Annotated in this window: 53 protein-coding genes, 1 tRNA gene and 2 pseudogenes; 28 read left to right on the top strand and 28 right to left on the bottom strand. The window is 72.6% G+C overall.

Annotated elements, in window-relative coordinates:
- Positions 1–96 precede the first annotated feature (96 nt).
- On the top strand, positions 97–273 hold the full coding sequence (locus AB0C96_RS24180; protein WP_362919797.1) for a hypothetical protein: 177 nt from the start codon (positions 97–99) through the stop codon (positions 271–273).
- A gap of 97 nt (positions 274–370) precedes the next feature.
- Here AB0C96_RS24180 and AB0C96_RS24175 read toward each other — a convergent pair whose 3' ends face one another.
- Positions 371–664, bottom strand: coding sequence for a winged helix-turn-helix domain-containing protein (locus AB0C96_RS24175; RefSeq protein WP_362919796.1), 294 nt, complete (start codon positions 662–664; stop codon positions 371–373).
- Between the two features lie 436 nt (positions 665–1100).
- Between AB0C96_RS24175 and AB0C96_RS24170 the strand changes: the two genes are divergently transcribed.
- The 9 genes from AB0C96_RS24170 (at position 1101) to AB0C96_RS24130 (ending at position 9459) form a co-directional block, all read left to right on the top strand.
- Complete coding sequence (locus tag AB0C96_RS24170; RefSeq protein WP_362919795.1) at positions 1101–1646, top strand: GNAT family N-acetyltransferase; 546 nt, start codon at positions 1101–1103, stop codon at positions 1644–1646.
- 93 nt (positions 1647–1739) lie between these two features.
- Entirely contained in the window at positions 1740–2672 is a 933-nt protein-coding gene (locus AB0C96_RS24165) for an ABC transporter ATP-binding protein (protein ID WP_362919794.1), read from the top strand.
- Positions 2669–3712 carry an ABC transporter permease gene (locus AB0C96_RS24160; RefSeq protein ID WP_362919793.1) on the top strand — a complete coding sequence of 348 codons (1044 nt, stop codon included), beginning with the start codon at positions 2669–2671 and terminating at the stop codon, positions 3710–3712. The genes AB0C96_RS24165 and AB0C96_RS24160 overlap by 4 nt, the downstream gene beginning before the upstream one ends.
- Before the next feature lie 136 nt (positions 3713–3848).
- Complete coding sequence (locus AB0C96_RS24155; RefSeq protein ID WP_362919792.1) at positions 3849–4244, top strand: GntR family transcriptional regulator; 396 nt, start codon at positions 3849–3851, stop codon at positions 4242–4244.
- A gap of 351 nt (positions 4245–4595) precedes the next feature.
- A complete protein-coding gene (locus tag AB0C96_RS24150; protein ID WP_362919791.1) occupies positions 4596–5396 on the top strand; it encodes a MerR family transcriptional regulator in 801 nt (266 codons plus the stop codon).
- Entirely contained in the window at positions 5393–6667 is a 1275-nt protein-coding gene (locus tag AB0C96_RS24145) for a glycosyltransferase (RefSeq protein WP_362919790.1), read from the top strand. The genes AB0C96_RS24150 and AB0C96_RS24145 overlap by 4 nt, the downstream gene beginning before the upstream one ends.
- Before the next feature lie 133 nt (positions 6668–6800).
- Complete coding sequence (locus AB0C96_RS24140; protein WP_362919789.1) at positions 6801–7358, top strand: M23 family metallopeptidase; 558 nt, start codon at positions 6801–6803, stop codon at positions 7356–7358.
- Positions 7359–7537: 179 nt separating this feature from the next.
- Complete coding sequence (locus AB0C96_RS24135; protein WP_362919788.1) at positions 7538–8026, top strand: hypothetical protein; 489 nt, start codon at positions 7538–7540, stop codon at positions 8024–8026.
- Positions 8027–8055: 29 nt separating this feature from the next.
- The gene (locus AB0C96_RS24130) at positions 8056–9459 is read left to right on the top strand and encodes a hypothetical protein (protein WP_362919787.1); all 1404 of its coding nucleotides are present in this window, start codon (positions 8056–8058) and stop codon (positions 9457–9459) included.
- Here AB0C96_RS24130 and AB0C96_RS24125 read toward each other — a convergent pair.
- From AB0C96_RS24125 to galU, 9 genes are all read right to left on the bottom strand, one after another.
- Positions 9382–11499 (bottom strand): NB-ARC domain-containing protein, encoded by a 2118-nt coding sequence (locus AB0C96_RS24125; protein ID WP_362919786.1) that lies wholly within the window; start codon positions 11497–11499, stop codon positions 9382–9384. The two genes, AB0C96_RS24130 and AB0C96_RS24125, sit on opposite strands and share 78 nt — an antisense overlap.
- Positions 11500–11586: 87 nt before the next feature.
- The gene (locus AB0C96_RS24120) at positions 11587–11964 is read right to left on the bottom strand and encodes a hypothetical protein (protein WP_362919785.1); all 378 of its coding nucleotides are present in this window, start codon (positions 11962–11964) and stop codon (positions 11587–11589) included.
- A 215-nt stretch (positions 11965–12179) separates the two neighbouring features.
- Positions 12180–12255 (bottom strand) — tRNA-Ala (locus tag AB0C96_RS24115).
- A gap of 102 nt (positions 12256–12357) precedes the next feature.
- Positions 12358–13395: a gephyrin-like molybdotransferase receptor GlpR gene (gene glpR, locus AB0C96_RS24110; RefSeq protein ID WP_362919784.1), complete on the bottom strand. Its 1038-nt coding sequence runs from the start codon at positions 13393–13395 to the stop codon at positions 12358–12360.
- 151 nt (positions 13396–13546) lie between these two features.
- Positions 13547–14179: a GNAT family protein gene (locus tag AB0C96_RS24105; protein WP_362919864.1), complete on the bottom strand. Its 633-nt coding sequence runs from the start codon at positions 14177–14179 to the stop codon at positions 13547–13549.
- Positions 14176–14679 (bottom strand): MogA/MoaB family molybdenum cofactor biosynthesis protein, encoded by a 504-nt coding sequence (locus AB0C96_RS24100; RefSeq protein ID WP_362919783.1) that lies wholly within the window; start codon positions 14677–14679, stop codon positions 14176–14178. The genes AB0C96_RS24105 and AB0C96_RS24100 overlap by 4 nt, the downstream gene beginning before the upstream one ends.
- On the bottom strand, positions 14676–15158 hold the full coding sequence (gene moaC / locus AB0C96_RS24095) for a cyclic pyranopterin monophosphate synthase MoaC (RefSeq protein WP_362919782.1): 483 nt from the start codon (positions 15156–15158) through the stop codon (positions 14676–14678). The genes AB0C96_RS24100 and moaC overlap by 4 nt, the downstream gene beginning before the upstream one ends.
- 85 nt (positions 15159–15243) lie before the next feature.
- Positions 15244–16548 carry a gephyrin-like molybdotransferase Glp gene (glp, locus tag AB0C96_RS24090; protein ID WP_362919781.1) on the bottom strand — a complete coding sequence of 435 codons (1305 nt, stop codon included), beginning with the start codon at positions 16546–16548 and terminating at the stop codon, positions 15244–15246.
- 4 nt (positions 16549–16552) lie between these two features.
- A complete protein-coding gene (galU, locus tag AB0C96_RS24085; protein ID WP_362919780.1) occupies positions 16553–17455 on the bottom strand; it encodes a UTP--glucose-1-phosphate uridylyltransferase GalU in 903 nt (300 codons plus the stop codon).
- Between the two features lie 144 nt (positions 17456–17599).
- On the opposite strand from galU, the gene AB0C96_RS24080 reads away from it, so the two are divergent.
- Positions 17600–18175 carry a 5-formyltetrahydrofolate cyclo-ligase gene (locus tag AB0C96_RS24080; protein ID WP_362919779.1) on the top strand — a complete coding sequence of 192 codons (576 nt, stop codon included), beginning with the start codon at positions 17600–17602 and terminating at the stop codon, positions 18173–18175.
- A gap of 168 nt (positions 18176–18343) precedes the next feature.
- Here the strand turns inward: AB0C96_RS24080 and AB0C96_RS24075 are convergent, their stop codons facing one another.
- Positions 18344–21067, bottom strand: a complete 2724-nt coding sequence (locus tag AB0C96_RS24075) for a penicillin acylase family protein (RefSeq protein WP_362919778.1) — start codon at positions 21065–21067, stop codon at positions 18344–18346.
- A 194-nt stretch (positions 21068–21261) separates the two neighbouring features.
- On the opposite strand from AB0C96_RS24075, the gene AB0C96_RS24070 reads away from it, so the two are divergent.
- The 6 genes and pseudogenes from AB0C96_RS24070 (at position 21262) to mscL (ending at position 27263) form a co-directional block, all read left to right on the top strand.
- Positions 21262–22785 (top strand): potassium/proton antiporter, encoded by a 1524-nt coding sequence (locus AB0C96_RS24070; protein WP_362919863.1) that lies wholly within the window; start codon positions 21262–21264, stop codon positions 22783–22785.
- 318 nt (positions 22786–23103) lie between these two features.
- Positions 23104–24393: an MFS transporter gene (locus AB0C96_RS24065; protein ID WP_362919777.1), complete on the top strand. Its 1290-nt coding sequence runs from the start codon at positions 23104–23106 to the stop codon at positions 24391–24393.
- 148 nt (positions 24394–24541) lie between these two features.
- On the top strand, positions 24542–24877 hold the full coding sequence (locus tag AB0C96_RS24060; protein ID WP_362919776.1) for an FmdB family zinc ribbon protein: 336 nt from the start codon (positions 24542–24544) through the stop codon (positions 24875–24877).
- Positions 24878–25119: 242 nt separating this feature from the next.
- The gene (locus AB0C96_RS24055; protein ID WP_362919775.1) at positions 25120–26001 is read left to right on the top strand and encodes an S-methyl-5'-thioadenosine phosphorylase; all 882 of its coding nucleotides are present in this window, start codon (positions 25120–25122) and stop codon (positions 25999–26001) included.
- A gap of 188 nt (positions 26002–26189) precedes the next feature.
- Positions 26190–26384, top strand: a pseudogene (locus AB0C96_RS24050) (hypothetical protein); the annotation flags it as partial.
- A 372-nt stretch (positions 26385–26756) separates the two neighbouring features.
- Positions 26757–27263, top strand: a complete 507-nt coding sequence (gene mscL / locus AB0C96_RS24045; RefSeq protein WP_362919774.1) for a large conductance mechanosensitive channel protein MscL — start codon at positions 26757–26759, stop codon at positions 27261–27263.
- A 40-nt stretch (positions 27264–27303) separates the two neighbouring features.
- On the opposite strand, the gene AB0C96_RS24040 is transcribed toward mscL, so the two are convergent.
- The 9 genes from AB0C96_RS24040 to AB0C96_RS24000 form a co-directional block, all read right to left on the bottom strand.
- Positions 27304–27567 carry a hypothetical protein gene (locus AB0C96_RS24040; RefSeq protein ID WP_362919773.1) on the bottom strand — a complete coding sequence of 88 codons (264 nt, stop codon included), beginning with the start codon at positions 27565–27567 and terminating at the stop codon, positions 27304–27306.
- 345 nt (positions 27568–27912) lie between these two features.
- The gene (locus tag AB0C96_RS24035) at positions 27913–28068 is read right to left on the bottom strand and encodes a hypothetical protein (protein ID WP_362919772.1); all 156 of its coding nucleotides are present in this window, start codon (positions 28066–28068) and stop codon (positions 27913–27915) included.
- Positions 28069–28094: 26 nt separating this feature from the next.
- Complete coding sequence (locus AB0C96_RS24030; RefSeq protein ID WP_362919771.1) at positions 28095–28493, bottom strand: hypothetical protein; 399 nt, start codon at positions 28491–28493, stop codon at positions 28095–28097.
- Positions 28490–29242 carry a Rieske (2Fe-2S) protein gene (locus AB0C96_RS24025; protein WP_362919770.1) on the bottom strand — a complete coding sequence of 251 codons (753 nt, stop codon included), beginning with the start codon at positions 29240–29242 and terminating at the stop codon, positions 28490–28492. Before AB0C96_RS24025 ends, AB0C96_RS24030 begins: the two co-directional genes overlap by 4 nt.
- Positions 29239–29838, bottom strand: a complete 600-nt coding sequence (locus tag AB0C96_RS24020; protein ID WP_362919769.1) for a 4Fe-4S dicluster domain-containing protein — start codon at positions 29836–29838, stop codon at positions 29239–29241. The genes AB0C96_RS24025 and AB0C96_RS24020 overlap by 4 nt, the downstream gene beginning before the upstream one ends.
- Before the next feature lie 18 nt (positions 29839–29856).
- On the bottom strand, positions 29857–32142 hold the full coding sequence (locus tag AB0C96_RS24015; RefSeq protein WP_362919862.1) for a molybdopterin oxidoreductase family protein: 2286 nt from the start codon (positions 32140–32142) through the stop codon (positions 29857–29859).
- A gap of 88 nt (positions 32143–32230) precedes the next feature.
- Entirely contained in the window at positions 32231–33229 is a 999-nt protein-coding gene (locus AB0C96_RS24010; protein WP_362919861.1) for an MFS transporter, read from the bottom strand.
- Positions 33230–33424: 195 nt separating this feature from the next.
- Entirely contained in the window at positions 33425–33958 is a 534-nt protein-coding gene (locus AB0C96_RS24005) for an AMP-binding protein (RefSeq protein ID WP_362919768.1), read from the bottom strand.
- 384 nt (positions 33959–34342) lie between these two features.
- Positions 34343–35716: a rhodanese-like domain-containing protein gene (locus AB0C96_RS24000; protein ID WP_362919767.1), complete on the bottom strand. Its 1374-nt coding sequence runs from the start codon at positions 35714–35716 to the stop codon at positions 34343–34345.
- A gap of 363 nt (positions 35717–36079) precedes the next feature.
- Here AB0C96_RS24000 and AB0C96_RS23995 point away from each other — a divergent pair, with 363 nt between their 5' ends.
- The 3 genes from AB0C96_RS23995 to AB0C96_RS23985 all read left to right on the top strand — a co-directional run bounded on the left by AB0C96_RS23995 (position 36080) and on the right by AB0C96_RS23985 (position 39187).
- Positions 36080–36880 (top strand): GntR family transcriptional regulator, encoded by an 801-nt coding sequence (locus AB0C96_RS23995; RefSeq protein WP_362919766.1) that lies wholly within the window; start codon positions 36080–36082, stop codon positions 36878–36880.
- A 1-nt stretch (position 36881) separates the two neighbouring features.
- The gene (locus tag AB0C96_RS23990; protein WP_362919765.1) at positions 36882–37796 is read left to right on the top strand and encodes a sulfite exporter TauE/SafE family protein; all 915 of its coding nucleotides are present in this window, start codon (positions 36882–36884) and stop codon (positions 37794–37796) included.
- A gap of 173 nt (positions 37797–37969) precedes the next feature.
- Positions 37970–39187 carry an FAD/NAD(P)-binding oxidoreductase gene (locus AB0C96_RS23985; protein WP_362919764.1) on the top strand — a complete coding sequence of 406 codons (1218 nt, stop codon included), beginning with the start codon at positions 37970–37972 and terminating at the stop codon, positions 39185–39187.
- Positions 39188–39270: 83 nt separating this feature from the next.
- Here the strand turns inward: AB0C96_RS23985 and AB0C96_RS23980 are convergent, their stop codons facing one another.
- Together AB0C96_RS23980 and AB0C96_RS23975 are read right to left on the bottom strand one after the other, a co-directional pair.
- The gene (locus AB0C96_RS23980; RefSeq protein ID WP_362919763.1) at positions 39271–40374 is read right to left on the bottom strand and encodes a MerR family transcriptional regulator; all 1104 of its coding nucleotides are present in this window, start codon (positions 40372–40374) and stop codon (positions 39271–39273) included.
- A gap of 175 nt (positions 40375–40549) precedes the next feature.
- On the bottom strand, positions 40550–42004 hold the full coding sequence (locus tag AB0C96_RS23975; protein WP_362919762.1) for an amidohydrolase: 1455 nt from the start codon (positions 42002–42004) through the stop codon (positions 40550–40552).
- Between the two features lie 233 nt (positions 42005–42237).
- On the opposite strand from AB0C96_RS23975, the gene AB0C96_RS23970 reads away from it, so the two are divergent.
- The 4 genes from AB0C96_RS23970 to AB0C96_RS23955 all read left to right on the top strand — a co-directional run bounded on the left by AB0C96_RS23970 (position 42238) and on the right by AB0C96_RS23955 (position 46954).
- Complete coding sequence (locus AB0C96_RS23970; RefSeq protein ID WP_362919761.1) at positions 42238–43269, top strand: methyltransferase; 1032 nt, start codon at positions 42238–42240, stop codon at positions 43267–43269.
- 145 nt (positions 43270–43414) lie between these two features.
- Complete coding sequence (locus AB0C96_RS23965; RefSeq protein ID WP_362919760.1) at positions 43415–44572, top strand: low temperature requirement protein A; 1158 nt, start codon at positions 43415–43417, stop codon at positions 44570–44572.
- 443 nt (positions 44573–45015) lie between these two features.
- The gene (locus tag AB0C96_RS23960; protein ID WP_362919759.1) at positions 45016–45849 is read left to right on the top strand and encodes a L,D-transpeptidase family protein; all 834 of its coding nucleotides are present in this window, start codon (positions 45016–45018) and stop codon (positions 45847–45849) included.
- Positions 45842–46954: a P1 family peptidase gene (locus AB0C96_RS23955; RefSeq protein WP_362919860.1), complete on the top strand. Its 1113-nt coding sequence runs from the start codon at positions 45842–45844 to the stop codon at positions 46952–46954. The genes AB0C96_RS23960 and AB0C96_RS23955 overlap by 8 nt, the downstream gene beginning before the upstream one ends.
- Before the next feature lie 61 nt (positions 46955–47015).
- On the opposite strand, the gene AB0C96_RS23950 is transcribed toward AB0C96_RS23955, so the two are convergent.
- Positions 47016–47732 (bottom strand): VIT family protein, encoded by a 717-nt coding sequence (locus tag AB0C96_RS23950; protein ID WP_362919758.1) that lies wholly within the window; start codon positions 47730–47732, stop codon positions 47016–47018.
- Positions 47733–47874: 142 nt separating this feature from the next.
- Here AB0C96_RS23950 and AB0C96_RS23945 point away from each other — a divergent pair, with 142 nt between their 5' ends.
- Positions 47875–48498, top strand: a complete 624-nt coding sequence (locus AB0C96_RS23945) for a Yip1 family protein (RefSeq protein WP_362919757.1) — start codon at positions 47875–47877, stop codon at positions 48496–48498.
- A 24-nt stretch (positions 48499–48522) separates the two neighbouring features.
- On the opposite strand, the gene AB0C96_RS23940 is transcribed toward AB0C96_RS23945, so the two are convergent.
- Entirely contained in the window at positions 48523–48837 is a 315-nt protein-coding gene (locus AB0C96_RS23940) for a hypothetical protein (RefSeq protein ID WP_362919756.1), read from the bottom strand.
- A gap of 492 nt (positions 48838–49329) precedes the next feature.
- Between AB0C96_RS23940 and AB0C96_RS23935 the strand changes: the two genes are divergently transcribed.
- A complete protein-coding gene (locus AB0C96_RS23935; protein ID WP_362919754.1) occupies positions 49330–50661 on the top strand; it encodes an Ig-like domain-containing protein in 1332 nt (443 codons plus the stop codon).
- Between the two features lie 95 nt (positions 50662–50756).
- Here AB0C96_RS23935 and AB0C96_RS23930 read toward each other — a convergent pair whose 3' ends face one another.
- From AB0C96_RS23930 to AB0C96_RS23915, 4 genes are all read right to left on the bottom strand, one after another.
- Entirely contained in the window at positions 50757–51629 is an 873-nt protein-coding gene (locus AB0C96_RS23930; RefSeq protein WP_362919753.1) for an NAD(P)-binding domain-containing protein, read from the bottom strand.
- A 175-nt stretch (positions 51630–51804) separates the two neighbouring features.
- Positions 51805–52431 carry a hypothetical protein gene (locus AB0C96_RS23925; RefSeq protein WP_362919752.1) on the bottom strand — a complete coding sequence of 209 codons (627 nt, stop codon included), beginning with the start codon at positions 52429–52431 and terminating at the stop codon, positions 51805–51807.
- Positions 52432–52601: 170 nt separating this feature from the next.
- Entirely contained in the window at positions 52602–53582 is a 981-nt protein-coding gene (locus AB0C96_RS23920) for a helix-turn-helix domain-containing protein (RefSeq protein ID WP_362919751.1), read from the bottom strand.
- A 603-nt stretch (positions 53583–54185) separates the two neighbouring features.
- A complete protein-coding gene (locus tag AB0C96_RS23915) occupies positions 54186–55187 on the bottom strand; it encodes a sigma-70 family RNA polymerase sigma factor (protein WP_362919750.1) in 1002 nt (333 codons plus the stop codon).
- A gap of 198 nt (positions 55188–55385) precedes the next feature.
- Between AB0C96_RS23915 and AB0C96_RS23910 the strand changes: the two are divergent.
- Positions 55386–55788, top strand: a pseudogene (locus AB0C96_RS23910) (N-acetyltransferase family protein).
- 78 nt (positions 55789–55866) lie between these two features.
- Positions 55867–56418, top strand: a complete 552-nt coding sequence (locus AB0C96_RS23905) for a hypothetical protein (protein ID WP_362919749.1) — start codon at positions 55867–55869, stop codon at positions 56416–56418.
- Positions 56419–56592: the final 174 nt, after the last annotated feature.

Below are 56592 nucleotides of genomic sequence, written 5' to 3'. Positions count from 1 at the left end.
ACGGGTGACCAACCGCAGAGGAAGCCCTCTGCGGCCTATGGGTCATGCCCTCGACGGTACGGCGGCATGGCCCCTTGCGAAAGAGGAGGTTGGTAGATGAGTGCCTTAGCCGTCGAGACGTACGAGACGCGCACGCCCGACACGGAAGGCTGGCGCGGAGTCCCGTTCCGGCACCCCGCCGACATGGAGGCGGAAGGCGGCAAGCACGACGGTGGGCCCATGCCCCCGGAGGCACCCCGCGATCCTCAGCCGCAGGGCGGGGACGGTAAGTAATCCCCACGCCGGCAATGATCGTTCCGGCAGTAGGGACAAGCCGCTACTCGTAACGGTGCGCAGTTACACGGCCCGCCAGCCTCACGCTGGCGGGCCCTCATGGCTTTGGGGGCCTATGTCTCTCACGCCTGCTCTGTAGCTTCGCCTGCATGGGTTCAGCAACGAAAGTGCCCCGACCGTGCACGGTGACAATCAGGCCGCGCTCGCGCAGCACTTCTGCCGCCCGGCGCATCGTGACGTAGGAAGTGCCGTATTCGGCGGCTAGGTCCCGTTCGGACGGCAGTCGCGCGCCGGGCTTGAGGTCACCCGCAGCGATGCGCGCTGCGACGTGGTCAGCCACGGCGACATAGAGCACCTGTGGCGGCTGCGGGGCGAAGTCCGGTACCTGCATAAGCCCAAGTAAGAACACGACGTGGGCCCGACCACCATTCACGGCGTACACGTCCGCCCCGACAGCCGCACGCTACGCGTGGCGGTCACAGCATGACCGCCTCCTGCCTGCTCTGTAAGCGCGAAACGGTCGCTCCCGTGGCAGTGGCGTACGTCGAGCGGGTAAGCGGCCCCGGAGTGACGGTGTACGCCTGCCCCGACTGCGCGCCCCACTTCCGCCCCGGCCCCCTTCCCTCCGAGGTTCCCCCGCCCGCGCGCGGCTGACTCGCCACCGACACCCCGCCCCGCCCGGACACTACGTGCCTGATCACGTAAAGAGTGTTTACCCACGTTGACCGAGGTCACGGTGAGCATCCGGGCGCCATACCCAGCCCGGCGAACTGATCGCTTTCCCGTCTCGTCACACCCGCCGCCCGCGCCCCCGTACGCTTCATGGAATGGAGAACCGTCCCACCGAGATACGCCCCGACGGGGTGCGTGCCACCGAGACACGCCCGGCCGAGATACGCCCGGTCCGTTACGACCACCCCGACGCGGTCAGGCTCGACGGGCTGGTCCAGCAGGAGTACGTCCGCCGCTACGGCGACGGCGACATGACGCCGCTGGATCCGGAGATGTTCGCGCCGCCGCACGGTGCGTATCTGATCGCCTACGAGGGCGGACGGCCGCTGGCCACCGGTGGCTGGCGGGTCCAGGAGGACGCCGCCAAGGGCTACGCGGTCGGGGACGCCGAGATCAAGCGGATGTTCGTGCTGCCGGAGGCCCGGGGGCGGGGGCTGGCGCGGCGGATCCTGGCGGCGCTGGAGGCCGACGCCCGGACCGCCGGGCGCTCCCGGATGGTGCTGGAGACCGGCACCAGGCAGCCGGAGGCCCTGGAGCTGTACGCGTCCAGTGGCTATGTGCTGGTGGAGAAGTTCGGTCTGTACCGGATGCACGAGGAGAGCCGCTGCATGGCGAAGCCCTTGGCGGGCGCGACCGGCTGAGCGGGCGGGCCCGGCCTTCCACCGTTGTTGACAGGCTTCCGGGCCGCTCTCCATACTCATTCCACTAATGAACTAGCTAAAGGGGGGATCCGGGTGAGCGACCCGAGCCCGTGGGCCGTCGAGGCCGAAGGACTGGGGAAGAGATACCGCCGCGGCTGGGCACTGCGGGACTGCTCCTTCCGGCTCCCCGCCGGCCACGTCTGCGCACTGGTCGGCCCGAACGGTGCGGGCAAGAGCACCTTCCTGGGCACCGCGACCCGGCTGGTGCAGCCGACCACCGGCACCCTCAGGCTGTTCGGCACACCGGTCACCGACCCCGCCGTCCTGGAGCGGGTCGCCTTCCTCGCCCAGGACAAGCCGCTCTACCCGCGCTTCACGGTCGCCGAGACCCTGCGGCTGGGCCGCGAGCTGAACCCGCGCTGGGACCAGGCGCTGGCCGAGCGGATCGTACGGTCCGGGAACGTGCCGATGACCGCCCGGATCGGCACCCTCTCCGGCGGCCAGCGCACCCGTGTCGCCTTCGCCCTCGCCTTCGGCAAGCGGCCCGAGCTGCTGCTGCTCGACGAGCCGATGTCCGACCTCGACCCGCTCGCCCGGCACGAGCTGTCCGGGCTGCTGATGGCCGAGGCCGCCGAGCACGGCACGACCGTGCTGATGTCGTCCCACATGCTCTCCGAGATGGAGGAGATGTGTGACTACCTCGTCGTGCTCGCCGAGGGGCGGCTGCGGATGGCGGGCCCGACCGAGGAGCTGGTGCCCGCGCACACGCTGGTGACCGGCGTGGCCGACGGCGACGGCGTGCCCGAGGAGCTGCACCGGCAGCACACGGTGGTCGAATCCCGGGTCACCGGGCGGCAGTTCAGCGCCCTGATCCGGCCCGGCGGCCCGCTCTCCGACGCCTGGGAGGCCCTGGCGCCGAGCATGGAAGAGGTCCTGTTGGCCTATCTGCGCTCGCCCGAGGCTCCCACCCTGATCGCGGACGAGGCCCGGATCGACGACGGAGCCGCCCCGAAGGCGGCGGCATGAGCGGGACCGGTACCGCCGATGAGGCCGATGTGACGACGACCGCGGCGGACCCGGCGGGCAGCGGGCCCGCATCCACCGGCAGCCGGACCCCCGCCCCCCGCCGCGCCCTCCTGCGCGGTCTGCCCTGGCTGGTCTGGCACCGGCACCGCGCCTTCCTGCGCACAGGTCTGCTGCTCACCGTCGCGGGCTGTGCGCTCTTCGCCTACGAGCGCATCGGCCTGATGGACTTCCTGCACGCCAAGGGCACCGATCCGGGCAACGAGCAGCTGGGCAACGATTTCCAGAACACCTTCGGCCCGATGTTCAGCCGCGACGTCAGCGTCCTGAACTACCTGCCCGCCCTCATCGGCATCTTCCTCGGCGCACCGCTGATCGCCGGCGAGCAGGAGCACGGCACGATCAAGCTGGTCACCACGCAATCGGTGAGTCGCAGCCGCTGGATCGCCGCCACGCTCGGCCTGCCGCTGGCCCTCGCCGCGCTGTGCACCGCCCTGCTGTCGGCCGCCTTCACCTGGCTGTGGTCACCGGCCCACGACCTGGCCATGGGCGGCGACTGGTTGACCGGCGGCGCGTTCGAAGCCACCGGCCCGATGCCGGTCGCCAAGACCCTCTTCCTGACCTCCTGCGGCATCGCCATCGGCATGCTGATCAAGCGGGTGGTGCCGGCGATGGCGGCCACCGCCGTCCTCGCCGCGGTCGTCGGCATGATCTGGTCCGAGAAGGTGCGCACCCGGCTGGGCACCATGCGCAGCACCAGCTATCCGTACGACGGCGACGGTCCCCGTCTGCCCCGCGGCTCCGTACGGATCGACGACTGGGTGTCCACCGCCGACGGCAGGCTCTACGGCTTCGGCACCTGCGTCAACGACCGGGCCCCCGACGCCTGCCGGGCCAAGCTCGGCATCGTCAACCGGGTGACCCAGTACTTCGACTACGGACAGCTGCCCGGAATGCAGTGGCTCGGCGCCGGGATCCTGCTGGCGCTGACCGTCGTGGTGCTGGTGTTCGTCGTGTGGCGGGCCCAGAGGCGGCCGCTCTGAACGGCCGAGCGCGGCGCCCTCCGGGCGGCGCTTTGACACCCGGCACGGGCGGCCCGATCATCGAGCGGTCGGGCCGCCCGGCCCCGCCGGCACGACCCACGGTGCACGGGCCGGCACAGGCGGAAGCAGCAGAGAGGTGGTGAGCGCCGTCGAATTCCGGATCGACCGTCGCAGTGGCGTCGCCACCTACCTCCAGATCGTCCAACAGGTCCAGCAGGCGCTGCGGTTGGGCATCCTCGTGGAGGGCGACCGGCTGCCGACCGCCGCGCAGGTCGCCGCGACGACCAAGGTCAACCCCAACACGACCCTGAAGGCCTACCGCGAGCTGGAGCGCGAGGGCCTGGTCGAACCGCGCCCCGGCCTCGGCACGTTCGTCAGCCGGACCCTCGCCCGCCCCGAGTCCGCCGCGGACGCCCTGCTCCGCGAGGAACTCCGCTCCTGGATGGAGCGCGCCCGAGCCGAGGGGCTGGACCGCGAGGACGTCCGGGCGCTGGTGAACTCGGTGCTGGAGGAGCGGTACGGGGAGGGGTGACCCCGGCCCCGACCCCCGGCCCCGGCCCCGACCCCGCCCCGGGACGCGGGCCGTGCGCGCGGCCGCCGGCCCGGTCCGCGCCGCCGGGCCCGTCCACACCGCCGACCCCGTCCGCACGCACCACCGGGCCCGTCCGTACCACCGGTCCGCCCGCACCACCGGTCCGCCCGCCCGCCGGCCCCGCCGCCCGGCCCGGCCCGGGGCCCGCTTGACCCTCACGTAACGTCAGGCCGCACCCTGATCGTCGTACGGAGGCACGCTCCGTACACCGGTGGCGCGCGGCGCACGGGAACCGGCGGAACCGGGCCCCGGCCGCCCACCGGGCACGACGACGGGACGAAGGGCACGGCGATGGGCTACTCGGTCGGGCAGGTCTCCGGCTTCGCGGGGATCACGGTGCGCACCCTGCACCACTACGACAAGGCCGGCCTGCTCTGCCCCAGCGACCGCAGCCCCGCCGGCTACCGCCTCTACAGCGACGCCGACCTGACCCGGTTGCAGCAGATCCTCTTCTACCGGGAACTCGGCTTCCCGCTCGACGAGATCGCCACCATCCTGGCGGACCCCCAGGCCAACGCACTCGACCACCTCCGCGCCCGGCGCCGCCTGCTCACCGATCAGATCACCAAGCTGCAACGGCTGGTGGAGGTCGCCGAGCGGGCCATGGAGGTCCAGCAGACCGGGGTGGAGCTGACGCCCGAGGAGCGGTTCGAGGTCTTCGGCGAGGTCACCTTCGACCTCACCTACGCCACCCAGGCCCATCTGAAGTGGCAGCACCACGAGGGCCACCAGCGCTCGATGGCGCGGGCCGCCGCGCACTCCAAGGAGGACTGGGCCACGCTCATGGCCGAGGCGGCCGACTGGCGCCGCCGGCTGCTCGCCGCCTACGACGCCGAGGAGCCGGCGGACGGGGAGCGCGTCATGGACCTCGCCGAGGAGCACCGGCAGCACATCGGCCGCTGGTTCACCCCGTGCCCCACCGACATGCACGGCCGGATCGCCGACGACTTCGCCGCCGACCCGCGCGCCTTCGCCCTGGTCGTCCCGCCCACCGAACAGCGCCCCGGCCTCGCCCCGTACCTGCGCACGGCCGTGCACGCCAACGCCGTACGGCAGGCGGACGGACCGGACCGAGAGAGTGACACGCCATGACGAAGATCCTGATCACCGCCGCCGGCTCGTACGGCGACGTCGCCCCGTACACCGGCGTCGGCGCCCGCCTCCGGGACGCCGGCCACGAGGTCGCGCTCGCCACCCACGACGCCTACGCCCCCCTCGTCCGCGCCGCCGGCCTGGAGTTCCGCCGGCTGCCGGCCGACCCGCGCGCCCACCGCCCCGGCCCCGCCGGCCCCACCGCGCCGACCCGGAACGCCGCCCCGGCCGGCAGGCGCGACCTCATGCGCCGGGCCGCCGCCTTCGTCAAGGAGCTGGGCGGTGGGATGGCCGACGCCGTCCAGTCCGGCACCGGCACCGAACTCCTCCTGCTCTCCACCACCACCGCCCCGCTCGGCCGGCACCTCGCCGAGGCGATGGACGTCCCCGCCCTGGAGCTGCCCCTGGTACCCGGCGCCCCGACCGGCGAGTTCGCCCCCGTCGTCGGCGGCACCCGGTCCCTCGGCCACTGGGGCAACCGCGCCGTCGGCCGCCTCTCGCTCCGCGTCGTCGACCGCCTGTACCGGGACGCGGGCCGCGAACTGCGCACCCGCCTCGGCCTGCCGCCCGCCACGCCCGGTACGGTCCGCCGCCGCGCCGAGGCGGCCGGCCGGCCGGTGCTGCACGGCTTCAGCGAGGTCCTGGTGCCCCGCCCCAAGGACTGGCCGGGCGCCCTGACCGTCGTCGGGAACTGGTGGCCCTGGCGCGCCCCCGACGCCCAACTGCCCTCCGCCGTACGGGACTTCCTCACCGCCGGCCCACCCCCGGTCTACGTCGGCTTCGGCAGCATGGCGGGCGGCGAGGGCGAGCGCCTGGGCGCCCTGGCGGTACGCGCCCTGCGCCGCGCCAAGGTCCGCGGCATCCTCCAGTCCGGCTGGGCCGGCCTCGCCACGAGCCCCACGGACGACGTCCTCACCGTCGGGGAGGTCCCGCACGCCCTGCTCTTCCCCCACATGGCGGCCGTGGTGCACCACTGCGGCGCCGGCACCGCCGCGGCGGGGCTGCGCGCCGGCGTCCCGACCGTCCCCGTACCGGTCGCCGCCGACCAGCCCTTCTGGGCCGCCCGGCTGGCCGCCCGGGGTGTCGCCACCGCCCCGATCCCCTTCGCGGACCTCTCCGCGGACCGCGGCGTCGACCGTCTGGCCCACGCCCTCGGCCTGGCCACCGGCGCCCCCGACCGCCGCAACCACGCCGCCGCGGCCGCCCGGCGCCTCGCCGCCGAGGACGGCGCCGGAGCGGTCGTCACGGCGGTCGACCGCCTCGCGCGGTGACCCACCGCACCGGACGGCCCGGGCCACTCGCCCCGGGCCGTCTCCCCCGGCCGACGGGCCCCACCACCTGATCGGCGGCCCGCCACCCCATCCCGAGATGCGGCCACCCGCCACAGGGCGTGGGCTCGCAACTATGACCACGTTCCGCTCACACACCCCGCTCCCCCGAAGGCTGCTGCGCACCCTCACATCGGCGGCGGCCCTGGCCCCGGCCATCGCCCTGACGGCGTCTCAGGCGGCCGCGACCGCCCCCGCCGACTCCTGGACCCGCCCGCTGCACTCCTGGACCCACTACCGCATCAGTGCGCCCTACGGCGTCCGCGGCAACTGGATGGCCGGCCACCACACCGGAATCGACTTCGCCGTCCGCACCGGAACCTGGGTCAGATCCGTGGGCTCCGGCACCGTCGTGCTCGCCAGGCGCTCGGGCTCCTACGGAAACGCCGTCACCATCCGGATGCGCGACGGCCACTACACCCTCTTCGGCCACCTCTCCCGCATCACCGTCCGTCCCGGCCAGAAGGTCCACGCCCGCACCCGCATCGGCTACACCGGCGACACCGGCCGCTCCACCGGCCCCCACCTCCACTTCGAGGTCCGCGCCGCCCGCTCCTACGGCACGGACATCAACCCCCTGTCCTACCTGGCCGACCACGGGGTACAGCTGCCGCTCCGCACCCCCGACGACTAGACGGCCAAAGGCCCCCGCGTCCGCCGGCGACACCCCCACCACCCCGGGCCGACCGGCCGGTCCGGGGCGCCCTTCCCCGCCCGCACGCCCACTGCGTAGGGTGCGTGACGTCGGAGCACGGATCATGGAGGGGCTGGCATGCAGCGCGCACGCCGCCGGCGGGCCCAGGGGCGGCAGCGGTGAGCACGGGGGCGGAGCCGTCGCGCTCCTCGCCGGCCGCGCACCTGCCGGGCCTCCCGGCGCGGTGGCGGACGGTCGGCTATCGGCGGACCGTGCTGGGCGTGATCCACAACGTCACCTCCGCGACGCGCCTGCTCGACCTGCTGTCGGTGTTCGACGGAGACCCCCGCGTCCAGGTCTTCTTCACGTCGACCGGCTCCTCCCCCTTCGCCGAGGGAATCGAGGAGTTCGCGGCCGCCCGTGGATTCCGCCTGATGCCCTGGCACGAGGCGCGCGGGACGACGTTCGACCTGGCGATCAGCACCAGCCGCGGCGGTGACCTCCAGGAACTCTCCGCACCGCTCATCGGTGCCCCGCACGGCGCCGGCTACAATAAGAAGCTCAGCCGGGAGCCGGGAGCCGGGAGCCGGGAGCCGGGAGCCGGGAGCCGGGAGCCGGGAGCCGGGAGCCGGGAGCCGGGAGCCGGGAGCCGGGAGCCTTCGGCCTGACGGCGGAGTGGCTCGTCCACGACGGCGAGTTGATCCCCTCCGCGATCGTCCTCTCCCACGACGAACAGCTCGAACGGCTGCGCCGCGGCTGCCCGGAGGCCGTCCCCGCCGCGCAGGTGGTCGGCGACCCCTGCATCGACCAACTGCACGCGTCCGCCCCGTTCCGTGACGCATACCGCGAAGCCCTGGGCGTGGCCGCCGGGCAGAAGCTGATACTGCTCACCACGACCTGGGGCGCGCAGTCCCTGCTCGGCCGTTCCGTCGACACGATCCGCCGCACGCTCGCGGAGCTCCCGCAGGACGGCTACCGCGTCATCGCCGCCGTCCATCCGAACGTCTGGTACGGCCACGGCGGCTGGCAGCTCCACTCCTGGCTCAAACCCTTCCTCCGGGCCGGCCTGCTGCTCCCGCCGCCGGCGGGCGACACCTGGAAGGCCGCCATCTGCGCGGCCGACGCCTTCGTCGGAGACCACGGCTCGCTGACCCTCTACGCCGCGGCACACGGCATACCCGGTCTCCTCGCGTCCTTCGACGACAGCTGCGTGGCCCCCGATTCGGCCATGGACCGGCTCGGCCGGCTGCTGCCCCGCCTGTCCCCCGCGCCCCTCCGCCCGCAGATCGAGGACGTCCTGCGCCGGCACCGCACCGATGACCGCACGGCCGACGCGGCCGCCCTGGCCGACGCGGCCGCCCTGGCCGACGCGGCCGCCCTGGTGACCTCCCGGCCCGGGCAGGCGCTCGCCCGCCTGCGCCGGCTCTGCTACGCGTACCTCAAGCTCACCGAGCCGCCAGCCCCGGCCGTCCCGCACCCCGTGCTCGTACCGGAGCGGCCCGCGCCGCCACCGCGCCTCCCCGGTCAGCCCCTCTTCGTCGACGCCCGGGTCGACACGGGCCAACACGGTCACCCCACCGTGACCCTCCGCCGCTATCCGGCCGACCTCCAGGCCGGCCCGGACACGCACCTCGGCGACCACCCCCACCTCGTCGCCGAGGAGGGCGAACCCGATCCCCGCTGGCGGAGTGCGGCCGACATCCTCGTGGCCCACCGGGCCCGGCCCCAGGAGCTGTTCGGCAGCCATCCGGGCTGCGACCTGGTCGCCGTGCGCAGCGCCCACGACACCGCGACCGTGCGCCTGTTCCTGCGTGACGGCACCGAGTTCACCGCCCACTGCCCCGACGCGTCCCCAGAGGCCGAGCCCGCCGTGGCCGCCTCCGTCCTGCACGCCTGCCTCAGCCACGACGCGGACGCCGGGAACGCCGGGAACGCCAGGGATACCGGGGACGCCGGGAACGCCGGGAACGCCGGGGACATCGACGTCACGGTCCGCTTCGGTGGCCGTACGGCACGCCTGTCGCTACGCCGTACCGGACAGCCGACCGCGCGCCTCCTCGGCCCGGACGCTGCCGATCTCCCGGTACGTGGCCAGGGCTGACTCCCAGTCGGCCGCGGCCCGTTCCCCCTCTCCCCGCGCGGCCCGCACGTCGCCCCGTACGAGCAGCACATCGGCCCGCTCCTTCGGGGCGCCGCGCCCCTCGAACAGGGCCAGCGCCTCGTCCAGCGGTGCCAGCGCCTCATCGGGCCGGTCGGCGGCCAGGCGGGCCTGGGCGTAGCGGGTGAGGCTGCGCGCCTCGTTGTAGCGGTCGGGCCGGGACAGCGCGGCGAACTGCCGCCGCGCGGACCGGAGCCGCCGCGCCGCCTCCTCGTGACGCCCGGCGGCGCTCGCGGCCCAGCCCTGGTGGTACTCCAGCAGCGCCCGCCCCCGCGGATGGTCGATGTCGTCGAGCTCCCGGAGAGCCGCGCCGAACAGCTCCAGCGCTTCTGCGGGACGGCCCTGGCGCGCGGCGATCTGCCCGAGGCCTTCCAGGGCCGAGGAGGCGGTCCGCCCGTGGGACACCGACCGGGCCGCCTCCAGCGCCCGCTCGTAGTACCCGCGGGCCGCCGCCAGGTCCTCCGCCGCCCCGCGGTCGACGTGCGCGAACGCCGCCTCGTAGTACGTACGCGCCCGCTCCAGCGGCGACAGCGGCGCGGTGACGTCCTCCGCGGCCTCGACGGCGTGCCGGCACACCTCCAGCCAGAGCGCGTGGTGCTTGCGGCGGAAGAAGAAGCCGTGCGTCGCTTCGGCGAGCCGGCAGACGGCCTCCGGGCGGTTCGTCCTGAGGGCCAGCTCCGCAACGGCGGCGAGGTTCTCCCGATCGGCCTCCATCGCGTCGAGGGCCTGCTCCTCATCGTCGAAGACTCCGGTGAGCAGCTCCGGACGCGCGAACAGCGGGCCGTGCCGCCAACGCCCGGAAACCAGCAGGTCGGTGGCGGCGGACCGGCGCAGGTACCAGTCGACGAGCAGGTCCACCGCGCCGTCGACGGCGTCCGCCCGCGCCCGTTCGGCGGCGTACTCGTGCACCAGCCGGTTCATCCGGCAGCGGTCCTCCGCCGCACGCTCCAGCAGGTTCCCCTCCAGCAGCGTCCGCCGGACCCGGAGCCCGGTCGCACCACCACCGGCCACCTCCTCCACCAGGGCGTCGGCGAACTCCCGGGTGGGGTGCGCCCCGAGCACCCTGAAGGCCCGCTGCGCAGCGGCGTCCAGCGCCTGGTACGAGGGCGCGAAGACATCGCCCATCTCCAGCACCTCCACGAGTGAGGATCGGGCGGCGAGTTGGCGGGCGAGCCCCCGGACCCCTCCGTACAGCGGGTCCGCGGCCAGCGCACCGGCCACCCGCGCGGCGATCGGCAGCCCCGCCAGCGCCGGGATCACCACCCGCAACGCCTCGTCGTCCACCGGCTGTTGCCGTTCCGACGCGGACACCCCGAGGAACAGCTCGGTGCAGTCCTCGTCCTCCAGCACCTTCAACTCCCGGATCTCCGGCTGGTACGCGCCCGCCGCACGCAGCTTGACCAGCTGGTTCCGGCTGGTGACCAGCACCATGCTGGCCGGGTGCCCGGGCAGCAGCGATCCGACCTGCCCCGCGGTGACCACGCCGTCCAGCACCACCAGAGAGGGCTCGGCCTCGGTGAGCAGCCGGAAGTGCGCGGCGAGCGCGCCGAGTTCCGCGGGCATCTCGGACCGCGGAGTGCCCAGCGCGCCGATGAAGGTCTCAAGGACGCTCGCCGCGTCGACCGGCCTGAGGCTCTCCCGCGGACTCATCTCCGCGTAGAACACCCCACCGGGGAAGTCCTCCCGCCGACCGTGCGCCCAGTGCACCACCAGCCCGGTCTTCCCCACTCCCGCCGGCCCGACCACCGCGGTGACCAGCGGCGACCTCCGCCCACCCAGCCCGGCGACCAGCTCGTCGAACGCCCCGCACTCGTCCGTGCGGTCGACGAACACCTCGGGCGCCCACGGCAGCATGAACGGCCTGCGCGGCGCCCGCACCGCCCCGTGCCCGTGCCCGTGGAAGTGCTGTGTCAACGAGACCTGCTGGGCCTGCACCACCGTCTCGGCCCGCCCGCCCGTGATGCTGTTGCCGACCGACTCCACGCCGCCGTCCCCTCCTCGTGATGACGCCCCCGCAGTCTGTCACTCGGGGCACCACCGCCACGTGGAATCCCGCCACCGCGCCCACCGTCAACCCCCGTTGTCCCACAGCGGCCGGAGCGCAGCGGCGATCCCCGACAGCACCGCGAGCACACCGCCGACCGTCGCCAGCGCGGTCGTCCCGTTCGGGCACAGCTCCCTGACCAGCCGCCCCCAACGCGCCCGAGTGGCGAGCATCCTGACCTTCTGCCACTTGTGCTGACTCAGGTGGCAGCCCATCAGCGCCCCCTTGCTGCTGTTCCGGCACGCCCCGCCCCACCCCGAGGCGCCGCACCACGCCGGTGCGCGGAAGAAGAAGTAGACCGCGCTCAGCACGGAGAGCACCACGAGCGCCCCCGCCCCCAGCCCGGACGTCAGCCACCCCACGATCACTACGGCGAAGACCACCCAACCCCAGTTCCTGGCCATTCCCCTCATGGCCCGCGAACCTACTCAGGTCCACCGCGCGCCCACAGGGGGCATCCGGGGCGCAGCACGGCGCCACCGCAGCACACCCTCCGCCCCGCACCGCCCCCTCCAGCGGCCCGGCGCTGCTCGCTCCGGTGTGCGCGCTCATCGGCACTTCGCTGCCGTACGGCGCGAAAAAGCCCCCACCGGATCATCCCGGAGGGGGCTTTGTCGTGTGGTGGACCTGAGGGGACTCGAACCCCTGACCCCCTCGTTGCGAACGAGGTGCGCTACCAGCTGCGCCACAGGCCCTTGCGACGAGTGAAACTCTAGCATCCCGGTCGCGGTGCTCGGAAATCGCTTCCGGCGCTGGTCAGTGGAGGGCCGTCAGGCGATCGCCGGGTGCGGTGTGGGTCACTCGTTCGCGGCGCGCGGGCGGTCCTCTTCCTCGTACTGGTCGAAGAGCGGGGTGCGGCCGCGGGTGCGGCGGGGGGTGGTGATGTCGGGCTGGGGGTGGGGGTGGTCGGGGGCGGCGCTGGAGCGGGCGGAGCTCCAGGCGTCGTCGGCTTCCAGGTCGACGTGACTGGTGGCACGCGGGGCGACCGGGGCGGTGACGTAGGTGGGGAGGGGGACCGGGACGGGCTCCCAGCTGCCGGCGGCGGGGCGGGGGCGCTCGCGTTCGCGCTGTTGGTCGACCCACTCGGCGTGGTCGGTCTCCTCGACCACGGCGCGGCGGCCGGCGGTGGGGGAAGGGCGCGGGGCGGGAGTCGCGCGGGGCGGCTCCGGGGCGGCGTCGACGGGGGCGTCAGTACGGGCGTCGACGGGGTGGTCGTCGGCGGGCGGCTGGTCGGCCGCCTGCCGAGGGCGGTGGCGGCGTTCCCGCAGTCGCTGTGCTGCCGCCTCCGCCTTGCGCTGGTCCATGGTGAAGGTGAAGCGGCGGCGCTCCTGGGCGCGTAGGTACACGATGTACGCGGTCAGCAGGAGGGCGGGGATCGCGGGGGCCCAGAGGAAGGGGAGGCCGCCCACGGCCGCGACGATGGCGCCGGTGGTGAAGCTGAGGAAGAGGATGGTGATGGTGCGCCGGCGGCGGGCGAGGACCTTGGCGCGCTTGGCGCGCTCGGAGAGGGAGGGCCGCTGCGGGGCGGGCTGCACCCGGGTGAGGGCCTCCGACCCGTCCACGGCCGCGGGGTCGCCGAACGGCCCGGCGGCGGCCTCGTCGGCCGGGGCGTCCGGGTCCTGCTCCGCGCCCGCATCGTCGCCTGGGTACTCCCCGTGCTCCTTGTCGTAACGCCGCTGCATCGCCGCGCGTCCGGACAGCAGCCGGATGGCGGTGCTGAAGCGCTCGGTCGGACGGGCCTCATTGAGCTCGTCCTGCCTACGGAGCCACATCGGCACCAGGTAGGCGGCCCAGGCCCCGACGATGACTGCGTAGATGAGGCCGCTGCTTCTCACATCTCACACGGTAGAGGGGTTTGCATGGGGCCATCCGCCAATTGGGCCGGTGTGTCGCACGATCTGGCTGATATCTCGAACTTTTTTGTGATGGTAGAGATCCGCATCCCCACCAATCCGGCCAATCGGGAATTACATTCGAACATTCATTTTATTTGTGGGGTGCGCCGGGAGCGGCGGGTTTCACACGGTGCCAGCGGCTGAGGAGGCCCTCGGGCGCCTCTTCGGCGGTGAGGGCGAAAACCGCGTGGTCGCGCCAGGCGCCGTCGATGTGAAGGTACCGCGGGCGGATGCCTTCTTCGCGAAAACCGAGCTTTTCGACCACCCGGCGGCTGGGGGTGTTCTCGGGGCGAATGCAGACCTCGATGCGATGCAGTCCCACGGCCCGGAAGCAGTGGTCCGCGGCGAGCGCCACGGCCGTGGGGATGACACCGCGTCCGGCGACTTCCTGGTCGACCCAGTAACCGATATGCCCGGAACACATGGAGCCCCAGGTGATACCGGCGACGGTCAGCTGCCCGACGAGTTGGCCGCGGTATTCCACGACGAAGGGGAGCATCCGGCCGGCGTGCGCCTCGGCGCGCAGATGGCGGACCATCTGGCGGTACGTCGGGCGGTGCGGCGGGACGAGGCCGGGCGGGGGCGGCGGGATGGTGGCTTCCCAGGGGCGCAGCCAGTCGCGGTTGCGGCGGTTGACCTCGCGCCAGGCTCGTTGGTCGCGCAGCTTTATCGGGCGGAGGGTGACATCACCGTCCGTCAGGACCACCGGCCAGGACGCGTTCAGCTCGGGCTCCCGGAGGGGCTGGGATGGTCGCCGCCGCGGAGCTGGTCGACGGCGTGCGGCAGCAGGTCGGCGAGGACGGCGAGGCCGTCGCGCACGCCGCCGGAGGAGCCGGGGAGGTTGACGATCAGGGTCGCGCCGGCCACGCCGGCCACGCCGCGGGAGAGCGCGGCGGTGGGGACCTTGGCGCGTCCGGCGGCGCGGATCGCCTCGGGGATGCCGGGGACCTCGTAGTCCAGCACCCGGCGGGTGGCCTCCGGGGTGCGGTCGGTGGGCGAGATCCCCGTACCGCCGGTGGTGAGGACGACGGCGTAGCGGGCGGAGTCGACGGCCTGGCGCAGGGCGGCCGCCACCGGGTCGCCGTCCGGGACGACCTGGGGGCCGTCGACCTCGAAGCCCATGGCGGTGAGGCCCTCGGCGAGCAGCGGGCCGCCCTTGTCCGCGTAGACGCCGGCCGCGGCGCGGTTGGAGGCCGTGACGACCAGGGCCCGGGCGGGTCTCATGACCGGCTCCAGTCGCCGGACTTGCCGCCGGTCTTCTCCTCGACGCGGACGTCGGAGATCACCGCGGCCTTGTCGACCGCCTTGACCATGTCGACGACGGTGAGGGCGGCGACCGAGACCGCGGTCAGCGCCTCCATCTCGACGCCGGTGCGGTCGGTGGTCTTGACGGTGGCGGTGATCTCGACGGCCTCGTCGGTGACGGCGAGGTCGACGGTGACGCCGGAGACGGCGAGCGGGTGGCAGAGCGGGATCAGCTCGGGGGTGCGCTTGGCGCCCATGATCCCGGCGATCCGGGCGGTGGCCAGGGCGTCGCCCTTGGGCACTCCCTCGCCTCGCAGCAACTCGATGACCTGCGGCGATACCAGGACCCGGCCACGGGCGCGGGCGGTTCGGGCGGTGACGTCCTTCGCGGAGACGTCGACCATCCGCGCCGCGCCCGCCGCGTCGAGATGGGTGAGGTGGTGCTGGCCGCTGCTCATCGTTCTCCCGGTCGAAACTGCCGCCTGTGGGACGACACCGTACCTCCGGCGGCACAGGGGCACCCGGCGGGCCGTCCCCGGAGGCCTATCCCAGCGGGATGACGTCCACGGTGCCGCCCGCCGGGACGTCGGTGGTGTCCTCGGGGACGACGATCAGCGCGTTGGCGTGGGCCATGGCCTTGATCAGGTGGGAGCCGGCGCCACCGACCGGGGTGACCGTGCCGGCCGCGGGGTCGTGGGCGCCGCGCAGGAACTGCCGCTTGCCCTTGGGCGAGGAGGCGATGGCGTCCGTGCAGCGGGCCGGGGTGGCGGGGCGCCGGACGTCCGGCAGGCCCATCAGGGCGCGGATGACGGGGCGGACGAACAGCTCGAAGGAGACATAGGAGCTGACGGGGTTGCCGGGCAGCGCGAGCAGCGGCGTGCGGTCGGGGCCGATGCGGCCGAAGCCCTGGGGCTTGCCGGGCTGCATGGCCAGCTTGCGGAACTCGACCTGGCCCTCGGCGGCGAGCGTCTCCTTGACGACGTCGTACGCGCCGACGCTGACGCCGCCGCTGGTGACCAGGACGTCGGCCCGGGCGAGCTGGTCCTCCAGGGTGGCGCGGAGGGTCTCGGCGTCGTCGGCGACCGCACCGACCCGGTAGGCGACGGCGCCGGCGGCCCGGGCGGCGGCGGTGAGCTGGAAGCTGTTGGAGTCGTAGATCCGGCCGGGGCCCAACGCCTCGCCGGGCTGGACCAGTTCGCTGCCGGTGGACATCACCACGACCCGGGGGCGGGGGCGCACCCGGACCGTGCCGCGGCCGAGGGCGGCGAGCAGGCCGATCTGGGAGGGGCCGAGGACGGTGCCGGCCGCGAGGGCCGGCTCGCCCTCGCGGACGTCGCTGCCGCGGCCACGGATGTGGGCGCCGGCGGCGGCCGGGCGGTGGATGCGGACCTCGCCGCCGGAGTCCTGGGGCGCGGCGCTGTGGGCGCGCATCGTGGCGGCCGGTCCGCGGCCCGTACCGCCGTCGGTCCACTCGACGGGGACGACGGCCTCGGCGCCGGGCGGGACGGGGGCGCCGGTCATGATCCGGGCGGCCTGGCCGGGGCCGACCTCGGGGAGCTCGCCGCTGCCCGCCGCGACGTCGCCGACGACGGTGAGCGCGATCGGAGAGCCTTCCGTCGCGGCGGCCACGTCGGCGACGCGGACCGCGTAGCCGTCCATGGAGCTGTTGTCGAAGGGCGGCAGGGCGACGGCGACCGTGACGTCCTCGACCAGGACGCAGCCCTGGGCGTCGAGGACCGGCAGCTCGATCGGCTCCAGCGGGACGATCGCGGAAAGGACGTCGTCGAGGTGTTCGGCCACCGACCAGACGCGGTCCTGGTGGTCGGTCCGGCCGGTGGCGTCGTTCAACGTCCTACATCTCCTCGGTGACGTAACTGCGCAGCCAGGTCCGGAAGTCCGGGCCCAGGTCCTCACGTTCGCATGCCAGTCTGACAATGGCACGCAGGTAGTCGCCACGGTCGCCGGTGTCATAGCGCCGGCCCTTGAAGATCACGCCGTGCACCGGGCCGCCCAGGGAGGGGTCGGCGGCCAGCGCCTGGAGGGCGTCGGTGAGCTGGATCTCACCGCCGCGGCCCGGGTCGGTCTTGCGCAGCACCTCGAAGACGGCCGGGTCGAGGACGTAGCGGCCGATGATCGCGAGGTTGCTGGGCGCCTCGGCCGGGTCGGGCTTCTCGACCAGGTCGGAGACGGTCACCACGTCGTCGTCGCCGGTGGGGACGGCGGCCGCGCAGCCGTAGAGGTGGATCTGCGCCGGGTCGACCTCCATGAGGGCGATGACGGAGCCGCCGTGCTGCTCCTGGACCTCGACCATGCGGGCCAGCAGCGGGTCGCGGGGGTCGATCAGGTCGTCGCCGAGGAGGACCGCGAAGGGCTGGTCGCCCACGTGGGGCGCGGCGCACAGCACCGCGTGGCCCAGGCCCTTGGGGTCGCCCTGGCGCACATAGTGCATGGTGGCCAGGTCGCTGGACTCCTGCACCTTGGCGAGGCGGGACTCGTCGCCCTTGCGGTGCAGGGCCTCTTCGAGCTCGTAGTTGCGGTCGAAGTGGTCCTCTAGGGGGCGCTTGTTGCGGCCGGTCACCATCAGGACGTCGGAGAGTCCGGCGGCGGCCGCCTCCTCCACCACGTACTGGATGGCGGGCTTGTCGACGACCGGGAGCATCTCCTTGGGTGTGGCCTTCGTAGCGGGGAGAAACCGGGTGCCGAGGCCGGCTGCCGGAATGACAGCCTTGCTGATCCGTGTGTGCGATGGGGTCATGCGCGACACCATAACCGGCGCTATCGGAACGATGATGAGGGTCCGGTCAAGAGTGCATGAGAGCGGGAGCAAGGGCACACAGTGAGCATCGAGCACGATAGAAAGCGCAGGTTGCGGCGGGATCTCCAGGAGGTAAGAAGATCCTTGCCGCCGGATGTCGTCGCGGCGGCGGGCGAGGCGCTGGCCCGACGGGCGCTGGAGCTGGAGGAGTTGGCTCCGTACCTGGCCCCCACGGGCGCGCCCCCGGAGACCCCTCCGACAGTTGCCGCATATGTGTCGATAGGGGGTGAACCCTCCACTCGTGCGCTGCTCGACCGGCTGCGCGCGGCCGGGGTGCGGGTGCTGCTGCCCGTGCTGATGCCGGACAACGATCTGGACTGGGCGCCCTACGAGGGCGCCGAGCGGCTCGTACGGGCCGGCTGGGGGCTGCTGGAGCCGGACGGGGAGCCGCTGGCCCCCAAGGCAGTCACCGAGGCGGACGTGGTGCTCCTGCCGGGGCTCGCGGTCGACCGCGGCGGGCTGCGGCTGGGGCGCGGTGGCGGCAGTTACGACCGGGTGTTGGAGCGGCTGGAGCGGGCCGACGCCTCGGCGGCGCTGGTGGTGCTGCTCTACGACGAGGAGCTGCTGGAGGAGGTGCCGGCCGAGCCGCACGACCGGCATGTGCACGCCGCGGTGACCCCGTCGGGGGTGCACCGCTTCCGGCACCGGCCGGCCGGCTGAGGAGCGCCGGAGCGACGGCCCGGCGGCGGCCTGCCGAGGCTCCCGGGCCTGCCGGGGCTCCCGGCCGCGGAACGCCGTCGGGCGGGCCGGAGGACCCCCTGGAGGATCTCCGGCCCGCCCGACGGCGTCGGCGGTGGGGCCGCTGCGGCAGCCGGCCCCACGGCGGCCCTACGGCGACAGCGTCAGCGTGTCCTTGCCGCTCTTCTTGACGGCCTCCTCGCTGAACGCCCAGGGCAGCAGCTCGCCCTTGGCCCACTTGTCGGTCTGGTCGTAGTAGTGGGTGTCGTAGGCGTGCCCGGAGGCGCCGGTGAGGTTGATCCAGCGGGACTTGTCGAGGTCGGCGAGGTTGACGACCATCCGCATCGACGGGACCCAGGTGACCTTGTAGCCGCCGGCCGCGTTCCAGCCGGTGGCGTCGACCGCGGCCTCACCGCCGCCGACGTTCCACGGGCCCCGGTTGAACAGGCCCTGAAGGATGCCGGGGCCGTCCGTGCCCAGGGTCTGGTTCTTCAGGAACAGCTGGTGCAGCCGGCCCCAGCTCCAGTTGTCGATGTTCTTGCCCAGCTTGGAGGTCAGCTCGTAGCGGGCGTCCGTCATGGCGTGCGCGAGGAGCTGGTCGCGGTTCTTGTCGCCGGGGCGGCCGGGCCGGTCCTCGGTCTTCCACCAGGCGTTGTTGGGGTCGTCGAGGATGTTCCGGACGACCTCGTACCAGCGGTCGCCGCCGTCGGGCTGGGCGGTGTCGCCGGCCCGCTCGCCGCACTCGCGGACGTAGGTGTCGTTCTCGTCGGCGGGGCCGGTCTCGTCGGCCGGCCGGACGTTGAGGCACTGGCCCTCGACCCGCAGCTCCTTGGGCATCTTGTTGCCGAAGGCCAGCTTGAGGGTGTTGCGCCAGACGGCGTTGAAGTAGGCGGCCGCGGCGGAGTCGGGCTCCTGGGTGAAGTCCCAGCCCTCCAGCAGCTGCTGGGCGTCGCGGACGTACTTGTCCTTGATGTCGATCTTCGTCAGGTAGGGCGTCAGCAGCCGGGCGATCTCGCTGCTGTTGTCCTTCTGGAAGGTCTGCATGTCGTCCGTCGAGACCTTGCCGCCGCCCTTGATCTTCGACTGGATCAGGTCGTTGATCCGCTGGCTGCGGGAGCCGTAGCCCCAGTCCTTGGTGATCAGGTACGGGTACTTCTCGCCGACGACGGCCTGGTTGGCGGTGACGATGTAGCCGCGCTTGGGGTCGTACTCGTAGGGCAGGGCCTTCTGCGGGATGTAGCCCTTCCACTGGTAGTCCGGGTCCCAGCCGGGCGCCGGGTAGGTGCCGTCGAAGTGGCCGTCGCCCTTGCCGCGGACTGGGATCCTGCCGGGCGCCTGGTAGCCGATGTGGCCCTTGGTGTCGGCGTAGATCAGGTTCTGCGAGGGCACCTCGAAGTGCTCGGCGGCCTTGCGGAAGCTGCTCCAGTCCGTGGCGCGGTCGAGCTCGAAGACGGCGTCCATGGACCGGCCGGGGTCCAGCGCGGTCCAGCGCAGCGATACCGCGTAGCCGTCGCCGCGGTCCGGGGCGGCGTTGCCGACCGGGGCGTCCTTGCCGACGTTGCCGAGCTCGTTGTCGCGGTCGGAGACGATCGGCCCGTTGTTGGTGGCGCGCACGGTGATCGAACGGCTCTCACCGCCGGCGACCTTGATGGTCTCCTTGCGCGTGAGGAACGGCCGCTGCTTGTTGTCGTAGAGGTACCCGTCGGCGTCGATCTTCTCCAGGTACAGGTCGGTGACGTCCGCACCCATGTTGGTCATGCCCCAGGAGATGTCCTTGTTGTGGCCGATGACCACACCCGGCATGCCGGAGAAGGTGAAGCCGGAGACGTCGTAGTTGCACTTGGGGCCGGTGGTGCGGCAGTGCAGGCCCATCTGGTACCAGAGCGAGGGCATCTGGGGCGCCAGGTGCGGGTCGTTGGCGAGCAGCGGCTTGCGGGTGGTGGTGTGCTCGCCGGAGACGACCCAGGAGTTGGAGCCGATGCCGTTGCCGTTGGGGCCGAGCAGCGCCGGGACCTCGTCGAGCGTCTTGGACAGTGCGGACAGCTGCGACTTCAGACCGGTGGCGGCGGCGCCGACGCCGGCGGGTGCCGCGTTGGCGGAGCTCTTGGGCGAGAACTGCTTGGTGGCCGGGTCGACCGCGCCGCCGTCGACGATCGGCCGGTTCCGCTGGTACGGGTACGCCGGGTAGAGCTGGGCGATCTGCTCCGGCGTGAAGCGGCTGGTCATCAGGGAGCGGTCGATCTCCTCCTGCATGTTGCCGCGCAGGTCCCAGGCCATCGCCTTGAGCCAGGCCACCGAGTCGACCGGCGTCCACTTCTCCGGCTTGTAGTCGTTCTCCAGGTCCAGCGCCGCGTACTCCAGGGAGAGCGCCGAGCCCTCGTGGTCCCTGAGGTAGGCGTTGACGCCGGCGGAGTAGGCCTGGAGGTACTTCTTGGTACTGGGCGACAGCTTGGTGTCGTACTCCTGCTGCGCCACGTGGTGCCAGCCGAGGGTGCGCAGGAAGGCGTCGGTCTTGACCTGGCTCTTGCCGAACATCTCCGAGAGCCGGCCGGCGGTCATATGGCGCCGGACGTCCATCTCCCAGAAGCGGTCCTGGGCCTGGACGTATCCCTGGGCGCGGAAGAGGTCCTCGTCGCTGTCGGCGTAGATCTGCGGGATGCCGTTGGCATCCCGCACCACGTCCACCGGGTCGGCCAGGCCCGGGAGTTTGAGCGAGCCCGTGGTCTGCGGGAAGGAGGCGCGGACGGTGCTGACTCCCCAGAACGCGCCGAAACCGATGCCCGCCACGAGCAGCAGCACGACAGTGATCGCGACGAGGCGGCCGCGCCGCCCCTTCTTCTTCCTGGGGACCGGGCCGGACTTGTTGGCGGGCATCTCTGTCCTTCGAGGGGCAGGGTGGGAGTGCTGGAGCAACCATAGGCGCACGGGTTCGGGGACCCCTACGCGGAGTCACCGCCAGCACATCCGACTTTCAAGTAATGGTAAATTGTTAGTCTCAGTAACTAGATACGGTAAGGAACGACCACCCCCAGCCCCCCGGCCGGCCCCGTGCGAGGAAGGACCAGCTCCTGACTGTCGACCACCTCAATGAACTCCTGCTGATCTGCTCGCTCGTACTGCTCGTCGCGGTCGCCGCAGTACGACTCTCCTCGCGCAGCGGGCTCCCCAGCCTGCTCGTCTACCTGGGGATAGGCATCGCCATAGGGCAGGACGGCCTCGGTGGCGTCGTCTTCGACAACGCCCAGCTGACCCAACTCCTCGGCTACGCCGCGCTGGTCGTGATCCTCGCGGAAGGCGGCCTGGGCACCAAGTGGAAGGACATCAAACCGGCGCTGCCCCGGGCGGCGGCGCTCTCGACGGTCGGCGTCGCGGTGAGCGTGGGGGTCACCGCCGCCGGAGCGCACTATTTGGCCGGACTTGAGTGGCGCCAGGCGTTGCTGATCGGCGCCGTGGTCTCGTCCACGGACGCCGCAGCGGTCTTCTCCGTCCTGCGCAGCGTGCGCCTGCCGGCCCGCCTGACGGGTGTCCTGGAGGCCGAATCCGGCTTCAACGACGCCCCGGTGGTCATCCTCGTCGTCGCCTTCTCCACGGCCGGGCCGGCCGAGTCCTGGTACCACCTGCTCGGCGAGATCACCCTGGAACTGGCCATCGGCGCCGCCATCGGCCTGGCCATCGGCTGGCTGGGCGCGTACGGCATGCGGCATGTGGCGCTGCCCGCCTCCGGCCTCTACCCGATCGCCGTGATGGCCATCGCCGTCTCGGCGTACGCGGCCGGCGCACTGGCGCACGGCTCCGGCTTCCTCGCCGTCTACCTGGCCGCAGTGATCCTCGGCAACGCCAAACTGCCGCACGCCCCCGCCACCCGCGGCTTCGCCGAGGGCCTCGGCTGGATCGGGCAGATCGGCATGTTCGTCCTGCTGGGCCTGCTGGTGACCCCGCACAACCTGCTCGACGACGTGGTGCCGGCGCTGGTCATCGGCCTGATCCTGACGATCGTGGCCCGCCCGGTGTCCGTGTTCGTCGCGCTGCTGCCCTTCCGGGTGCCCTGGCAGGAGAAGGCCCTGCTGTCGTGGGCCGGGCTGCGCGGCGCGGTGCCGATCGTGCTGGCCACCATCCCGATGGTGAACGAGGTCCCCGGCAGCGAGACGGTCTTCAACATCGTCTTCGTGCTGGTCGTCGTCTACACCTTCGTCCAGGGGCCGACCCTGCCCTGGGTGGCCCGCCGCCTCAAGCTGGGCGACGGCGAGGAGTCCGCCGACCTGGGCATCGAGTCGGCGCCCCTGGAGCGGCTGCGCGGCCATCTGCTGTCCACGTCCATCGGCCCGGCCTCCCGGATGCACGGCGTCGAGGTCGGCGAGCTCCGGATGCCCAAGGGCGCCGCGGTCACCCTCGTCGTCCGGGACGGCTCCAGCTTCGTACCCTCGCCCACGACGGTGCTGCGGCACGGCGACGAGTTGCTGGTGGTCGCCACGGATCCGGTGCGCGACGCGGCCGAGCGACGGCTCCAGGCGGTCTCCCAGGGCGGCAAGCTGGCCGGCTGGCTGGGGGCCGGCGGCGGCCCCGGGCGGCGCGGCCACCGGCCCGGCCACTGACCGCGGCCCGGGGCGCCCCGGCCGAAAAATGTGCTGTAGATCTCCGCGGATACCAAGGAAATCTCCGTGAAGCCCTGGTTAATCCCAGGGCTTCACGCGCTTCGACCTGTAGTATGAAGAGCGAACATGACGAACCAACTCTGCCTGACGCAGAGCTGGCGCGACCGCTCGGCGGCCGCGGTCCCCTGCCACACGCAGCCACCTCTCAAGGTGCGGACCACGCGGTATCACTCGGTCCTGCGCGAGAGGACAGCTCTCGGCGCGCACCCGTGACGACCTTGCGGGCGGTGCGCTACCAGGCGGCAGAAAGGCCCGGCCGTGGCATCCGCGGTCAAGGACTCCCGTCCCGGATACGGACGACTGCTCCGCACCCCTGGTGCATGGACGTTCCTGCTGCCCGGCTTCCTGGCCCGGCAGCCCTTCGCGATGCTGACCATCGGCATCGTGCTGCTCGTCCAGTCCACCACCGGCTCCTACGGCACCGCCGGCGCGGTGTCCGCCACGACCGGTGTCTCGATGGCCCTGTTCGCGCCGCAGAGCGGCAAGCTCGCCGACCGCTTCGGCCAGCGCGCGGTGCTGCTCCCCGGTGTCCTGGTGCACACCGCCGGCGTCTCGGCGCTGATCGCCATCGCCCTGGCACACGCCCCCCTGTGGGCACTGATCGCCGTGGCGGTCCCCACGGGCGCCTCGACGCCGCAGGTCGGCCCCATGGTGCGGGCCCGCTGGGCGGCCCGCCTCGGCGGCAGCCCGCTGATGCCCACGGCCGCCGCCTTCGAGTCGGTCACCGACGAGTTCACCTTCGTCGTCGGCCCCGTCCTGGCCACCGCGCTGTGCACCGGCATCCACCCGGCGGCCGGTCTGGTCGCCGAGGCGGCGCTGACGCTGGCCGGCGGGCTGCTGTTCGCCGCGCAGAAGCGCAGCCAGCCGCCGGTGCACCGGGCCGGGGCCGACGCCGCCCCGCGCGTCTCGGCGCTGTCGGTGCCCGGCGTACGCGTCCTGATCGCGGCGTTCCTCGGGATCGGCGCCGTCTTCGGCGGTATGCAGGTCTCGCTGACCGCGCTCACCCAGCACATCGGGCAGCCCGGCATCAACGGCGTGCTCTACGGGATCTTCGCGGGCGGCAACATGCTCGCCGGCATCGTCTGCGGCGCGATCGCCTGGAAGGTCGGCCCGCGGCGCCGGCTGCTGGTCGCCTACGGGCTGCTGGCGCTGGCCACCACCCCGCTGTGGGTGGTCACCTCGGTGCCGCTGCTGGGCGCCGTCGGCCTGCTCGTCGGCCTGTGCATCGCCCCCGCGCTGATCACCGGCTACACGCTGGTCGAGTCGCTGGTGCCGGCCACCGCCCGTACCGAGGCCTTCACCTGGCTGACCGGCGCGGTCGCGCTGGGCCAGGCGGCCGCCGCCACCTCCGCCGGCCAGCTGGCGGACCGCTTCGGGCCGAGCACCGGATTCCTGGTGCCGCTGGCCGGTACGGCGCTGGCCTTCGTGGTGCTGCTGACGCTCCGCGCCCGGCTGGTGCCGCGCCCCTCGTCCGTGGTCGCCTCCCAGGCCGGCGCCGTCGTGGCGCCCGCCGCGGCGGACCGGGAACGGGAGCTGGCGCGCACCTGACCGTCGCGGGCCGCGGAACGGCTCCGACCGGGGCCCGCGAACGTGGAGTCGGTCACCGAAAGCTCGTCACGGTGGACTGATGGCCGGGAATACTGCAAGATGGAGCGTCGTTAGCACTCATCGAGTGAGAGTGCCAGGAGGAAGTCAAGTGCCGACCTACCAGTACCAGTGCACCGAGTGCGGCGAAGGCCTTGAGGCGGTGCAGAAGTTCACCGACGACGCGCTGACGGAGTGCCCCAGCTGCAACGGACGCCTCAAGAAGGTGTTCTCCGCGGTCGGCATCGTCTTCAAGGGCTCCGGCTTCTACCGCAACGACAGCCGTGGGGCGTCGTCCAGCAGCAGCCCCGCGAAGAGCTCCTCCTCGTCGAGCAGCACGTCCTCCTCGGACTCCGCCGGCTCCTCGTCGAGCAGCTCCGACGCCACGTCGTCCACCTCGACCGCGTCGTCCTCCAGCAGCACCACGAGCGCCAGCTCCGCGGCCTGAGCCGCGCACCGCGCCCACACCGCTTCACCGGGCCCCGCCGTCAACCGACGGCGGGGCCCGACGCGTCCACACCGGAGCAGTCGGGCAGACGCCGAGGGGCGCCGACGCGTACCGAGCGCCGCTGACGCATGCCGAGGGTCGCTGGCGCATTCCGACGTGCGCATGCTGACGTGCCCTTACGAGAAGCTTTCATTCCGGTCACCGGCCGTCGAACGGGCGGGCCGCCCGCTACTGTGAGCGCCATGGCTGACGCGGAGATAGGTGTCATCGGCGGCTCGGGGTTCTACTCCTTCCTCGATGATGTGACCGAAATCACGATGGACACCCCCTACGGTGCCCCCAGCGACTCGCTGTTCCTCGGCGAGGTCGCCGGCCGCCAGGTCGCCTTCCTGCCCCGGCACGGCCGCGGCCACCACCTCCCGCCGCACCGCATCAACTACCGCGCCAACCTGTGGGCGCTGCGCTCCCTCGGCGTGCGCCAGGTGCTCGGCCCGTGCGCGGTCGGCGGCCTGCGCCAGGAGTACGGCCCCGGCACGCTGCTGGTCCCCGATCAGCTCGTGGACCGCACCAAGGCCCGCGTACAGACCTACTTCGACGGCGAACCGCTGCCCGGCTACGCATCCGGGGACCCGTCGGCGAGCGGAGGCGGAGCGGGGTGGACCGGCGGCGTCCCCAACGTCGTCCACCTCACCTTCGCCGACCCGTACTGCCCCGCCGGCCGCCAGGCCGCGCTCGCCGCGGCTCGCGGCCGCGACTGGGAGCCGGTCGACGGCGGCACGCTCGTCGTCATCGAGGGCCCCCGGTTCTCGACCCGCGCCGAGTCGCGCTGGCACGCCGCCCAGGGCTGGTCGGTGGTCGGCATGACCGGCCACCCCGAGGCCGTCCTGGCCCGCGAACTGAGCCTGTGCTACACGTCGTTGACCCTGGTGACGGACCTGGACGCGGGGACCGAGACCGGTGACGGCGTCTCCCACGAGGAGGTGCTGGGCGTCTTCGCCCAGAACATCGGCCGACTGCGCGAGGTCCTCTTCGACGCGGTCGCGGCCCTCCCCGACACCACGGAGCGCAACTGCCTGTGCGTCGACGCCCACGGGGGCCTGGACCTGGGCATCGAACTGCCCTGACGGCCTGCGTCCGACGGCGGGCGTCTGACGGCAGGCGTCTGACGGCAGGCATCGGCACCGCCCCCTCCCGGGTGACCGAGTTGTCCACAACGGCGGGGCCGTCCACACCCCGGAGCGGGCGGGAGCGAACTGCGGCACGGTGGTGATCGCCAGTTCCTCCCGAGCACCCGGCAAGGCGGTGACCACCCATGCTTCACACCCCTCGCACTCCTCACATCCCTCGCGCTCCCCACACCCCCCTCTCCCCGCCCCTCCCTACTCCCCCGCGATGTGAAGTGCCCCACTTTGCTCCGGTACGGGCCGGTGGCGGAAGGCGCCGCTGGCAGCGCTTCACACGACGGCGCATGCTCGCCGCCGGACTCGCGATGACCGCCGCAGCACTGGCCGGTGGCGTCTCGTACGGCGCGGCACGACCCGCTCCCACGGCCGGCTGCCCGTCGGCGGCGGCGCCGGGAGGGCGGTAGCCGTGACCGAAGATCGAGTGGCATCCGCCCATAGGCCGGGCGACACTGCTGGGCATGGCGGGGCACCCGCCGCGCGCCAACGGGGACGCGCCCACCGCACCGGTACCGCCGCATCCGTCCGTCCGACGTCCCGGACGTACCGGACCCACTCCCTCCGCACGATCCGCACCGAAGCGCCGACCGATCGCCGGTTCGGGTCGTACGGCTGGACAGTGCCGCCCCGCCCTGCCGTATGTTGCGGTGCTGAGTGTCGATGCACCGTCCGTCATGAGCGTGGAAAGAGGCTGTCAGGTGAGCCAGAGCAAGGGCGTCCTTCAGGGGTTCAAGGAATTCCTGATGCGCGGCAACGTCATCGAACTCGCGGTCGCGGTCGTCGTTGGTGCGGCGTTCACCAACATCGTGAACTCCGTGGTCAAGGGCGTCATCAACCCGATCGTCGGCGCCCTCGGCTCGCAGAACCTGGACAACTACCAGTCCTGCTTGACCACAACTTGCTCGAAGGACCCCAAGACAGGCGCGTTCGTCGACGGCATCTACATCCTCTGGGGCTCGGTGCTCAGCGCCGCCCTGACGTTCCTGATCACCGCCGCGGTCGTCTACTTCCTCATGATCCTTCCGATGAACAAGTGGAAGGAGCGCCAGGAGGCCAAGAAGCCGGTCGACGACGGACCCGCGGCCCCGACCGAGATCGAGCTGCTCACCGAGATCCGCGACGCGCTGATCGCCCAGCGCAACGGCTCGCTCGCCGTGCCGTCCTCGGCCTTGGGCACCATCGGCATCCAGAAGACGCAGGAGTAGCAGGCGCCACCGGCCGGCACACGCCGCCCCGTCGCCTCGCTCAGAGGTGGTGGGGCGGCTTTTCGTCGAGGAAGCGGGCGAGGTCGGCGGCGCTGTCACCGCCGGCCGGCCGCTCGCCCCAGCCGCGGTCGGTGTCGTCGGGCGACTGCTGGCTCAGCGGGTCGTCGAAGATCAGGCGTGCGGCGGACGCGGACACCGGGCGCGCGGGGGCGGCGGCCCGGCCGTCCTCGGAGTCGTCCTCGGCCGCAGCCGGGGAGACTGCCTGGGGCTCGGAGGCCGGCTCGGGTTCGCGGAGGGTTCTCACCCCTCCAGGGTACGGGCGGGTCCGACCGGTGAGCCGGCCGGCAGGGACACACAGCCCCCTTTCGGCCGGCAGCATCCCGGCCGACGCCGCCCCGGACCGCCTCGGGCCCGCGCTCCCCCGGCACCCAGCGCACCATCACGCACCACCGCCCGCGCGGTCGGCCCCCTCTCATCCCGAACTACACGGCCCGCGTCACCCCCTCCCACCCGGACCACACGGCCCGTGCCAGCCCCGTACCAGCGGTCTCGCCGGTACCAGTGGCTTCGCCGGCAGCGGCCGGTCCGTTGTGCGTCGGTACCGTGGCCCACCTTGCGCCGGGGGTGGACCGCTCCCTGGTGGCGCTCCCTAGCGGCCCTTGTCGTGGGTGGGTATGGGGTGCGGGCGCTGGTTGTCGTGGGGGCGGGTCGGGGGGCTCTGGGAGCCATGGCTGCGCCTGCGGGGGCCGTTGCGGTCGGTGCCGGGCAGGGGGTGCCGGGCGTGGACGCGTTCTTCGGGAGCCATGGGACGACGCCTTTCCGTTCGGAGTTCTAGCGGTCCCTGGGGTCGATGGACCACAGGGTGAGCACGACCAGGAAGGAGAGGACCAGGAGGCCCGCGCACCACCACGCGGTGCCGGTGTCGCCGCGCATCCATGCGTCAACGGCGAGCGTCAGCGCCCACAGTTGGCCGATCACGACAGTCATCGCCAACAGCAGACGGCCGGTGAGTTTCGCCGCGCGCTCCGGGTCCTGTTCGGCGCCGGCACCGGGGCCGGGACCGGTGCTGCGCACCCGCGGGTCGCCGTAGCCACTGGTCGGCCGGATCTGCGGATAGCGCTCGCGCACCGGCCGGTTGAGCCGGGGGTCCGCGCTGCCGGGGCGATAGGGCGGGGGTGGGGGTGGAGTGGGGGGTGGGGTTGGGGGCGGGGGCGGGGGTGAGTCGGTCATGTGCGGCTCCCCGTGGGGGCGTTGACCCTGCTCGTCTCCGCGCCCTTGCCACGCGTCCCTGGGCAGCCGAGTTGGGCGGCCAGGTCCGGGTGCGATGCGCTGAGTTCGCGGCACAGGCCCTGTTCGATGGTCTCGTCCGAGCGGGCGGTGCCGATGGCCCAGACGCTGCCGTCGTCGCGTTCGAAGAGGACGACCTTGGGCAGGCCGCGCGGTGGCGGCCCGGCGGTGACGTCTCCGCTGCGGGGGTCGAAGACGCCTTCGTGACAGGGGCAGTACAGCTCGCCCTCCTGGCCGCGTTCCTTGCGCCACAGGACGGCGCAGGCGAGGTGGGTGCAGACGGCGGAGTAGCCGACGAGGGAGCCGTCGGCGAGGCGGACGGCGACCGCGCGGTCCTCCTCGCCCGGGTAGCGGAAGGCGACGGATTCGCCGAGCGGGATGCTGTCGGCGACGAGTTTGAGGTCCCCGCTGTCGTCGCCGTGCCGCGGCAGCACTCCCCCGGCGACCGCCAGCCCGCCGACGGCGAGACCGCCCGAGACGGTGGCCACGATGCGCAGGTAGTCGCGGCGGGTGGTGAGCGAGTCCGCGCTGAGACGGTCACGGAGGTGATCAAGGGCGTGCTCACGGCCGCCGGAGAGGTCATCGGTGGGAGCGTGGCCGTGCGGGTGGTCATCGGTGGGGGCGTGGCCGCTGGGGTGGCCCTCGGGGGAGGTGGCCTCGCCGTCCGGACCCGGGCCCTGTGCCGTGCTCATCGGACGTCGACCCCGTTCACCTCGACGACCGGAAGCCCGCCCGGTACCGGCCACTGCATCTTCTCGGCAGGTACGACCATGGCCACACCGGTCTGCACCACCGTGTCGCCGAAGGAGAACGAGTCGGCGACCTCCACACCGGGCCGCTCGCTGCGGAGGTCTTCGAGGGTGCCGTAGAAGAGGGCCCCGGTCGGGCAGACGGTGGCACACATGGGGGCGAGTCCGTGGGCGGTGCGGTCGTAGCAGAGGTTGCACTTCATCTGGAGCTTCGCCGCAAGGTCGATCTTCGGTACGCCGAAGGGGCAGGCGCCCACGCAGTTGGCGCAGCCGATGCAGCGGGTGGTGTCGGCCTGCTGCACCACGCCGTCGGGGGTGACCAGGATCGCGTCGGCGGGGCAGACCTCGGCGCACGGTGCGAGGGGGTCGGCGCAGTGCATACAGACGGTGGGCAGGGAGGCGACGGAGCTGCCCTCGTCGGGGTAGTCGAGGTGGATCAGCGAGGTGCCGCGGTGCGAGTCGCATTCCCGGCAGGCCGAGACACAGGCCTGGCAGCCGATGCAGCGGCCCGGATCGATGAAGATCGTCTTTCCCATCATGGCGGCGGTCAGCCCCTCTCAGTCCCGCTCCGCGGTGCCGCGGCCCTGCGGTGCGGTGGGTGGTAGCGGATCGGTGCGGGAGACCTGCGCTGCGGGGTACGCCTCGTGGCCGGGCGCGGTGGGCGGCGCGGGGACCTCGTCGACGGCGGTCGCGGCCTCGATGCGGGCGGCGCAGACCTTGTACGCGGGGATCTTCGAGCGGGGGTCCAGGGCGTCGATGGTGAGGATGTTGGCGGCGGTGGGGGCCGGCCAGTGGTACGGGACGAAGACGGTGTCGGGGCGGATCGATTCCACGACGAGCGCGGGGTAGACGGCGCTGCCGCGGCGGGTGACGACCCGTACGGGCTGGCCATTACGGAATCCGTGCGAGGGGTGCACCTCGACCCAGGGGCGGGGGGTCTGTTCGACAAGGGCACCGAGGCGGCGGGTCTGGTTGCCGGAGAGGTAGTGGGCGACGGTACGGCCGGTGGTGAGGGAGAGCGGGAACTCCTCGTCGTACGGGTCGACGGGCGGCTGCCATGTGACGGCCTGGAGGTGGATCTTCCCGTCGGGGTGGTAGGACCTGCCGTCCTCGAAGAGGCGCGGTGTGCCGGGGTGTTCGAGGGTGGGGCAGGGCCAGGCGATGCCGCCGGTCTCTTCGAGGCGTTCGTAGGTGATGCCGTAGTAGTCGTTGACCGTTCCGGCGGAGGCGATGCGGAGTTCTTCGAAGACGTCGCGGGAGTGGGTGAAGCGGAATTTGTCGCCGGCGTCGAGGCGGCGGGCGAGTTCGCACAGGATCCAGGTGTCGGTGCGGACACCGGGCGGCGGCTCCTGGGCCTTGTTGTGTTTGATGACGCGGGCTTCGGCGTTGGCCATGACGCCCTCGTCCTCGGCCCAGACGGTGACGGGCAGGACGACATGGGCGTTGGCGCAGGTTTCGGAGAGGAAGAAGTCGAGCTGGACGTGGAATTCGAGGGCGTCATAGCCCTGTTTGACCACGTGGTGGTGGGGGAGCGAGACGAACGGGTTGTTGCAGACGCCGATGAGTCCGCGGATTTCACCGTGCCGCATTTGATGGACCATCTCCATCATGGAGGTTCCGGCGACCGGCAGTTCGTCCTCCGGGATTCCCCAGAGGTAGCTGATTTCGTGGCGGTGCTCGGGGTTCGTGATGGAGCGGCCGCCGGGCAACAGGTCGGATTTCTGGCCGTGTTCCCTGCCGCCCTGTCCGTTTCCCTGGCCGGTGAGGGTGCCGTAACCGGCACCGGGGCGACCGAGGTTGCCGGTGGCGACACAGAGGTTGATGATCGAGAGGCAGTTTTCGACGCCTTGGCTGTGGTGTTCCACACCGCGCGCGTGCCAGGCCATGGCGCGTTCGGCCCGGGCGAACCAGTGGGCGACCTGCTCGATCCGTGCGATGTCGACGCCGCAGATGTCAGCGGCGCGGGACGGCGGGCAGTGCTCGACGGCGGCTTTCACCTCGCGCCAGCCCGTGGTGTGTTCGGCGAGGTATTTCTCGTCCGTCAGTCCGTCACGGACAATGGCGTGCAATACGGCGTTGAAGAAGGCCGCGTCCGTCCCGGGTTTGAGCGGTACGTGCAGGTCGGCAGTGCGAGCGACGGGGGTTTCGCGGGGGTCGACGACGATGAGTTTGGCACCGCGGTCGCGGGCGCCCCAGACGTACTGGGTCATGACCGGGAAGCATTCGCCGACGTTCGATCCGGCGATCAGTACGCAGTCGCTGAGCAGGATGTCGGAGAAGGGATTGCCGGCCCGGTCGATGCCGAAGGCCAGTTGGTTGGCGCCGGCCGCGCTGACCATGCACAGCCGCCCGTTGTAGTCGACGTGTTTGGTCCGCAGGGCGACCCGGGCGAATTTCCCGACGAGATAGGTCTTCTCGGTGTAGAGGGAGGCACCGCCGAGCATGCCGAAGGCGTCGTGGCCGTACGTCCGCTGAATGCGGCGGATTTCTTCGGCGGTGACGTCGAGGGCTTCTTCCCAGGTGCACTCCCGGAAGGGTTCGTCGCGGTTCTGCCGGATCAGCGGGCTGGTGAGCCGATCGGGGTGGTTGACCTGCTGGTAGGCGTTGATGCCTTTGGGGCACAGCCGCATGCGGTTGATGTCGTGGTTGCGGGGTTCGACACCGAAGACCTTTCCGGCCCGGTTGACGCGGAGGTACATACCGCATTGCACGCCGCAGAAGCAGCAGTGGGTGGGCACGAGGGTTTCGCCGGCCTGGTCGGCGTGCCACCGGTCGGCGGGGATGCCACCGGCGTCGGTGGACGTACGGGTGCCGGGCGGGGCGATGGTGGGGTCGATGGGCAGCGTCACGGGTGTCCCCCGGTGGACTTGCGGGGCATTCCCCTGGGGGAATCCACCGCCGGCGGCGTACGCGTACCTGTTCGCGGCCCGGTCACTTGAAGCCCCGCTTCACCTGGGCGAGGTAGGCCCCGCCGCGCAGCACCCGTTTGCAGCGGGGGCAGTACTCGGCCCATGCGTCGAAGTCCAGGCGGAGGTCGCGCATGGTGCCGCGGAGATTCTCGACGTACGGGGCGGTGTCGACGGGTTCGCCGCAGCGGCGGCAGACGCAGAGCTGCTCGTGCTGCCGGGCGGTGTATTTGAACAGCTGCATGCCGACCGCGGCGGGCCGCTGCACGATGTGGAAGAACTTCCCGAACGGGAGGTAGACGAGGGTGAAGACGACGGACGCCATGTGCAGGGTGGCGAGGAAGGCGTAGCCGCCGCCGTGCAGGAAGATCGCCGAGAAGGTCAGCAGGAGTCCGGTGACGGAGATGACGATCAGGGCCAGCAGCGGCAGGAAGTCGTAGGCGAACCGCTGTCCGGTGCCGGCCGCACGGTCCCGCAGCCGCCGCCACAGGAAGTAGCCGGCGCCGGCGATGACGAGGACGGCGGCGAGGTCGAGGCCGTGGAACACAACCCAGCCGATGGCGTCGGAGGAGTTGAAGCCGAGGACGCCGAAGCCCCAGATCCGCATCTCGTAGCCGGGCCCGGAGCCGGTTGCCGCGGTGAAGGTGAACCATCCCCAGGTCAGCGGGAAGGTGATCAGCGCGGCGAGCACACAGCCCCAGAAGACGAGTTGGTGGGCCGCCCAGCGCGCGGTCGAGCGGGCACCGAGGAACTTCTGGAAACCGAGGTAGGTGGCGGCCATCCGGGGCAGCGCGGTGGGCGCCCGGCGGAAGTTCTCCGCGGAGAAGAGGGCGCGCAGGCCCTGTCGGAGCAGTCGGCGGGCGGGCGGTTCGCTGACCCAAACGGTGTAGCGGTAGGCGACACCGAAGGCGAGGAAGACCGTGGCCACGGCGTACGGGAGCAGCGCGGCGTCGAAGTTCCGCAGCATACGGCTGCCCAGGACGATGGCGAGGACCAGAAGGAGCGCAACGGCCGTGGCGACCATGGTCGCGCGGACGGCCGGCGGCCGGGTCCGGGGTGGCACCGCCGTCCCCTCCGGGGCGATGTCCGGGAAAGGTGGGGGGTCCGAGGGCTGTCGCACGGGCCCCACGCTAGGCGGTGACGAGGTGAATAGCCCGTTTTGTGGCCTTAGTGGGTGAGGCTCCGGGGTTCCCGTACGGGGGCGTACCGCCCCGTCGGGTCAACGGCCGTCCGCGGTGCCGGCCAGGGCCTCGTGCCACCACAGGTCGCGCCCCGGCTTCCAGGACACCGGCCGGGAGCACCGGTTCACCACCAGCACCGACCGCTCCGGCGCGCCCCCCGCGGCCGCGCCCCGCGCCAGTGCATGGTCGAGCAGCGCCTTCACCGGCCGTACCGACCCGTCCCAGAACGCCGCATCCGCGGTGATCAGCACCTTGGCGTCGGACGCGCGGGTCCTGGTGACCAGTTCGGGCACCGTGAGCGACACCGGCAGCGTGGTGCGTATCGCATCCAGCCGGCCGCAGGCGAGCGTGGCGATCACCGATTCCGGCACCAGCGGGAGGTGGACCGCGACCCGGTCGCCGGCCCGCACCCCGAGCCGGGAGAGCGCGGCGGCGGCGCGTGCGGCCTGGTCGAGGAGCATGCCGTGGGTGAGTTCCTCCAGGCGTCCTGGCTCTCCGCTCCAAGTGAGGGCGATCCGGGACGCCTCCGACTCGGGAACTCCCCGGGCGTCATCTATTTGCTCTGAAGTCACACGGCGCAACATGCGGATCAGCATGGAGATCACCGATCAACGTTCGCTGAACGTCCGCTGTACGGGCCGGCGCGCTATGCCCCAGGGGGATCCCCTACGGGTTCGGGTTTCCCCTTGTTGCCGTCCTTCCCCGTTCTGGTGCGGTCCACCCCTCTTCGGCCGGCCGAATCACCGCGCGGCCGAATCGCCACGCGGTTGAATCACCACGCGGCCGAATCACCACGCGGTTGAATCGCCGTCCGACCCAGTGGCCGCGCGGCCCAATCACCACGCGGCTGAGGCATCACGGGTCTGAGGCGTCACGCTGCTGAGGCGTCACGGGTCTGAGGCGTCACGCTGCTGAAGGGTCTCGCCGGCTGCGGGACCCCTCGGCCGGGGGAGCGTTCACCCCACCCCCGCCGTCGCCGCGTCATAGCCCCCCGCCACATCGCACACGTCGTCGAAGCCGCGCGCCTCCAGCAGTGCCGCCGCGATCACCGAGCGGTTTCCGCTGCGGCAGTACAGGACGACCGGGCGGGCCGGGTCCAGTTCGGTGACGCGGTCGGGGAGGGTGGCCAGCGGGATGTTACGGGCGCCGGGCAGGGCGCCCGCCTGGTACTCGGCGGGGTTGCGCACGTCGATCAACTGCCCGCCCTCCACCGGCAGTTCGTCGGGCCGGACGCGGTGGCTGTGACGCACCAGCGCGGGTGCGTCGGCCAGCACCCCGGTCGGGTCCGGAAGGTGCCCGATGACGTGGTCGTAACCGATGCGGCCGAGGCGGAGGCGGGCCTCGCTCTCGGTGCCGGGGTCGGCGAGCAGCACGATCGGGGTGCCCGGGGCGACCACGGTGCCGGCGTACTCCGCGAACCGGGTGTCCAGGCTGGTGTGGAGCGAACCGGCCAGATGCGCACGGGTGTAGGCGGCCAGTGGTCGGCAGTCGAGGAGGACGGCGCCCTGCTGGTCACGCGCCGCGAGCGCCGCCTCCAGGGTGAGGGCGGCCGGCGGAGTGGCGTCCAGGAGGGGGTGGCCGTCCCGGTTGAGGGCCGCGTCGTGGGCGAAGTAGCCGGGGGTGGCGGGCTGCCCTGCCGTGACCAGACGGACGAAGTCGGCCTCCGGCATCGGCTGTAGCGCGTAGTTGAGGCGGCGTTGGTCGCCGATGGTGGAGCTGGTCTCGGTGGAGAGGCTGCGGCCACAGGCCGAGCCCGCGCCGTGTGCGGGGAAGACCCGGGTCGCGTCCGGGAGGACCATGAGTTTGCCGTGCAGGGAACGGTGCAGGCGCACGGCCATCTCCTCCGGGGAGTGCCCGGCCGCGGAGAGCAGGTCGGGTCGGCCGACGTCGCCGACGAACAGGGTGTCGCCGGTGAGCACGCCGAACGGCACCTCGTCGTCAGGGTGTTCATGGACGACCAGGCAGATGGATTCCATGGTGTGCCCGGGGGTCGCGAGGACGGTGAGGGTGACCCCGCCGTCGTCGCCCTCCCCCAGGCAGATGCGTTCGCCATCGCGTAACCGCCGTATGGGGAAGCCGGTTTCGGCCGCCTCCCCGAAGGCGATGGCGGCCCCGGTGGCACGCGCGATTTCCAGGTGGCCGGAGAGGAAGTCGGCGTGAACGTGCGTCTCGATGACGAGTTCGATGCGCAGTCCCGCGGCCTCCGCGTCCTGTAGGTAGTCGTCGACGTCACGGCGCGGGTCGACGAGGACGGCGCGTCCGGTGGTCGGATCGCCTATCAGATACGACGCCTGGGAGAGGCAGTCGAGGTAGTACTGCGCGAAGTGCACGGTCGGCCTCCAGGGGGCGGGCGCCACACATGGCGGTCGGGTCCGCCCGTAGGTGCGCGCGTAGGTGTGCGGTCTTGGCTGTGCGGGGTGGGTCCGCGAGCTGGCTGTGCGGGTTGGGTACGCGGGTTGGGCCTGCGAGTCGGGTGTGCGAGTTGGTCGAGCGGTCGTGGCGTGCGGTCGTGTGAGGTGGTGCGTGGGGTGTGCGTTGTGCGGATGCACGGATGTACGTACATTAAGGAGCCGGGTCGGCGGGCGACAAGCTGGGTGCCCCCGCCGGCCCGCCCAGGACGCCTTTGTGACCGTACGTCAGACAGGCGTGGCACCTGAGAGCCGAGAGCCGACGGCACCCGCGGAGGACCCACCATGACGACCGAGCCGTCGGACGGCGCGCACGCCTCGCGCCCCCTCGACCGGCGCTCGCCGCTCCCGCTGTGGGCGCAGCTCCTGAACGATCTGCGCCGCCGGATGGAAGCCGGTGCCTTCACCGAGGAGTTCCCGGCGGAGCACCGGCTCACCGGCGAGTACGAAGTCAGCCGGCACACCGTCCGCGAGGCGCTGCGCCAGTTGCGCGCCGACGGCCTGGTGATCGCCGAACGCGGCCGCGCCAGCCGGCTGGACACCCGCCGCATACAGCAGCCGCTCGGCTCGCTCTACAGCCTCTTCCGCGAGCTGGAGGGCCAGGGCCTGGAGCAGCGCAGCGAGGTGTTGCGGCTGGAGCGGACCGCCGACGCGACGGTCGCGGGGCACCTGGGACTGGTCCCGGACGCCCCCCTGGTCGTCCTGGAGCGGCTGCGGCTCGCGGACGGTGAAGCGCTCGCCCACGACACCGCGTACCTGCCCGTCGAGATCGCCGAACCGCTGCTGGAGACGGACTTCGGCCACACCTCGCTCTACGGCGAGCTGGCCCGGCGCTGCGGGGTGAAGGTCACCGGCGGGCGCGAGCGGATCCAGCCGTTCCTGCCGGACATCCGGCAGGCGTGGCTGTTGGGGCTGGCCGACCGGGAGGCGGCGTTCGCCATCGAGCGGCTGGGCCGGGCCGGGGAGCGGCCGGTGGAGTGGCGGGAGACGGTGGTGCGCGGCGACCGGTTCACGTTCGTCGCGGAGTGGTCCGACGACAGTCCGGCGGTCGCCCTCGCGCCGCGCGCCTCGTGTCCGTCCTCGTAACGTGTCCGTCCTCTTAGCCGTCGCCGCGCTGCCGTGCGGGCTGCTGATCGGTCTGTTGCTGGGTGCGCTCGGCGGCGGCGGTTCCGTCCTGGCGGTGCCCGCGCTGGTCTACCTGCTGGGCCAGTCGCCGCACGAGGCGACCGCGGGCGCACTGGTCGTCGTCGCGATCGGCGCGGCCGCCGGCCTGCTCAGCCATGCCCGTGCGGGCCGGGTCCGCTGGGCGGCCGGCGCGGCCTTCGGCGCACTGGGCACCGCCGGCAGCTTCCTCGGCACCCGGTGGAGCGCGGCAGTGGCACCCGACGTCCTGATGGCCGCATTCGCCGGGCTGATGCTCGTGGTGGCGGCGCTGCTCCTGATACGCGCGTTACGTGACCGGCGGGCAGCGGGAGCCCAGGGCGGGAGCGCGGCGGGACCTGAGGGCGAGGGCGGGAGCGCGGCGGGAAGCGAGGGCGAAGGCCAGCGGGCCGTGGGAAACGAGGGCGAGGGCGAGGCCGGGGCGCGCGACCTGCGGCCGCCACCGGACCGGCCCCGCGCCCGGCGTTCCCCCGCCCGTTCCGCCCGGGTGGCCGTCACCGCCTCCGCCGTCGGGCTGCTCACCGGCTTCTTCGGGGTCGGCGGCGGGTTCGTCGTGGTTCCCGCCCTCACCCTCGTCCTCGGCCTGGAGATGCCGGTCGCCATAGGCACCTCGCTCCTGGTCATCCTCGTCAACTCGCTGACCGCGCTGGCCACTCGGGCCGGCACCGGCGCCCTGGACTGGCCGCTGCTGGCCGGCTTCGCCGCCTGCGCGGCGCTCGGCAGCCACCTCGGCAACCGCCTCACCGCCCGCCTCCGCCCCCAGACCCTGACCGCCGCCTTCGCCTCCGTCGTCCTCGTCCTCGCCGTCACCATGGCGGCCACCGCGCTGCCACGCCTCTGACCTGCTCCGTAGCCATCAGCCTCTAGTCATCAGCCCCGTAGGGATCAACCCCTAGCCACCGACCCGTAGCCACCGGCCCGTAGCCACCCGCCGCACATCCATCCGCCGCGCTGCGCCACCCAGCCGCAATCCGATCCGTGCCCCGGCAACCGAACCCCAGGAGGAATCGCCCCATGGCCCCCACGCCCGCCCCCGCCCCCGCCCACCACCAGGTCCTCATCGTCGGTGGCGGCACCGCGGGCATCACCGTCGCCGCCCGGTTACGCCGTGCCGGTGTCCGGGACGTCGCACTGCTGGAGCCTTCCGAGACGCACTGGTACCAGCCGCTGTGGACGCTGGTCGGCGGCGGCCAGGCCCCGCTCCGGGCCTCGCTGCGCACCCAGGCGGAGGTCATACCGCCCGGTGTGCGCTGGCTGCGCGAGCGCGCCACCGCCGTCGACCCCGCCGCCCGCACGGTCACCACCGCCTCCGGCCGGGTCCTCTCCTACGGGCGCCTGGTCCTCGCGCCCGGACTGCACCTCGACTGGGACGGTGTGCCGGGCCTGGCCGGCGCGCTCGGTCACGGCGGTGTGACCAGCAACTACCGGCCCGATCTCGCCCCGCTCAGCTGGGAGTTGATCCGCCGGATGCGCCGCGGCACGGCGGTGTTCACCATGCCGTCCGGGCCGGTGAAGTGCGGCGGCGCCCCGCAGAAGATCGCGTACCTGGCGGCCGACCACTGGCGCAAGCGCGGCGTCCTGGGCGCGATCCGCACCATCCTGGTGATCCCGGAGCCAACGCTGTTCAAGGTGCCGGTCTTCGCCCGGACGCTTGAGGAGGCCGCCCGGCGGTACGGCATCGAGGTGCGGCTGAGCTCCGAGATGACCGGCCTGGACGGCGCGGCCCGGGAGGCGGTGATCACCGACCACACCACCGGCACGGCCGAGACGGTCCGCTACGACCTGCTGCACGCGGTGCCGCCGCAGCGCGCCCCCCAGTGGGTCGCCGACGGCCCGCTCGCCGACCCCCAGTCCCCCTACGGGTACGTCGCGGCGGACCGCCGAACCCTCCAACACCCCGACCACCCCGAGGTGTTCGTCCTCGGCGACGTGGCGAACCTCCCGACGTCCAAGACGGGTGCCGCGATCCGCAAACAGGCCCCGGTCGTGGTCGACAACCTCCTCGCCGGCCTGCGCGGCCGCCCCGCTACCGCCCACTACGACGGCTACACCTCCTGTCCCCTGGTCACCGCGCGCCACAAGATGCTGCTCGCCGAGTTCGACTACGACCTCCGCCCCACCCCCTCCATCCCCTTCATCGACACCACCCGCGAACGCACCGACATGTGGTTCCTCAAGCGCTACGGGCTGCCCCAGCTCTACTTCAGGGGGATGCTCAAGGGACTGGCGTAGCGGCCGGACGGGCCTCGCGGACACCCCTGGTCCGGGGCGTCCGCCCTGGTCCGAGGCGTCCGCCCCAGCGCGAGGTGTCCGCCCTAGTGCGAGGTGTCCGCGCGGCGCACGTCCGCCACCGCGCAGCTCACGTTGTCCGGCGCCCCCGCCGCGTGGGCCGCGGCGATGAGCCGCTCCACGGCCTGCTCGGGGGTGGCGGCGGCGGTCAGGACGTCCTGGAGGGTCTCGGGCGGGACCACGCCGGTCAGGCCGTCGGTGCACAGGAGGTAGCGCTCCCCGGGGTGGGCCTGGAGGAGTTGCAGGTCGGGGGTGAACTCGGTGGTGCTGTCGAGGGACCGCAGCAGCACGGCGCGCTGGGGGTGGGCGGGGGCCTCCTCGGGGGTGAGGCGACCCTCGTCGATCAGGGACTGCACGAGGCTGTGGTCGTGGGTGATCCGGAACAGGCCGGAGTCGCGGAGCACATAGGCGCGGGAGTCGCCGATGTGCAGCAGCGCCAGGCGTGAACCGGCGCGGAGGAGGGCGGTGAGGGTGCTGCCGGTGCTGTGGTCGGCCGAGAGGGCCGGTGGTGCGGCGCGGTGGGCCTGCCGGGCCGCCTCCTCCAGGACGAGGAGGGGGTCGGCGGCGGTGAGGTCCCGCTCCTCCAGTGGCACGAGTGCCTCGATGGCGGCGGCCGCGGCCAGGTCGCCGCCGGGTCCGTAGCCGTCGGCGACGGCCAGCAGCCGGGGGCCCGCGTGGACGGCGTCCTGGTTGGCCGGGCGGACCAGGCCCCGGTCGGTCCGGGCTGCGTGGTCCAGGGTCAGCGGGGTGCGCGAAGCGGTCATGGCGGTGTCCTTGTCCTTCCGTTGCAGTTGGTCGACGAGGAAGGCGGCCAGGTCGCGGCGGGCGGCCGTGTCGGCCTCGACCCGCACCCAGTACGCGGCGACCGCCTCGGCCGCCGCGGACGGCGTCAGCGCACACACCTCGCGGATGCGGACGAGCGGCATCCCGAGCCGGCGCAGCCAGGCGACCAGCCGGGCCCGCTCCAGCTGGGCCGGGGCGTAGTGGCGGTAGCCGTTGACCGGGTCGACGTGGGCCGGGGGCAGCAGACCGAGCTCGTCGTAGAGCCGCAGCGCCTTCGGCGAGAGGCGGGAGGCCCGGGCGAACGCCCCGATGGTGAGCAGCTCCTCGCCGCCGGTCCACTCGGTCATGTCCCCGCCTCCCTCCGTCTCCGCGCCGTCCGGGCGCTCCCGTGCCGGACACCCGGCCGTCCTCCTCGTGCCGGGCCGCCGTAGGGGAAGACCCCCTGGCCGGCCGGGCACCACCGATGCTGGGGCTTCCCCCAAGGACAAGGTCAAACGGCGTGGGTCAGTCAAACGGCGTGGGTCAGTCGGCTTCCGCCGCTCCGGCCGCCCCCGGGGCCAGCTGGTCGAGGGCCGCCGCCGTCAGGGCCTGCACGCCCATGGTCAGGGTCGGGCGGACCACCGGCACGAAGCGCGGGGAGTGGTTGGAGGGGATGTCCTGGGCCAGGCGGCCGGCGGCCAGCGCGGTGCGGAAGGCGTCGGGGTCCCAGCCGCCCAGCCACCAGTAGTAGAGGGGAGCGCCGGCGGCGGTCGCCAGGATGCCGGCGTCCTCGCTGCCGGTCGCCGGTTCGTACTCGAACAGCCGCTGCTCGCCGAAGAGTCGGGTGAACTCCGCGTTGACCTTCCGGAGCGTTGCGGGGTCGTTGACGGTGACCGGGAAGGAGTCGATGAGCTCCGTCTCGGGCGCGCGGTCGGCGCCGGAGGCGGTGGCCTCGGCGCGGGCGATGCGGTCGATGGCGGCCAGCACGGCGGTGCGTACGGTCTCGTCGAAGGTGCGGACGCTGAGCCGTACGACGGCCCGTTCGGGGATGACGTTGGCGGTGTCCCCGGCGTGGAAGGAGCCGACGGTGACCACCGCCCGGTCCTTGGGGGCGACCTCGCGGGCCACGACGGACTGCACCCGCTGGACGAAGGACGCCGCCATGAGGATCGGGTCGACGGTGGTCTCGGGGCGGGAGCCGTGGCCACCGGTGCCGTGGAAGGTGATCTCCAGGCTGTCGGCGGCGGCCATACAGGCGCCGGGGCAGTACGCGATCAGCCCGGCGCCGAACGGGGCGACGTGCTGGGCCAGCACCACGTCGGGCGTGGGAACCAGGTCCTTGCGGTAGAGGCCGGCGTCGAGCATGGCGCGGGCTCCGCTGCCGACCTCCTCGGCCGGCTGGAAGAGGGCGATCAGGGTGCCCGACCAGTGGTCGCGGGCGGCGGCGAGCAGGTCGGCGGCGCCCAGCAGGCAGGTGACATGGACGTCGTGGCCACAGGCGTGCATCCGGCCGGGGACCGCGGAGGCGTAGTCCAGGCCGGAGTCCTCGGTGACGGGCAGGGCGTCCATGTCGGCGCGCAGCAGGACCACCGGCCCCGGGCCGTTGCGCAGCACGCCGACCACGCCGGTCCGGGCGATGCCGGTGGTGACCTCGTAGCCGTAACCGGTCAGCCGGCGGGCGGCCTCGGCTGCGGTGCGGGTCTCCTGGAAGCCGAGTTCGGGGTGCTGGTGGAGGTCCTTGTAGAGGGCCACGAGGTCCGGGAGGCGGTCGTCGAGCGGGGCCAGGACGGTGGCGGAGGTGGTGTGCGGGGCGCCGCCGGGCGCGGTCGGGCCACCGGGCGTAGTGGGGCCACCGGGCGTAGTGGGGCCGCCGGGCGTAGTGGGGCCACCGGGCGTAGTGGGGCCACCGGGCGCGGTGGAGCCGCCGTCGGTCGTCGCCCGGGTCGAGACTGTCGTGCCTGTCGAGCCGGTCATCCCGGTCTTGTCACTGTCGCTCATAGGCGCATTCGACCACGGAACACCCACCGGCATCGAACGCACCGGCCCGCCCCCGGGGCCCCGCCCGGCCGACCGGCGGCGTGCGCCCGCCCACCACCGGGAGACCGCCCCGCTGGCCGGAGTTGGCGGTTGCCCGCTCCGTTCACCGTGACACCGGAGCCGGCGACTGCAACCGTGGATCACCCGCCTGCGGCCGGGAGCAGCAGGCCCAAGTCGACGACCGGAGGCTGACGTTGGCCACCTCGCCCCACCGTCCGACCGACCTGCCCCAAGACCTCACGACCCATGTGATGGACCAGGCCCTGGGACACGTCTTCACCGCCGCGCTGCGCACCGCGGCCCACTACCGCATCGCCGACCGCCTCGCCGAGGGCCCGCGCACCGTCGAGCAGCTGGCCGCCGCCACCGACACCCACGCCCCGCACCTGCGGCGCGTGCTGCGCTACCTGGCCACCCGCGGCATCTTCCGGGAGGACGCCGCCGGCGCCTACCAGCTGACGCCGGCGGCCCGGCCGCTCCGCACCGACGTGCCCGATTCGCTGCACGCCGCCGTGCTGATGATGACCGACGAGCTGTTCCTGCGGACCTCCGCCGCGATGCCGGAGGCCGTACGGCACGGCGGGGCGTCCTTCGAGCGGATCTTCGGGACGCCCCTCTTCACGCACCTGCTGACCGACCCGGCCGCCCGGCAGCTCTTCGACGACGGGATGGCGTCGCTGTCCGCGCCGGTGGACGAGGCGGTGGCGGACATCTACCCGTTCCCCGAGACCGGCACGGTCGTGGACGTCGGCGGCGGGCGCGGCGGACTGCTGCGCGCCGCGCTGCGCCGCCGCCCGCAGCTGACCGGTGTGCTCTTCGACCAGGCGCCGCCACTGGCGCACCACCTCCTGGACGGCGACGAGCTGAAGGGCCGCTGGCGCACCCAGGAGGGCGACTTCTTCACGTCCGTGCCGGAGGGCGGCGACGTCTACGTCCTCAAGCACGTCCTGCACGACTGGCCGGACGAGGCCTGCCGGCGCATCCTGCGGACCTGCCGGGCGGCGATGACGGCCGGCAGCCGGCTGCTGGTCATCGAGTCGGTGCTGCCGCCGGGGAACGCCCCGCACTTCGGCAAGACCCTGGACGTGGCGATGATGGCGGTGGTCGACGGGCAGGAGCGCACCGCGGACGAGTTCGCCACGCTGCTGTCCGCGGGCGGGTTCCGGCTGACCCGGGTGCTGCCGACGCCGGCCTTCCCCTCCGTCGTCGAGGCCGTCGCCGAGTAGCTCCGGTCGCCGCCCGGATCGACGCGGCGGCCGGAGGGCGCCGGAGGAGACCGCACGACACGCCGCGCCCGGCTCCCCTCATGGGCGGCACCACCCGCCCGCGCTCTACTGATCACGGCCGCCGGGACCGACGAGAGGAGCTGATGTGCCGGTCCTCATGCGCGCCCGCAGTCGAGACGAGGAGCACCGCGCCGCCACCCCCCTGGAGCTCTTCTTCGACCTGTGCTTCGTCGTGGCGGTCGCCCAGGCCGGCCGTCAACTGGCGCACGCGCTCGCCGAGGGGCACTGGGGGCACGGCGTCTCCGGCTATCTGATGCTCTTCTTCGCCGTCTGGTGGGCCTGGATGAACTTCAGCTGGTTCTCGTCGGCGTACGACACCGATGACCCGCTCTACCGCGTGGTGACGCTGGTCCAGATGGCGGGGGTGCTGGTGCTGGCCGCCGGCGTGCCGCGGGCCTTCGACCGCAGCGACTTCACCGTCGTCTGGTTCGGCTTCGTGATGATGCGGCTGGCGATGGTCACCCAGTGGCTGCGGGCCGCGCACGGCAGCGTGGGCGCCGAGCGGCGCGCCGCGCTGCGCTACGCCCTGGGGGTGACGGTGTGCCAGATCGGTTGGCTGGGCCTGCTGCTCCTGCCGGTGAGCGCGGTGCCCTGGGTGTTCGTGGTGGTGGGCCTGGCGGAGCTGGCCGTGCCGGCGCTGGCCGAGCGGGCGCGGCCGACGACCTGGCATCCGCATCACATCGCCGAGCGCTACGGCCTGTTCACCATCATCGTGCTCGGCGAGACGGTCGCCGCGGCCACCGTGGCGGTGCAGACGGCGCTGGACGAGAACGACGAGCTGGGCACCCTGCTGCCGATCGCGGCCGGCGGGCTGCTGCTGGTCTTCGCCGCGTACTGGATCTACTTCGCGGTACCGATCCACCTGCACCTGCGTTCGAACCGCCAGTCGTTCCTGTGGGGCTACGGCCACTACCTGGTGTTCGGCTCGGCGGCCGCGGTCGGCGCGGGGATCGAGGTCACGGTGGAGGAGGCGTTCGGCAAGTCTCATCTGACGGCGTACGAGGCGGCGGCCTGCGTCACCGTGCCGGGTGCGCTGTTCCTGTTCACCGTGTGGCTGATCCACTCCCGCCACCAGAAGCGGGGGCCGGCCCAGCAGCTGGTGCTGCCGGTGTCGTCGGTGCTGCTCCTGGCGTGCACCGCCGCCGGGCACTGGGCGGTCCTGGCGGCCGGCCTGGTGGCGTCCGCCACGGTGGCGGTCGGGGTCACCCTCACGGCCCGTCAGGGCACCGCGCCGGCGGAGTGACGGCGGCGGTACCCCACACCCCGTCACCCGTCTCGACGAGCGCCCGCCCACCCTCTCGGCGCAGACCGCCGGCGGCCCCGCCGACCTGCCGGCCCGGGTATCGGCATACCTCCCCGTGGCCGTCCCCCATTAGCGTGCCGAACGGCCGTACAGCCCCGGAAATCACCCTGATTCCGCATCGGATTCGGCCATCTTCCACGCCTGCCGAAAGGGCCCTTCACCAGCACGGCCCTGTGCGAGCGGCACCCCATTCCCCGTCAATTACCCACCAATGGACCCCACTTCTCGGGGCTTCGTGCTCGTGTTCCCCACCGTTCACCAGGGCCACCGGAGGCGCGCCGGCACAGACGCGGTAGGGTGCAGATTGCCCTTTTTATGACAGGGGATTTCCCGCGGGAAGCCCCCGGGGCCGACCACCGCCCGTACCTGAGGAGACGCCAGCCATGGCCCGCCACGCTCAGTCCCGCGCGCGGACGAGACTGTCCCGGCGCAGCAAGGCCGTGGGCGGCCTCGCCCTCTCCACGCTGGTCGGCACCGCCCTGTGGGCGTGGCCGGCATCGGGTGACGACCACGAAAGCCCGTCCGACGCCAAGAGCACCACGTCCACGACGGCTTCCGGCCCGGACACGCCACGCACTCCCGCCGTCGCCGCGAAATCCGCCCCGAACGCCGCACCGAACGGCTCCGCCGGACGGCCGATCCCCGGCCTGAGCGACGCCGCCCGCAAACGGATACCGGCCAACGCCCGACAGGTGCTGGTCGTCACGGGCAAGGACATGGACTCCTTCCAGTCCCGGGTCGTCCTCTACACCCGTGAGGAGGGCTCGAACGACTGGGAGGCGGGCCCCGCCTGGTCGGCGCACAACGCCGCCCACGGCTGGACCGACGACCACCACTACGGCGACCTGCGCTCCCCCATCGGGGTCTACACCCTCACCGACGCCGGCGGCCGGCTGCCCGCCCCCGACGGCACCAAGCTCCCGTACGACCACAACGGCAGGTTCGTCGCCGACGGCACCGGCGTGGAGGGCGAGCCGCTCGCCGGCGCCTTCGACTACGTCATCGCCATCAACTACAACCGGGAAACGGGCACCTCCCCCCTGGACCCGGAGCGCCCCTTGGGCGACGCCAAGGGCGGCGGCGTCTGGCTGCACGTCGACCACGACGGACCCACCCAGGGCTGCGTGAGCCTCAAGCCCAAGGCGATGCGGCAGCTGCTGAGCACCCTCGACCCCGATCTGCACCCGGTCATCGTGATGGGACCGGCCCATTTCTGACCGGCGGCCGCTCCCCGCGGGGCCGCAGGACGCGCTGACCGACGTCCTCGGCCTCCGGGTCGGCCACGCCGGGCGGACCGGCGACGGCGCGCTGACCGGCACCACCGTCGTCCTCGCCCCCGAGGGCGGCGCGATCGCGGCCGTCGACGTGCGCGGCGGCGGCCCCGGCACCCGCGAGACCGATGCGCTGGACCCGCGCAACCTCGTCCAGCGCGTCGAGGCGGTGGTGCTGACCGGCGGCAGTGTCTTCGGCCTTGACGCCGCGTCCGGTGTCGTCGGCTGGTTGGAGGACCACCGCCGCGGCTTCCGGGTCGGCCCCGACCCCGCCCAGGTCGTCCCCGTCGTCCCGGCCGCCGCGCTGTTCGACCTGGGGCGCGGCGGCGACTGGCGGGCTCGCCCGGACGCCGCGCTGGGCCGCGCCGCGGTCCAGGCCGCGGCGGCCACCGCCCCCGGGGCCCCGGTCGCCGAGGGCAACGCGGGTGCCGGCACCGGAGCGGTGGCCGGCGGCTTCAAGGGCGGCATCGGCACCGCCAGCACGGTCCTCCCCTCCGGCGCCACGGTGGCCGCCCTCGCCGCCGTCAACGCCGTGGGCTCGTTCGCCGACCCGCACACCGGCGCCCTCTACGGCCACCGGTACGACGGCCCGGCCGCCCTCCCGTCCCCCGACGTGCACGCCGCCGCGGTACGCCGACTCGCCGAGGCGCGGGAGGTGTCCCGGGACCGCTCGGCCGCCTCCGTGCACCCGCCGCTCAACACCACCCTCGCGGTGGTCGCCACCGACGCCGCCCTCACCCGCGCCCAGGCCCACAAACTCGCCGGCACCGCCCACGACGGCCTGGCCCGCGCCCTGCGGCCGGTCCATCTGCTCTCCGACGGCGACACGGTCTTCGCACTGTCCACGGCCACTCGCCCGCTCACCACCGACGGGGCCCTCGCCGGGCCCGCGTTCGGCGTGCACGCGGAGGCCGGCGCGCTGAACGACGTCCTGGCCGCCGGTGCGGACGTGCTGACCCGCGCCGTGGTGCGGGCCGCCCTGACGGCGGAGACGGTGGACGGGCCGGGCGGCGTCTTCCCCTCGTACCGGGAGCTGTACGGGGACGTCTGACCGGACGGCACGGCCCCCCGACGGGCTCAGACCCCCACCGGACGGCACGACCCCGACGGGCTCAGACCCCCACCGCCCCGAGCGCCGACCCGGCCGCATAGGTGACCGCCATCGCCAGCGCCCCGCCCCCCACGTTCCGCAGCACCGCCCGCCCCACCGGAGCGGCGCCCAGCCGGGCACTGCTCCAGCCGCACAGCGCCAGCGCACAGAGCACCGCGCCCACCGTGATCCACAGCCGGTACGCGGCCGGCGGCAGCACGATGGCCAGCAGCGGCAGCAGCGCCCCGGCCGTGAACGCGAGGAAGCTGGCGCCGGCCGCGTGCCAGGGATTGGTCAGGTCATCGGGGTCGATGCCCAGCTCGACCTCCGCGTGGGCGCGCAGGGCATCGTGCTCGGTCAGCTGCTCGGCGACCTCCCGGGCGAGCTGTGGCCGTAGGCCCTTGCCCTCCAACATCTCGGTGAGCTCGATCAGTTCCGCCTGCGGTTCGGTGGCCAGCTCCCGCTTCTCCTGGGCCAGCGCCGCCTCCTCCGAATCGCGCTGGGTGGAGACCGACACGTACTCGCCGGCGGCCATCGACATCGACCCGGCCAGCAGCCCCGCCAACCCGGCCGTCAGGAGCGTGCCACGGTCGTCGGTCGCCCCGGCGACGCCGACGACCAGGCCGGCGGTGGAGACGATGCCGTCATTGGCTCCGAGGACCGCGGCCCGCAGCCAGTTGAGCCGGCTGCCGAGCCCGCCGCCGTGCGCCTCGCCGTGCTCCGGTGTCTGCGCTGTCATCGCCCGAGCGTCTCATCCCGGCCGGGCCCGGCCCGCACGACGCGACCGTGCCCGTCGGGCCGCCCGCACCCCGGTCAACGCGGCCGTTCCCCCGCCCGACGCCCCCGCACCACCACGATGTTGCCGGTGGTAGAACGGCCGTATGCCCGCACCACCCCCCGCCCAGCCCCCGCAACCGCCCCCGCCCACGCTCGTCCAGCCGGCGCCCCGCGAGCCCGCGCCGCGCCGCCGACTGTGGTGGCACCGGCTGATATTCGGGCTCTGGTACCGGCCTGTGGACGTGATGGACGAGGCACGGGACCGCAGCGCGTGGAGCGCGGCGGTGCTGCTGTGCCTGATCAGCGGCGGCATCGGGGTGCTGTCGGCGGACGCCTTCCGCGCCCAGTGGGCGGTCGACCGCGAGGCGGCGCTGAAGCTCGTCGGCCTGGCCGAGGCCGGGGTGCTCGCCGCCAGCCTCGCGCTGGGCGCGGTCACCCACGCGATAGCCCGCACGCTGGGCGGCAACGGCCGCTTCGCGCCGACCGCCAGCCTGTTCATCGTGCTCTTCTGGGTGACGGACCTGCCGCGCCTGGCCATCGCCGCCTGGCTGCCCCCGAACGCCACCTTCGTACAGGCGGCGACCTGGACGACCTGGGGGTTCGGTTACGTCCTCGCCGTACTGCTCATACGGGGCCAACACCACCTGTCGACCTGGAAGGCCGCGGCGACGGTGTCGGTGCAGATGCTGGCCGCGCTGGCGCTGCTGAATGTGGGTCCGGGGCGCTGAGCGCGAGCCGTGGCCCCGCGGCGCTCAACTCCGGCTGGTCAGCTGCCGCACCAGCTCCTCGAACGCCTCCTGCTCCTGGGCGGTCAGCTCGACGCACTCCGCCGCCGGCCCGGCCGGCCCGGTCTGCCGCGGGACCGAGCCGAGCAGCTCCGGCGCCGCGGGCAGCCCCTCGGGCCCGTGCGGCCCGTAGCGGGCCCGCATCTCCCGCCGGTCCCGCCGCATGGCCGCCTCGTACCGCCCGCGCCGCAGCAGTCTGACCAGTCCGACGGTCCAGACGACGGCCACCACGAGGAGCACGCCGAGGCCGATCTGCTGCAAAATCGATACGGAGGGGAGCATGCGGTCCTCCCGGAGGGATGAGGCGCTGGGCTGGAGCCAGTAGACACCACACCTCAGGCCATACGACAGAGGATTCTGGGACTAAAGTCCCGAAGTGACGCATCTCCTATGACATTTCCCAAGATTTCTACCGCCAGAACACCACTCGCGCCCACCCCCACCGGCCCCTCCCTTTCCCACCCACGGGAGGGTGTGGCCCTCCGGGGCTGACAGCCCCGCGCAGCGGCAGCGCCCGCCGCGTGGGGGTACCTCCCGCGCCCTTTAGGCAGTGGGGGAGAAACGGCGAGAAACCACCACGGCGGGACAGCCGACAACGTGGGAAGCCAAGCCAAGCGCAGCGAACCGCTGGACGAACAGCCCACCCCACTGCGAACCTGACTGTCGGACCGACCATCCCTGGCGAATGTGACCTTCGTCACAACCTGGCCCGACCCGCAACCAAATCTGCCTGTAGGTGCTGTTTACCAGCACGGAATTACACAACACCCTTGTATGGAGCAGCTCGTGACATCGCCGGACAACTCCGCGCCCGCTCGGTCCCGCACCCCGCACCAGTTGCTCCAGCCAGCCGAGCAGCAGGCGTCGGGCGCGCCGCGCCGTACCCGCCGGATGCGCCGGACGCTGGCCGTGACCGCCCTGTTCGCCGCGGGTGCGCTGGCGCTGTCCGCCTGTGGCGGCGACGCCTCGGCGGGTGGCAACGACGACGGCAAGAACGGCCAGGCCGGTGCGGACGCCGCGGCCAAGAAGGACGCCTCGGACGCCAAGATCACGGTCTCGTCCAAGGACGGCGCCACCGACGCCAGCATCAACGACACCGGTGTGAAGGTCACCGGCGGCAAGTTGACCGATGTCAAGCTCACCGTCGCCGACTCCGGGGCCGCCGTGGCCGGCGCCATATCGGCCGACGGGCAGTCCTGGAAGCCCGGCGTCCAGCTGGAGCGCGGCACCAAGTACAAGCTCGTGGCGAACGCCAAGGACGCCAAGGGCCGTTCGGCCACCGAGAACGCGACCTTCTCGACGGTCTCCTCGGCCAACAGCTTCATCGGCACCTACACCCCCGACAACGGCAAGACCGTCGGCGTCGGCATGCCGGTGTCCTTCAACTTCGACAAGGTCATCACCAACAAGAAGGACGTCCAGTCCCACATCACGGTGACCTCCAGCAGCGGCCAGGAGGTCGTCGGCCACTGGTTCGGTGCCCAGCGCCTGGACTTCCGGCCGGAGGACTACTGGAAGGCCGGCTCCAAGGTCACCATGAAGATCGACCTCGACGGGGTGAAGGGCGGCAACGGCATCACCGGCGTGCAGTCCAAGACGGTGACCTTCACCATCGGCCGCTCGCAGGTCTCCACCGTCGACATGAACACCCAGACCATGACGGTCAAGCGGGACGGCAAGACCTACAAGACCATCCCGATCTCCGGCGGCAGCCCCGACCACCCGACCTACAACGGGCAGATGGTGATCTCGGAGAAGTTCGAGCAGACCCGGATGGACGGCTCGACGGTCGGCTTCGGCGGTGAGTACGACATCAAGGACGTCCCGCACGCCATGCGACTGTCGTCCTCGGGCACCTTCATCCACGGCAACTACTGGGGCTCCCCGTCCGTGTTCGGCAACGCCGGCACCAGCCACGGCTGCGTCGGCCTGCGCGACAACAAGGGCGGCGGTGGCGACACCCCGGGCAAGTGGTTCTTCAGCGAGTCGCTGGTGGGCGACGTCGTCATCGTGAAGAACTCGCACGACCAGACCGTCAAGCCGGACAACGGCCTCAACGGCTGGAACCTGTCCTGGGCGGACTGGAAGGCCGGCAGCGCGGCCTGACCCGCACGGCTCGCGGCAAGGGCGGTGGCCGGTCCCTCCTGGAGGGGCCGGCCACCGCCCTTGTCAGCTGGAGGAGTGCGGGTCGGCCCACCGGCTCAGCGCGGATCCAGCAGCTCCACCACGCCCGCGAAGTCCTCGCTGCCGTGACCGTCCGCCACCCGCCGCCGCATCAGCGCGAGCACCGGCGCGAAGAGCTCGGGGCTGACGCCCTGGGCACGGCTGACGTCACCGATGGCGTCGTGCGCGACCTGCATGGCGAGGGGGGAGCCGGTCGTCGCGTAGTCGCCGGCGTCGACCTGCGCCGCCATCGCGGGCAGACCGCCCGCCATCGCCTGCAACCACGGCAGCAGCAGCGTGGTGGTGAACTCCGCCACCGGGCCGCCCGCCGAGCGCACCAGCGCGGCCGCGTGCGCGAAGCCGCCGAACATCCCGTACATGGCGCTGAGCAGCGCGAGGTCGTTGAGCGGCGCGAGCCCGGGGTCCTCCCCCAGGTAGACGCTGCGGGCGAAGGCGTCCAGGAGGTCCCGGTGCGCCTCGAAGGCCTCCCGTGAACCGCTGTAGAGCACGAACGCCTGGGGGCCGCCGATCAGCGCGGGGACGGCCATGATCCCGCCGTCGAGGTAGGCGGCCCCCAGCGCGGTCACCCGCTGCGCCATCGCACGCGCCTCCTCGGGGGAGCCGTTGGTCACGTTGACCACCACCCGCCCCTGCCAGGCCGCGCCCGGCTGCTCCAGCAGGGGCCCGATGTCGCCGTAGTCGAGGATGCAGACGATCACGACCTCGGCGGCGGCGACCGCCTCGGCCACCGAGTCCACGCTCCGGGCGCCGCGCGCCACGAGCCCCTCGGCCTTGCCGGGCGTCCTGTTCCACACGGTCACCTGGTGGCCGGCCGCCAGCAACGCGCCGGCCAGTGCCGTGCCCATGCTCCCCAGGCCGAGGACCGCAACACTCTTCTTCACCGTCGTCACGAACCGAACTCCCGCTTCTTGCGCCTCATACCAACTGATGCAGCGGCCGCCGGTCATGCGTTCCGGCGGCCGCTGCATCAGTCTTGGCGGGGGTCCGGCACCGGACAAGTACGCACTTTTTCGTGCGTACGCACCTGAAGGTGCGTACCGGTGACGTGACGTGGGGGCGGGGGGATCACGGGTGGTAGTGCTCGGCGACCTTGGTGGCGACGCCATCGGCCACCGTGACCCGGACGTCGATGACGCCGAGTCGGGCCGCCTTGCGCAGATCGGCGAGGGTGCAGGAGGTCGTGCCGTAGCCGGAGCCGTCCGCGTGCACCCGGCCGTCGGGGGCCTCGCAGATCCCCGCGGCACCCAGCACCTCGGTGCTGTCGGCGATGTAGAACGCCTGCTCCGTACCGGTCTTGGGGGCCACCGTGAGCTTGTCCTCGGTGAGCCACTTCAGCGTGCCGACCCAGGTGCCGTCGACGCCGTGGCGCCCTGCGGACGCACCTCCCGGCGTCCCGGCGCCGCCGCCCTGCCCACCGGCCGCCCGGCCCTGTCCGGGCGTCTCCCGCGTCCGTGCGGTGTTCTTCCCCTTCGTGGTCCCGGCCCCGGCCCCGTTGCCGCCGCCGTTGCCGCCGTCCGCCGCTGCCTGCCCCGCCGGGGCGGACGGGGTGGGCGAGACGGCCGAGGCGGACGGGGCGGCCGACGCCTTGTCGCCGCCCTCCTGGCAGGCGGTCAGCGAGAGCGCGGCGGCGGCGACCAGCGAGGCGGCGGCGAGACGGCGACTGCGGCGCAGTGCGGTGGTGGAGAGCGGCATGAGAATTCCCCCGAGACGATGTGTGGATGCCCATCGGCGTGATGCCCTCGACTCTCGTCGGGCCGCCTAAAGATCCACTAACACGCGGGTAACATCGGCCGCCCCGAGGACCGGCCGCATGCGGGCGGTGCGTCGTGAGCGCCGAGGTCACAACTGTGCTGGCACTGAGTTCACTTGTGGCCGTGGAGGGCCTGATGCCGGTGGTCCTTGGGTGTGGTGCCGTAGGCGGCGCGATAGGCGCGGCAGAAGTCGGTTGCGCGGGGGAATCCCCAGCGGGTGGCGATGGCGTGGATGGGGACGGCGTGGCGTGCTGGGTCGGTGAGGTCGCGACGGGCCGCCTCCAGGCGCAGGCGGCGGATCCACGCGGCGACTGTGGTTTCCTCGTCCCGGAAGAGGCGGTGCAGATAGCTGGTGGAGATGTGGTGCGCGGCAGCGATCACGGCCGGGGTGAGGTGCGGGTCGTGCAGGTGCTCCCGGATGAATGCCTGGATGCGCAGGGTCAGGCTCCGTCGGCGGGTCTCCGGGGGGAGGAAGTCACCGGCTTCGAGCAGGTGGGCGAAGAGCGCGGCGGTCAGATCGGTCAGGACCGTGCCCAGGCGGGGGGCGTCGGCGGGCTGGTATGGGGCGGTGTCCTCGGTGAGTTGGGTGAGGAACTGCGCCAGAAGCGCGCCCATCCCTTCCCGGGTCGACACCGGCGTCCCGACTATCCGGCGGGCCGCGTCGCGCGGGAGCGGTACCAGGGCCTTGGGGATCTCCAAGGCCACGGTCGTGACCGGGGCCCCGGCGCTGTGGACGTCGTTGGGCAGTGAGGAAGAGTTGATGAACAGGTCGTGCTGCTTGTACTGGGTTTCCCGGTGCCTCCACACGCCTGCCCCGGCCCCGCGTACGACGAGTGAAAGATGGTAAGTCTCGGGGTCGGACTGCCGGATCAGCTTCGGCGTGCGACGGAAGACCAACGGCTGGAACGTGGCAGACCACGCGGTGACGGCACCGAGGTCCAGCACGCGCTGGGAAGCCCGGAAGTCGTCGGCATAGTCGCTGCGCAACTCCATGGGCGCATGCGTGCGGCCCAAGAGCTCGGACCAGTAGTCAAACCGGTCCGGCACAGGCACATCGTCACTGCGGAACACCAGCTCGTCCAACAACAGCATTTCCCCCGATTCTGACCGCAGGCCAAAGCGCCCCCACCAGGTGATACACGGCGTGTTGGGACGCCCCGGTTCCATGCCCCGGCGGCCGGGAGTGCGGAACGCCCGCGGCCGCAACTCCTGGAAGAGCAAGCCCGATCCAGGTCCGAGAGGCGCCACACCACCCCACGGGCGGACCACCGGCATCAGGCCCTCCACAGCCACAAGTGAACTCAGCGCCAACGCAGTTGTGCACTCGGCGCTCACGACTCACCGGACGCATTCCGGCATCCTGGAGGGACGTTCGCCGGACAGCCCCCGGCCGGTTGCACGGAGTTCCTGGTCCGCTCTGCCTGAGTGGCTTGACTGCCATCGAGGTCCGCACCGCCGACGCCGGGGAGGCGTGCGCGCTGGTTAGGTGATGATGCGCAGCTCAACCGGTTCACGGGGCCAGGGGCTGTCCGTCGGCCCCCAGGGAGGCCGGGACGGCGCGGGCCGCCAGGGTCCGTAGCTCTTCCGCGGCCGCAGAGCGCACCGCCGCATCCAGGACGCCGGCCCCCACTGGACGCACTGGAGCCCCGACGCCAGAAGTGGCACCGGGGCTCGTCCTACCGGATACGAGGGGCGTTATGCGGCCGCGTCGAATCCCGTGTCGCGCGCCATCCGCTTCAGCTCCAGCAGCGCGTGCTTCTCGATCTGCCGGATCCGCTCGCGGGTCAGGCCGTGCTGCTTGCCGACCTCGGTCAGGGTGCGCTCGCGGCCGTCCTCGATGCCGTAGCGGGCCTTGATGATCGAGGCCGTGCGGTGGTCGAGGCGGTCGATCAGGTCCTCCAGCTCCTCGCTGCGCAGCAGCGTCAGCACGGACTGCTCGGGCGACGCCGCGGAGGTGTCCTCCAGCAGATCGCCGAACTGGGTGTCGCCGTCGTCGTCCACGGACATGTTGAGGCTCACCGGGTCACGCGCCCAGTCCAGGACGTCGATGACCCGCTCGGGCGTGGAGCCGAGCTCACCGGCGACCTCCGCCGGCTCCGGGTCACGGCCGTGCTCGCGGTTGAACTCGCGCTGCACCCGGCGAATCCGCCCCAGCTCCTCGACGAGGTGCACGGGCAGCCGGATCGTCCGCGACTGGTCGGCGATGGAGCGGGTGATGGCCTGACGGATCCACCACGTCGCGTACGTCGAGAACTTGAAGCCCTTGGTGTAGTCGAACTTCTCCACGGCACGCACCAGGCCCGCGTTGCCCTCCTGGATCAGGTCCAGCAGGGGCAGGCCGGCGCGCGGGTAACGACGGGCGACGGCGACGACCAGCCGGAGGTTGGAGCGGATGAAGACGTCCTTGGCCCTGGCGCTCTCCGCGGCCAGCGCCGCCAGCTCCTCGCGGCTGGCACCGGCGGCGTCGCTGTCGGTGACCTCGCCGTCCAGGATCTGCTGGGCGTAGACGCCCGCCTCGATGGTCTGGGACAGCTCGACCTCCTTGGCGGCGTCGAGCAGGGGCGTACGCGCGATCTCGTCGAGGTACATGCCGACCAGGTCGCGGTCGGCGATCTCCCCGCCTACGGCGCGAACGCTGTTGGCCGCGTCAGTGTCGGTGCTGCTGTCCTGACGACGGGCGACGGCACGGGTTGCCATGCGTGTGCTCCCTTTGCGATGAGTCGGTCGCGGGACGGTGGGCGGGCCGGCTGCTGGGCGACGGCGGCGCATCGACTGCGATGCTTGCCGACTGGCCCGTCCGAAGGAAACAACGGCTGGAATCCGGACAGAATTCCCACACGGCTCCGCTATTTTTCTGATCATGCAGTACCCTGCGCCCTCGCAGAGGGAGGCCGGATGCCGGCAGAGCACCGGGAAGTGCAGGTCAGAGCGGGCGTCGAAGCGGACCTCCAGGGCCTTACGGATCTTTACAATCACTACATCCGTGAGACCTGCATCACATTCGACACGGAGCCCTTCACCGTCGAGCGGCGCCGCCCGTGGTTGCTCTCCCACCCCCAAGACGGCCCGCACCGCCTTCTGGTTGCGCACCGGCCGCACGACCCCGGTGGCGCCCTGCTCGGTTACGCGACCAGCAGCGCCTTCCGCCCCAAGCCGGCGTACGCCCCGTCCGTCGAGGTCACCGTCCACCCGCCTCCACACCCGCTTCGGCTTCCGGCACATCGGCACGTTCACGGACGCGGGCCGGAAGTTCGGCCGCTACTGGGACGTGGCCTGGTACGAGAAGGACCTCGACTGAACCCCGCACCCTGATCCAGTTGACGCGCACGCCCCCCGGGTGTCGCCTGGACAGAAGGGCAAGCGAGAGGAGCCCGCCATGGACCAGCACGCCCGCCGGCACGGCGCGAGGGCCGCCGGCTCGCACGGCACCGTCGAGACCGAGCACGGCGCGACGGCCGACACCGGCGCCCGGCCCCCGGAACGGACCTCCCGCCTGGCCGCCCTCGCCGAGCGCGTGCCGCCGACCGTGTCCCTCCCGATCATCGCGGCGCTCGCCTTCGGCTGCTTCACGATCTTCCGCACCCACGCCGCCGGCATCAAAGGCGGCCAAGCCGTGCTCTACGGGCTGGCCGCGGCCGTGGTCACCGGCGTCCTCGGAGTCCTCGTGGTGCACTACGGCCAGAACATGGTCACCGAGACCCGGGCGCTCTCCTACGGTGCGCTCTTCGGCTGCTCGGTGGGCTGGAACTACAGCCTCGGCGGCGAGTCGATCCTCAAGTCCGTCGGCTTCGGCCTGGGCCTGGGCGCCGTCATGTTCGTCACCTGCCTTTACCTCTTCCGCACCCACCGCGTCCGCGAACCGCACGGGGAACACCGGGAGCGGCACGGGGAACACCGGGAGCGGAGGTTGCCGGTGCCCACGCACTGACCGCTGCGCTTGGCTTGGCTTCCCACGTGTTTTTCTGTCCCGCCGTGGTGGTTGTTCGCCGTTGCGCCTGCGGCGGGCTGTGCCGCTGCGCGGGGCTGTTCGGCTGCGGGTGCGGGCCTGCGGGGCTGGGTGTCCGGACTGCTTCGCTTTACGTCCGGACACCCAGCCCCTCCG

The sequence above is a fragment of the Streptomyces sp. NPDC048506 genome (assembly GCF_040651315.1).
Classification (GTDB): domain Bacteria; phylum Actinomycetota; class Actinomycetes; order Streptomycetales; family Streptomycetaceae; genus Streptomyces.
Note: the sequence above shows the minus strand (reverse complement) of the source record. Positions and strands in the feature narration are given on the sequence as shown.

Excerpts from the sequence above, each read along its gene's own strand:
- AB0C96_RS24035 (WP_362919772.1), bottom strand. The coding sequence starts at position 28,068 with ATGGCTCCCGAAGAACGCGTCCACGCCCGGCACCCCCTGCCCGGCACC.
- AB0C96_RS24025 (WP_362919770.1), bottom strand. The coding sequence starts at position 29,242 with ATGAGCACGGCACAGGGCCCGGGTCCGGACGGCGAGGCCACCTCCCCC.
- AB0C96_RS24160 (WP_362919793.1), top strand. The coding sequence starts at position 2,669 with ATGAGCGGGACCGGTACCGCCGATGAGGCCGATGTGACGACGACCGCG.
- AB0C96_RS23925 (WP_362919752.1), bottom strand. The coding sequence starts at position 52,431 with ATGCCGCTCTCCACCACCGCACTGCGCCGCAGTCGCCGTCTCGCCGCC.
- moaC (WP_362919782.1), bottom strand. The coding sequence starts at position 15,158 with ATGAGCAGCGGCCAGCACCACCTCACCCATCTCGACGCGGCGGGCGCG.
- AB0C96_RS24120 (WP_362919785.1), bottom strand. The coding sequence starts at position 11,964 with ATGGCCAGGAACTGGGGTTGGGTGGTCTTCGCCGTAGTGATCGTGGGG.
- AB0C96_RS23920 (WP_362919751.1), bottom strand. The coding sequence starts at position 53,582 with ATGCTGTTGTTGGACGAGCTGGTGTTCCGCAGTGACGATGTGCCTGTG.
- AB0C96_RS23905 (WP_362919749.1), top strand. The coding sequence starts at position 55,867 with ATGGACCAGCACGCCCGCCGGCACGGCGCGAGGGCCGCCGGCTCGCAC.
- AB0C96_RS23960 (WP_362919759.1), top strand. The coding sequence starts at position 45,016 with ATGGCCCGCCACGCTCAGTCCCGCGCGCGGACGAGACTGTCCCGGCGC.
- AB0C96_RS24150 (WP_362919791.1), top strand. The coding sequence starts at position 4,596 with ATGGGCTACTCGGTCGGGCAGGTCTCCGGCTTCGCGGGGATCACGGTG.
- AB0C96_RS24010 (WP_362919861.1), bottom strand. The coding sequence starts at position 33,229 with ATGGTCGCCACGGCCGTTGCGCTCCTTCTGGTCCTCGCCATCGTCCTG.
- AB0C96_RS23945 (WP_362919757.1), top strand. The coding sequence starts at position 47,875 with ATGCCCGCACCACCCCCCGCCCAGCCCCCGCAACCGCCCCCGCCCACG.
- AB0C96_RS24145 (WP_362919790.1), top strand. The coding sequence starts at position 5,393 with ATGACGAAGATCCTGATCACCGCCGCCGGCTCGTACGGCGACGTCGCC.
- AB0C96_RS24020 (WP_362919769.1), bottom strand. The coding sequence starts at position 29,838 with ATGATGGGAAAGACGATCTTCATCGATCCGGGCCGCTGCATCGGCTGC.
- AB0C96_RS24075 (WP_362919778.1), bottom strand. The coding sequence starts at position 21,067 with ATGCCCGCCAACAAGTCCGGCCCGGTCCCCAGGAAGAAGAAGGGGCGG.
- AB0C96_RS23975 (WP_362919762.1), bottom strand. The coding sequence starts at position 42,004 with ATGAGCGACAGTGACAAGACCGGGATGACCGGCTCGACAGGCACGACA.
- AB0C96_RS24030 (WP_362919771.1), bottom strand. The coding sequence starts at position 28,493 with ATGACCGACTCACCCCCGCCCCCGCCCCCAACCCCACCCCCCACTCCA.
- AB0C96_RS24180 (WP_362919797.1), top strand. The coding sequence starts at position 97 with ATGAGTGCCTTAGCCGTCGAGACGTACGAGACGCGCACGCCCGACACG.
- AB0C96_RS24175 (WP_362919796.1), bottom strand. The coding sequence starts at position 664 with ATGCAGGTACCGGACTTCGCCCCGCAGCCGCCACAGGTGCTCTATGTC.
- galU (WP_362919780.1), bottom strand. The coding sequence starts at position 17,455 with ATGACCCCATCGCACACACGGATCAGCAAGGCTGTCATTCCGGCAGCC.
- AB0C96_RS23985 (WP_362919764.1), top strand. The coding sequence starts at position 37,970 with ATGGCCCCCACGCCCGCCCCCGCCCCCGCCCACCACCAGGTCCTCATC.
- AB0C96_RS23980 (WP_362919763.1), bottom strand. The coding sequence starts at position 40,374 with ATGACCGAGTGGACCGGCGGCGAGGAGCTGCTCACCATCGGGGCGTTC.
- AB0C96_RS24055 (WP_362919775.1), top strand. The coding sequence starts at position 25,120 with ATGGCTGACGCGGAGATAGGTGTCATCGGCGGCTCGGGGTTCTACTCC.
- AB0C96_RS23940 (WP_362919756.1), bottom strand. The coding sequence starts at position 48,837 with ATGCTCCCCTCCGTATCGATTTTGCAGCAGATCGGCCTCGGCGTGCTC.
- AB0C96_RS24140 (WP_362919789.1), top strand. The coding sequence starts at position 6,801 with ATGACCACGTTCCGCTCACACACCCCGCTCCCCCGAAGGCTGCTGCGC.
- AB0C96_RS23950 (WP_362919758.1), bottom strand. The coding sequence starts at position 47,732 with ATGACAGCGCAGACACCGGAGCACGGCGAGGCGCACGGCGGCGGGCTC.
- AB0C96_RS24170 (WP_362919795.1), top strand. The coding sequence starts at position 1,101 with ATGGAGAACCGTCCCACCGAGATACGCCCCGACGGGGTGCGTGCCACC.
- AB0C96_RS23935 (WP_362919754.1), top strand. The coding sequence starts at position 49,330 with ATGGAGCAGCTCGTGACATCGCCGGACAACTCCGCGCCCGCTCGGTCC.
- AB0C96_RS23995 (WP_362919766.1), top strand. The coding sequence starts at position 36,080 with ATGACGACCGAGCCGTCGGACGGCGCGCACGCCTCGCGCCCCCTCGAC.
- AB0C96_RS23915 (WP_362919750.1), bottom strand. The coding sequence starts at position 55,187 with ATGGCAACCCGTGCCGTCGCCCGTCGTCAGGACAGCAGCACCGACACT.
- AB0C96_RS24100 (WP_362919783.1), bottom strand. The coding sequence starts at position 14,679 with ATGAGACCCGCCCGGGCCCTGGTCGTCACGGCCTCCAACCGCGCCGCG.